Here is a 57,671-nt window from a genome sequence, read left to right on the forward strand (position 1 = left end):
GATGGATAACAATCAAATGCCGAATATAATGCCAATCATGGATAATAATCAAATGCCAAATATGATGCCAATCATGGATAATAATCAAATGCCGAATATGATGCCAATCATGGATAACAACCAACCACCGAATATAATGCCGATAATGGATAACAATCAAATGCCGAATATGATGCCGATGATGGATAACAATCAAATGCCGAATATGATGCCAATCATGGATAACAATCAACCACCGAATATGATGCCATATCAAATGTCGTATCAACAGCCCATGATGCCGCCGAATCCGTATTATCAACAACCAAATCCATATCAAATGCCATATCAGCAAGGAGCGCCGTTTGGACCACAATATACGTCTATGCCAAATCCGAATATGATGCCAATGGATAATAATATGCCGCCGCTTGTGCAGGGTGAGGAAGATTGTGGATGTGGAGGAGAAAGTAGACTATATAGTCCACAACCAGGTGGTCCGCAATATGCGAATCCTTTATATTATCAACCAACTCAGTCTGCATATGCACCGCAGCCAGGAACGATGTATTATCAACCAGATCCACCAAATGTATTTGGAGAGCCCGTTTCAGAAGAAGAGGACGAAGAAGAAGTTTAAAAAGGCGGGAGTATTCCCGCCTTTTTTGCATGCGTGTTAATTAAGAAAATGAAGTTTTTTTATGAAGTGCTAGAAAATTCCCAGTGAAATATTAACAGTGTAAAAACCTTCTCTGTTACTCATCATAAGAGGGAGCTTTTCAGTAGAGAAGCTCATTCTAACAGAGGGGGTTTTTGTATTGAATACGAAAGTAAAAGTAATTGCTGCTTCTTTGTTAGTTACCAGTGCATTAGCTGCATGTGGTACACCAAAAGATAACAATGCAATGGATGGACGTAACTACAATTACGAGCGTACATCTTATAATGATACACACCAGTATCGTGATAATGTAACGCGTAATGATCGTTATACAGATTATGTAACATATAGAAATGGTCGTAACGATACAGGATATAATAATTATTACCGCGATGTAAATTACAATGGACAAATTGCTAATCCACATCCAACACGTAATATTACAATGAACAATTCATACATTAACAATGATGGTAAAACAGCAGAAAGAATTACAAATCGTGTGAAACGTATGAATAACGTAGACCGTGTGTCTACAGTTGTATATGGAAACGATGTAGCGATTGCGGTAAAACCACGTAATCCAGTATCGAATGAAACAGCGCTTGCAAATGAAGTTCGTCAAGCTGTTGCAAATGAAGTTGGAAACAGAAACGTATATGTTTCTGTAAGAAATGATATGTTTACTCGTGTCGATGCAATGAGTACTCGTCTACGTAACGGTACAGTTACAAACGATTTTAATCGTGACATAGTGAATATGTTCCGAGACATTCGTTACGGTTTAACTGGTACAGTACGATAGCGAAATAAAAGAGGAAGGGATAGCCCTTCCTCTTTATTCATCGTTGTCTTGTAAACGACGTTTTTTAATAAAATAACTAACGGAGTAAGAAACTAAAAAGCATATGAAAAGAATACTACCTGTTAAAATAGCTTCAAACAGAGGTCTTTCTGGACTGAAAATAATATAAATAATAGCCATAACAATTCCTACAATAAGGGAGCGGAAGACAAGTTTATAATAAGGAGTTAACTTTATTTCCTTTTCACTTTCTTCTACATCAATTGAAACACTTAACTGTAAATAACTAAGGACGATACTTGTAAGAATAAATAATAGCCATAATGGAGATTTCGTAATTTGGTCCATTCCTTCAGTGAATCCGATATAACCTAAAATGCCAATTATACCAAGCGATTGAAAAAGAAAGGCAATACGTATGTTTTTTAATGTTTTCAGAATGAGACGTTCATCCTTTATTTTTTTCATAATATCCATCTCCTGTTTTATGATGATTTCGCTGTTACATTAATTGTAACATATATGTTACTTTTATCAATTTATAATTTACATATCGTTCGTTTGGATAACAAAGGAAATAAAATATTTTTATAAACATGTTGCACTTACACTTTATTAATGTTATATTAACCAAGCGATGAGCTAATTTACGTAAGACGAGAGATATGCTTAAGTGCTAAACACGCGAATGTGGTCGCCTGGTCTCTCGCCGTAAACGCATCAAGACGCCTGCTTTGCAGGCGTCTTTCATTTTGTATAAAAGTGAATGATACATGCAGATGAGGTAAACCCTTATCTGCATTTTTTATTTTTCGAAAGAAATGTAATATGGATAAAACCCCCATTTCCGGAAAAACTACTAATGAAAGTATGATCTTGCCTAAAAGAGGTGAACGGAAATGAAATGGATACTGATTGCGATGCAAGCTTTCGTTATGATGTTTTGTTTCGTTTATGGAACGAATGCGAAGGCGGAAGGGCCAGTACCAGAAGTAACGGAAAAAGAACCTGAGGTTACAATTTTATTAGAGCGTATGTATGTTGATGGCGAAGTAAGCGAAGAAATACTTACAGAAAAAGTGGCGTATTTAGAAAAGTTTTTACAGCAATATAAAGAATGGCAACTTGTTGATCGTGATGATGTACAAATTGTATTGCAAAAGAAAGTTGATGATATTTCTCCGTTATTGAAAACAAGTGGATATTTTGGTGTTTCAGAGGAAGGGATATTACAAATTTTCAAAGGTGTGCCGAAAAGTGATAATGCGATCCATTCTTTCTTTCAAATTGATATGAAAAAGCTTGAGAGTTATGAGCGTGCGAAATTGAAACGTGGTATTCGTATCAAATCAAAAGAAGGTTTTGTGAAGACGATTGAAAAAATGAAACAATACGCAGTGCAAAATAAGAAAAAAAGCAGCTCATGGTGAGCTGCTTTTTTCTTATTTATTCTTAGCTAAAATTTCTTTTGCGATTTCATCAATTAGCATATCTTTTCCAATTGGATTGAATGCTTTCGTATTGAAGACTTCATTTGATACTTCATATACGTGATTGTTCTTAACCGCTTTATTGTCTTTCCAAACAGCACTATTTTTGTAGTCTTCGTAAACTTTATCAGCTTCGCCGCCAAAGTTTACAATAAACATTTGGTCAGGCTGGAATGCAACTAGGCCTTCTAGTGATACTTGCGCCATTGTTTGTTTTAAATCCGTACCTTTTGTTGCAGGAAGTTTTAAGTCGTTAAAGATGATGTCACCGTATCCGAAGCTGCCGTATACACGGAAGTTTTGCGGTGTAACTGCAACGAACATAAAGTTCTCATCTTTTGTTTTCTCTTTAATTTTTTTAGATAAAGAGTCTGCTTTCTTATCGTAGTCTGCAATCCATTTGTCTGCTTTCTTCTCTTCGTCAAATAGCTTACCTACTTCTTTAAACTTACCACGCCAGTCTTCTAAGTTTGTTTCTAGAACAACTGTAGGTGCAACTTTTTCTAGTTGATCATAAATTTTTAATTGACGGTTGTTTAAAATAATTAAGTCTGGTTTTAAAGCAGTAACAGCTTCTAAATCAACTTTAGGTGCCCAGTACCAACCAACTGCTTTTACTCCATCTAACTTGTCTGTTAAATGATTTTGGATTTTATCTTTATATGTATTTGCTGTACCAACAGGTTTGTGTCCAAGAAGTAATAGTTCTTCTGTTGATCCAGATAAGTCAACAATTCTCTTTGGATTTACTGGAATTGTAGCTTCACCTTTAGCATGTTTTACAACTTTTGTTTTCGGTTGTTCTTTTACTTTCGATTCTTCTTTTTGAGAAGAACATCCAACGATAGAAAGAACAACAAGCATAATAGTAAATAAAATAAATAGTTTACGTTTCATCCTGATGTAACCCCTTTAATTAGTATTGATAATCATTATCGACTTCTGTATATTAAGGTGCTTTAAACTTTCTGTCAATGGAAAATAACAGAAGTTTCAAGTGGAGAACATTTGTTGGGGCAGTCTCGCTTTTCTATCATTAAATATGTTAAAATGGAATACATGATTTAAGAGGGAGAGATCGTATTTTGTTTGAATATGTTACAGGTTACGTGGAGCATGTAGGGCCGGAATATGTCGTAATTGATCATAATGGAATTGGTTATCAAATTTTCACACCGAATCCGTATGTATTTCAAAGAAGTAAGCAAGAAATCCGTGTCTATACATATCATTATGTGAGAGAAGATATTATGGCACTTTACGGGTTTAAAACACGTGAAGAGCGTTTATTATTTACAAAGTTGTTAGGCGTGTCCGGCATTGGGCCAAAAGGCGCTCTTGCAATTTTAGCTTCTGGTCAAACAGGACAGGTCGTTCAAGCGATTGAGCATGAAGATGAGAAGTTTTTAGTGAAATTCCCAGGCGTCGGAAAGAAAACAGCACGCCAAATGATTTTAGATTTAAAAGGAAAACTAGCAGATGTCGTACCAGATGCATTTGTTGATTTATTCTCAGATACAGAACGTTTTGATGAGAAGAAAGGTTCATCAGCGGAGCTTGATGAGGCACTGGAAGCTCTGCGCGCACTTGGATACGCAGAACGCGAGGTTTCTCGCGTTGTACCAGAGTTATTAAAAGAATCATTAACGACGGATCAGTATATTAAAAAGGCACTTAGTCTTTTACTAAATGGTAAGAGGTGAGTATAATGGACGAACGTCTCCTTTCAGGGGAATCTGCATATGAAGATTCGGATTTAGAATATTCATTACGGCCACAGACGCTCCGTCAGTATATTGGCCAAGATAAAGCGAAACATAATTTAGAAGTATTTATTGAAGCGGCGAAAATGCGTGAAGAAACGTTAGATCACGTGCTTTTATATGGACCACCAGGTCTTGGTAAAACGACGCTTGCGAATATTATTGCAAATGAGATGGGCGTTAATGTTAGAACAACTTCAGGTCCGGCAATTGAAAGACCAGGAGATTTAGCTGCTGTATTAACAGCGCTTCAGCCAGGGGATGTATTATTTATTGATGAAATTCATCGTTTGCATAGATCAATTGAAGAAGTATTGTACCCTGCGATGGAAGACTTTTGTCTTGATATCGTAATTGGAAAAGGGCCTTCAGCACGTTCTGTACGCCTAGATTTACCGCCATTTACATTAGTTGGAGCAACGACACGTGCTGGAGCATTATCGGCACCGCTTCGTGACCGCTTCGGTGTACTTTCAAGGTTAGAGTACTACACAGTAGATCAGCTCTCTGCGATTGTTGAACGTACAGCAGAAGTATTTGAAGTTGAAATCGATTCGTTAGCTGCATTAGAAATTGCAAGACGTGCTCGTGGTACACCTCGTATTGCGAATCGTCTTTTAAGACGTGTACGTGATTTCGCACAAGTTCGTGGTAACGGAACGGTTACGATGGAAATTACGCAAATGGCATTAGAGCTACTGCAAGTAGATAAATTAGGTCTAGATCATATTGATCATAAATTACTGCTTGGTATTATTGAGAAATTCCGTGGTGGTCCAGTTGGGTTAGAAACGGTTTCAGCAACAATTGGAGAAGAATCTCATACAATTGAAGATGTGTATGAGCCGTATTTATTACAAATTGGCTTTTTACAACGAACGCCACGGGGCCGAATTGTAACGCCGCTTGCGTATGAACATTTCGGAATGGAGATACCAAAAGCATGACGGAGATGCCCAAATTACTTATTACAGCGGGAATCTTGCTCATCGTTGTTGGATTAGCTTGGAAGTTCATTGGAAGGCTTCCAGGCGATATTTTTGTGAAAAAAGGAAACGTTACCTTTTATTTTCCTATCATTACATGTATTGTGTTAAGTATTGTATTATCTTTTATTATGTATATAATAAATCGATTTAAATAAGAAATAGGTGGATATAGCTATGGATATAAATCTGTTTGATTTTCATTTACCAGAAGAACTTATTGCGCAAGTCCCGTTAGAAGATCGTGAAACATCAAGATTAATGGTGTTAGACCGTGAAACAGGTGATATTGAGCATAAACATTTTACGGACATTCTTTCTTACTTACATGAGGGGGATTGCTTAGTTTTAAATGAAACGAAAGTTATGCCTGCTCGTTTGCATGGTGTGAAAGAAGATACAGGCGCGCACATTGAAGTACTTCTTTTAAAACAAGAAGAAGGCGATAAGTGGGAAACGCTTGTAAAGCCAGCGAAACGTGTAAAAGAAGGAACTGTTATCTCTTTTGGCGAAGGGAAATTAAAAGCAACTTGCACAGGAACTGCAGATCAAGGTGGACGTCAGCTTGAATTTTCATATGATGGCATCTTCTATGAAATTTTAGATGAACTTGGGGAAATGCCACTTCCTCCATATATTAAAGAGACGCTAGAAGATCGCGATCGCTATCAAACAGTATATGCGAAAGAAATCGGTTCAGCGGCAGCGCCGACTGCGGGACTTCACTTTACAGAAGAGTTACTTGAGAAGTTAAAGCAAAAAGGCGTTCAGTTAGCATTCATTACCCTTCACGTAGGACTTGGAACATTTAGACCAGTTTCTGCAGACACGATTGAAGAACACCATATGCACGCAGAATATTACCATATGTCTGAAGAGACAGCTGCATTATTAAATCGTGTGAAAGAGAATGGTGGACGTATTATTACTGTAGGTACGACATCAACTCGTACGTTAGAAACAATTGCAACAGATCATGACGGTAAGCTTTGCGCCGCTTCTGGATGGACAGATATTTTCATGTATCCGGGATATGAATTTAAAGCAATTGATGGTTTAATTACAAACTTCCACTTGCCGAAATCAACATTAATCATGCTTGTAAGTGCATTTGCAAATAGAGATAATGTACTTCATGCTTATAATGAAGCAGTAAAAGAAAAATATCGTTTCTTTAGCTTCGGTGATGCAATGTTCGTTGCATCTCACGCTAAAATGAGAAACAAATAAAAGGAGTAAGTTATGACAGCAATTCGTTATGAATTTATTAAGACATGTAAACAAACGGGTGCCCGTTTAGGTCGTGTGCATACACCGCACGGTTCATTTGATACACCAACATTTATGCCAGTTGGTACACTTGCGACAGTTAAGACAATGTCACCAGAAGAATTAAAAGCAATGGATTCTGGCATTATTTTAAGTAATACGTATCATTTATGGCTACGTCCAGGTCATGAAATTATTCGTGAAGCAGGCGGCTTGCATAAATTTATGAACTGGGATCGTGCAATCTTAACAGACTCTGGTGGTTTCCAAGTATTCAGTTTAAGTGACTTCCGTCGTATTGAAGAAGAAGGCGTTCACTTCCGTAATCACTTAAATGGAGATAAATTATTCTTATCACCAGAAAAAGCGATGGAAATCCAAAATGCATTAGGTTCAGATATTATGATGGCATTTGATGAGTGTCCACCATTCCCGGCTACTTTTGAATATATGAAGAAATCTGTAGAGCGTACAAGCCGCTGGGCAGAACGTTGCTTAAAAGCGCATGAACGTCCGCAAGATCAAGGTTTATTCGGTATTGTACAGGGCGGGGAGTACGAAGAGCTTCGTCGTCAAAGTGCTAAAGACCTTGTTTCAATGGACTTCCCTGGTTACGCTGTAGGTGGTTTATCTGTTGGTGAACCGAAAGATATTATGAACCGTGTGCTTGAGTTTACAACACCACTTCTTCCAGATAATAAGCCTCGTTACTTAATGGGTGTAGGTTCTCCTGACTCGTTAATCGATGGCGCAATTCGTGGTATTGATATGTTTGACTGCGTACTTCCAACTCGTATCGCTCGAAATGGTACATGTATGACAAGTGAAGGTCGCCTCGTTGTGAAAAATGCGAAATTCGCAAGAGACTTCGGTCCGCTTGATCCAAACTGTGATTGCTACACATGTAAAAATTACTCTCGTGCGTACATCCGTCACTTAATGAAATGTGATGAAACGTTCGGAATTCGTTTAACGTCTTATCACAACCTTCATTTTCTGTTAAACTTAATGGAGCAGGTGAGACAAGCTATTCGTGAAGACCGTCTTGGCGATTTCCGCGAAGAGTTCTTTGAACAGTATGGCTTTAATAAACCGAATGCTAAAAACTTCTAATACATAATTTAAAAGGAGGAACAAAAGATGAATGCAGGTATGATGAATATCGTTATGATTGTTGCGATGTTTGCGATTTTCTATTTCTTATTAATTCGCCCGCAACAAAAGCGTCAAAAAGCAGTTGCTCAAATGCAAAACGAATTAGCAAAAGGTGATGCTATCATAACAATTGGTGGCTTACACGGTACAATCGAATCAGTAGATGAGACGAAAATTGTTATTAAATCTGGTGGTTCACACTTAACTTTCGATCGCAATGCGATTCGTGAAGTTGTGAAAAACTAATGTGGAAGGCCCTGCATGAAATGTGCAGGGCCTTTTTTAGTTACTTTGCTTTGACATATTTACACCGAAAATACCACCGAGTGTACTCGCTCCCATTAATGCTAATTGATAAAGTAATTGTGAGTTCGATAAAGTTTGAGAAAAGCCTAAATAGTTAACTAGAAAAACGAGTATAGTGAATGTGAGACCTGTTGTGAGACCTACTAGCCACCCTTTCCCCTGCGCTTTTTTGCCAGCGATAAAACCAGACATAAGCATAGATAAAAGAGCGAGTATAAAAATAGTAACGGCTAATGTCCCTTCGCTTATATTCGTAAACTTTAATAAAAGAGCCATAATCATGCTAGTAAGAGATGCGAGAATTAATAGTGTAATAATACCGAAGCCGATTGCAGTGGATAATTTTTTCGTTCCATCCATTTATACATTCCCCCTTTTTAATACAAGCATATTTTCCTTTTGTCTAAGTTAGACTAGTTTCTTTTTTATAGGGGAGTCTATACGTAAAAAAGGAGATGTAGAAATGGAATGGATATCAATAATTGGACGAACAATGCTTTTGTATATCATCATCTTAATTATTTTTCGTCTTATGGGTAAACGTGAGATAGGAGAGCTAAGTGTATTAGATTTAGTCGTATTTATTATGCTTGGAGAAATGGCCGTAGTAGCAATTGAAAATACAGATAAATCACTTTGGCATCAATTAGTTCCGATGACTTTTCTTATGTGCATCCAAATTATTTTGTCAGTCATTTCCCTAAAGTATCAACGCTTTCGGCATTTAATAGAAGGTGAGCCGGCTATTCTTGTGAACGCGGGAAAGATTGATGAAAAGAAGATGAGAAAGCAACGTTATAATATAGATGATTTAATGATGCAATTAAGGGAACAAGGAGTTGGGGATATTCGGGATGTAGAATATGCTATTTTGGAACCGTCTGGGAAGTTATCTGTCTTTCAAAAACAAAAAAATAAACAAGATGCATTGCAGTTTACTCTTCCTCTTATTATTGATGGAGAAATTCAATCTAGTCATTTACAAATGATTGAACATACAGATGAATGGCTTATTGAGAAATTAAAAAACTTAGGTTATAACGATGTAACACAAATTTTATACTGTAGTTTTCAAAACGGACAATTTTTTGTTGATGTAAAAGAAAATTAGAGATTTATCCTTTGAAAGAGTAAGAATGATTGGTTTAACTAATAATCAGTGGAGATTACCCCACTGATTAAAGTTTCAACTTATTTCAAAAATGAAAGTTTACGAATGATAGGGAGACGACTTAACTCTTCTTTTCGAATGAGTTTGAAAGTGAAGAGAAGTACGATATAAACAATTGTTGTTAAAGTGATTTCCCATAATGTTTGTATGCCAAGGGAATGAGAGAAAATAATATATTTATGAAGATAAAAACCGAAGGCGCCTGCGATACCGATGGCAAGTCCGCCGAAAATATAGTCTTTTGCGTAAATGGTAAATGTAATCTTTTTTAAAACAGTAGCGTAGTGAAGAAATGTTACTGTTACAATATTTGCAGCGATAGCAAGTGCAACTCCCATCATTTGAAATTCTGGCCTTGAGGCTAGTACAAAAATAACGATTAATTTCACGATGGCGCCAATAAATGTATTCATCATTGCAGCTCTTGCTAAGTTTAAAGCTTGCAAAACAGAGGTAAGTGGACTTTGGAAATAATGAAATAAAAAGCAAGGCGCAAGAAGTTGAATGAATGCTGTTGCGCTGTCTGATCCGTACATAAGAGTTAAAATAGGAGAAGCGAATACGTATAATATAACGACAGACCATCCGCCGGTAATTAATGAAATTCGAAGTGCTTGTTGTAAACGGTGCTCCACTAATTTATGTTGTCTTTTTGCCATTGCTTCACTAATAGAAGGAACGAGCGCTGTAGAAAGAGCGTATGTAATAAAGGCGGGTAGTGATAGAAGCGGGAATGCATAACCGTTTAATATACCGTATTGCTGGGTTGCAACAGAAGCAGCGACACCAGCGATTGCTAAGCTTTGCATAACGACAATAGGTTCAAAAAAATATGAAACGGAGCCGATTAAACGACTTCCTGTAGTTGGAAGGGCAATATCCATCAGAGAATAAAATGTCCCTTTGCTTTCCTTTACAGTAGTGAAAAATCCAGAGCGTATTGATAAATGTTTTTCTCGCTGAAATAACGTGAGTAAAAATAATAAGGATGCAACTTCACCGAGAACAGCTGATAACATAGCGCCGGCTGCAGCGTATTCTATGCCGTAAGGTAAAAATAATTGAATGCATATAGCGATAATGGTAATGCGGACGACTTGTTCTAGAACTTGCGCATAAGCGCTAGGTTTCATGTTTTGTTTCCCTTGAAAGTAACCACGCAAAACAGAAGAAACAGCAATAACGGGAACAACGGGCAAAATGGCCATTAATGGATAGTACGTTCTTTCGTCGGTTAATAATGTTTTTGCTAAAATAGGTGTGAGGAACATAATTCCGATTGTTAAAATGATACTAATAACGGATGTAACAGCTAGTGATACGGTTAATATTTTTTTAACTCTTTGTTTATCGTTCACAGCTTCCGCTTCTGCTACAAATTTTGCGATTGCGACAGGAAGACCAATTTGTGTCAATGTAATTGCTAAAATGAATGTAGGAACGGCCATCATGTAAAGACCAACGCCTTCTTCTCCTAAAATACGTGCCATTACTATGCGGTTGATAAAGCCGAGTATTTTTGTAATAAAGCCGGCTATCATTAAAATAAATGCACCTTTTAAAAAGCTTTGTCTCGTCATGTTCTTCTCCTACCTTCTCAAAATCAATGGAATGATTTACAATAATTTATATGCACGTACGAGACAAGAATGACAAGCATTTAAGAGAGTGAAGTATGATAGTGCTCTTGAAAGTAGTTATTGCTGTCCATTAGAGCGGGATTAAAGCGACTTTTTCGTGCTGAAATAAGAAGGAGATGTTATAGATGTTAGATAGAGAGGCTTTGGTAGAATCATACCGCGGACAGTTACAAGTCGTTTTAGAAAGTAAAGTAGAGGAGTTTCAAATGTTCGGTTACGACCGAGTGACAGATGATGACATTTGGAAGTTTCTTAAAGTGAAAAAGTGGAAGAAGATAGACAGCGATGTTAGATTGTATGAATTAGTTAATGACGTATTAACAGTAAGTACTAATGAATATATGACATATTTAACTGTTGAAGCTTATCAAGCACCGCTTTGGTCATTTGATGAGTACGAAAATAAATAACCGACTGCAATTGGTTTGTTCTTCCTTTTGCAGTATAATGATATGTATTGATAAAGAGGAAATAATTGTGTCTAAGATTATATATAAAGGAGGTCGTGAAGAGGAAAATAAATGATGAAAGTGTAGGTAGTGTAAAAGCTTACCTATACAGCTAGTGATGAACTAGCAAAAATTATAGAAAGGAAGTCTACTAACTAGGCGTATGCACACGTATAGCAGTGAATCGTAAAAGATTTATTGAAAGTGTTAGTAGCAGAAAGAGGGTACATATGGCAAAGCGTGGTACGAGAATTGCCGCCTTTTTCCTCATCGTCTTATTAATCGGTGGAGTAATTGGTGCGGCAGGAAAAGACATAGCAAAAGGAATTAGTCTAGGACTAGACCTTCGCGGTGGTTTTGAAATTCTGTATGAAGTAAAACCAGCCAAAAAAGGTGATAAAATCGATCGAGACGTACTTGTAAGTACAGTAGGTGCTCTTGAAAATCGTGTCAATGTTCTCGGTGTAAGTGAGCCGAACATTCAAATCGAAGGGCAAGATCGAATTCGTGTACAGCTTGCTGGTGTACAAGATCAGCAAAAAGCACGTGAAATGTTATCAACACAAGCGAAATTAACATTCCGTGATGTGGATGATAACCTTCTTATGGATGGAACGGATTTAAAAGGCGGCGGAGCGAAGCAAACATTTGATGAGCAAGGCCGTGCGAGCGTAGGTCTTACACTGAAAAGCGCTGAAAAATTCCGTGCAGTAACTGAAAAAATTTCTAAAATGCCACCACCAACGAATTTAATGGTAATTTGGCTTGACTTTGAAGAAGGAAAAGATTCGTATAAAGCAGAATCTGCAAAACCGAATCCGAAGTTCTTATCAGCGGCAACAGTAAGCCAAGTATTTAACCAAGCTGAAGTATCTATCGTAGGTGGAAACTTCACAGTTGAAAGTGCGAAACAACTTTCATCTTTATTAAATGCAGGTGCACTTCCTGTTGATTTAAAAGAAATGTATTCAACATCTGTTGGAGCGAAATTTGGTCAACAAGCGTTAGAGCAAACGATTTTCGCTAGTGCGATTGGTATCGCTCTTATCTTCTTATTTATGCTTGTATTCTACCGTTTACCAGGACTTGTAGCGGTTATTATGTTAGGTTTATACATTTTCGTTACATTACTTGTCTTTAACTGGATGCATGCTGTTCTTACGTTGCCAGGTATTGCGGCGTTAGTGCTCGGAGTAGGTATCGCAGTTGATGCGAATATTATTACGTACGAGAGACTGAAAGAAGAGCTGAAAATTGGTAAGTCAATGATGTCGGCATTCCGAGCTGGTAACCATCGTTCCTTAGCAACAATTCTAGATGCAAACGTTACGACTCTTGCAGCAGCTGGTGTGTTATTCGTTTATGGTAATAGCTCTGTAAAAGGATTCGCAACAAGTTTAATCGTAAGTATTTTAGTCGGTTTCATTACGAACGTATTCGGTACTCGTTTCTTACTAGGTTTACTTGTAAAGAGCCGTAACTTCGATAAAAAACCAGGGTATTTTGGTGTGAAACAAAAGGATATTATTCCATTAACAAAAGGTGTAGTACATCCGCCAACGAGATTTGATCGTATTAACTTCGTAAATATTGGTCATAAATTCCTTATCTTCTCGATTGTAGTTGTAATTGCGGGTGCAATTATCCTACCAATTTTCAAATTGAATCTTGGTATTGATTTTGCAAGTGGTACACGTATCGACTTGCAATCAAAACAAGCAGTCACTGTTGCTGATGTTCATAAAGATTTTAAAGAGTTGAACATTGATGTGAAGGAAGAAAATATTGTACCGACCGGGGATGACAATAAAGGTTTCGCAGTTCGTACATTAGGCGTCCTATCAAAAGATGAGATTGCGAAGACAAAAACATTCTTCCACGACAAATATGGTACAGATCCAAATATAAGCACAGTTTCGCCGACAATTGGGAAAGAAATTGCACGAAATGCATTTATCGCAGTATTAATTGCTTCTGCGGTTATCATTTTATACGTAAGTATTCGTTTCCGATTTACGTATGCGTTATCTGCAGTACTTGCATTATTACATGACGCATTCGTTATGGTTGTTATGTTTAGTATTTTCCAATTAGAGGTAGACTTAACGTTTATCGCTGCGGTGTTAACAATCATCGGTTATTCTATTAATGACTCGATTGTTACATTTGATAGAAACCGTGAATTATACAAACAGAAAAAACGAGTGCGCGATATAAAAGACCTAGAAGAAATCGTAAATGCAAGTATTCGCCAAACGCTTGGTCGCTCGATTAACACCGTATTAACAGTGTTATTCCCAGTAATTGCACTGCTTATCTTCGGTAGTGAGTCACTACGTAACTTCTCGTTTGCGTTACTTGTTGGATTAATTGTAGGTACGTACTCTTCTGTTTTCGTTGCCTCTCAAATTTGGTTAATGCTTGAAAACCGTCGTTTGAAAAGAGGTAAAAACAAGAAGAAGGTTGAGAAAGTAGAATCTGAACCGCAAGTATAGAAAAGATGATGTCTCTTTATGAGGCATCTCTTTTTTCGTTTGTGGATACAATAAGATAGCAACTTTTTGATGGGAAGAAGATGGAAGAAAGTGGTGGTGTTATCGCTGTTTTTGTTAAAATAAAAAGATAGGTTAAGAAAAGAAGGGATTTTAATTATGGAAAAAGATGAACGTTTTAAACAGGCCGAGTTTGGTGCTATTGTCGGGATCGTTGGTAATATTATATTAGCAATTGTAAAGGCGGTAATTGGTTATATTGGGAACAGTAAAGCACTGTTAGCAGATGCGGTGCATTCTGCATCAGATGTAATTGGTTCGCTAGCTGTACTTTTTGGATTGCGAGCGGCAAAGCAGCCACCTGATGAAGATCATCCGTATGGTCATGGTAAAGCGGAATCGATTTCAGCGATTATTGTTGCGGTATTATTATTTATTGTGGGACTTGAAATCGCGATTTCATCTATAAAAGCTTTTTCGCAAGAACTAGAACCGCCGAAAGGAATTACGATTTTTGCTGTTGTTCTTTCAATCGTCGTGAAAGAAGGAATGTTTCAATATAAATTCCGATTAGGGAAAAGGGTAAATAGTGATGCAATTATTGCAAATGCATATGAGCACCGTTCGGATGTATTTTCTTCAATTGCAGCTTTAATCGGTATTTGTGCAGCTATACTAGGTGGTAAGCTTGGTATAGACTGGCTTGTATATGCTGATCCGATTGCAGGATTAGTTGTTTCACTACTTGTTGTAAAAATGGCATGGAGCATTGGAGCGGAAGCAATTCATGCAACTCTTGACCATGTTCTTCATGAGGAGGATGTTATTCCGCTTAGAGAAGCGGTTCTTCAAGTAGATGGTGTGAAAAAAATTGGTTCTTTATATGCACGGGAGCATGGTCATTATGTTATTGTCGATATTAAAGTGTCTGTAGATCCATACATTACTGTAGAAGAAGGACACCGCATTGGAAAACATGTGAAAGAAATGCTTATGAAACAAGATAATGTACAAAATGTATTCGTACATATAAATCCGTATTCTCCAAATTAAACATCATTAACATTTTAGTATGTAGATATTGCATCATAGTTTGCATTATATTGTCACCCCTTAATCTGTCTTGTATAATGAACAGGTTAAGGGGTGATTTCGTGTTACAACCGAAGACGCGTTGGAAAGAAAAAGAATATAATGAAGAGCGAGTGAGTGAATTAGCAAGTAAATTACAGTTATCGCCACTTGTCGTTTCATTATTCCTCGGTAGAGGACTAGATACAGAAGATAAGATTTTAGATTTTTTAAATACAGAAAATCAAGAATTTCATGATCCATTTTTATTAGAAGGAATGGATAGAACGGTAGAACGTGTAAATAAGGCGATTCAAAATGGAGAGCAAATATTAATATTTGGTGATTACGATGCGGACGGAGTAAGTAGTACGACGGTTTTATATCTTGCTCTTCAAGAATTAGGTGCAGAAGTAGAATTTTACATTCCAAATCGTTTTACAGAAGGGTATGGACCGAACGAAGAAGCGTTTCGTTGGGCGCATAGCGCAGGGTTCTCACTGATTATTACTGTCGACACTGGCATCGCAGCAGTACATGAAGCGAATGTAGCGAAAGAGCTTGGAATAGATCTAATTATTACAGATCACCATGAGCCACCGCCAGAATTGCCAGAAGCACTTGCGATTATACATCCGAAATTAGATGGCGGTGTATATCCGTTTCACTATTTAGCTGGTGTAGGTGTTGCGTTTAAAGTTGCGCATGCACTATTAGGCCGTGTACCAGAACATTTATTAGAAATTGCAGTAATCGGTACAGTAGCCGATTTAGTGTCACTTCATGGTGAAAATAGGTTGCTAGTGAAACGCGGTTTAAAACATATGCGTATGACGAAAAATATTGGTTTGAAGGCATTGTTTAAAGTTGCTAACGTTTCGCAAAGTGAAATTACAGAAGAGAGTATTGGCTTCTCAATTGCACCGCGTATTAATGCGGTCGGGCGTTTAGAAGATGCAACGCCGGCTGTACACCTTTTATTATCAGATGATCCTGAGGAAGCGAAAGAGTTGGCCGAAGAAATTGATGAGCTGAACAAACTGCGAAAAGATATTGTAAAGCAAATTACCGAAGAGGCTATCGCTGAAGTTGAAAATAACTTTCCGCCAGAAGAAAACAAAGTATTAGTACTTGCAAAAGAAGGTTGGAATCCAGGTGTAATTGGGATTGTCGCTTCTAAATTAGTTGAACGTTTTTATCGTCCGACTATTGTATTATGCATTGATCCTATAAAAGAAACAGCAAAAGGCTCAGCGCGTAGTATTGCAGGATTTGATTTGTTTGCAAATTTATCAGATTGTAGAGAGTTATTGCCACACTTCGGAGGGCATCCGATGGCAGCTGGGATGACGCTACATATGAATGATGTAGATGAATTACGCCGTCGCTTAAATGAACAAGCAGATGCAATTTTAACAGAAGAAGATTTTATTCCAATTACAGCAGTTGATGTTTTTTGTAAAGTGGAGGATGTAACGCTAGCGGCAATTGAAGATATGCAGAAGTTAGCACCATTTGGTGTTGGAAATCCGAAACCACGTATTGCAGTGAAAGATGCAGAGTTAGAAAGTATTCGCGCAATCGGATCAGATGGCTCTCATTTAAAAATGGCTCTTCGTGATGGACAAGCAACACTGGATACAATTGGATTTGGTTTTGGTGCATATGCGAAAGAAATCTCTCCAGTTGCAAAAGTATCTGTAATAGGAGAAGCATCCATCAATGAATGGAACAATTTTAAGAAGCCACAATTAATGGTACAAGATATTGCTGTAGAGGCGTGGCAATTATTTGATTGGCGTAGTATGCGTAATGCAGAAGCAAATTTAGCAGAACTTCCGAAAGAAAAAATAACAATGGTGTATTTTTCTGAAGAGGTATTGAATAAATTTTCTTTAGAGGACTATAAAGAAAAGCTTATGCATGCGTCAGAAGTAACGCATTTGGATGATCAATACATCGTGTTACTCGATTTGCCAAGCGGAACAGATGAATTACGTGAGTTATTTAAAGTAGGATTCCCAGCGCGAATTTATACACTGTTTTATCAAGAAAATAACCATCTATTTAGTACAGTTCCTACGAGAGAACACTTTAAATGGTACTATTCTTTCTTAAGCCAAAAAACACCATTTTCTTTAAGACAATATGGAGAACAACTATGTCGCCATAAAGGCTGGTCAAAAGATACAGTAAATTTCATGACACAGGTGTTTTTTGAGTTAGAATTTGTTACAATAAAAGATGGCGTCATTTTTATGGCAGACAAAAAACAAAAGCGTGATTTAATTGAATCGAACACATATCGTGAGAAAATGAACCACTTACAATTAGAAAAAGAATTGGTTTATAGCACATATCAGCAACTATATACATGGTTTGAAACGATTCGTAATCATAAAGAAGTAGAACAGTTAGGGTAAAGGATTTGTATTTACAAACCTTTTAGATCTGAGGAGGATTCAGAAATATGGATTTCAAGCAACATATCGCAATTGTACCGGATTATCCGAAAGAAGGTATTGTGTTTAAAGACATTACACCTTTAATGAATGACGGTAAAGCATACAAAGCAGCAACAGATGCAATCGTTGAGTACGCAAAAGAAAGAGATATCGATGTTGTAGTAGGACCAGAAGCTCGTGGTTTCATTATCGGTTGCCCAGTTTCTTATGCGTTGGAGGTAGGATTTGCGCCAGTTCGTAAATTAGGAAAATTACCACGTGAAGTAATTACAGTTGATTACGGTAAAGAATATGGAACGGATGTTTTAACAATCCATAAAGATGCAATTAAGCCAGGTCAACGCGTATTAATTACAGATGATCTATTAGCTACAGGTGGAACAATCGAAGCGACAATTAAGTTAGTTGAAGAGCTAGGCGGAGTTGTAGCAGGGATTGCATTCTTAGTAGAGCTTACTTACTTAGATGGTCGTAAAATGTTAGATGGTTACGATGTATTAGTATTAGAAAAATACTAATCACTATATAGGTAAAACTACGGTGATAAAAAGTACCCGTGAATCTCTTGGAGAGGAGCGGGTACTTTTGTATAATTGAACAAAAAATCATGGTGAAATGTCAGTAAAATCTTTTCCTTTTCACAATTCACAATCATTGGGTTATAATGATAGAATATAATTTATTCTATTAAATAAAGATAAAGTCAATTTTCAATAAAAGGTGATTCGATGGCAAATGAGCAGGTACTAACAGCTGAACAGGTACTCGAGAAAGCAAGTCAATATTTAGCGGATGAAGATATTGAGCTAGTGGCACGTGCCTATGAATATGCACGTGATGCGCATAGCGAACAATATAGAAAATCGGGTGAACCGTATATTATTCATCCGATTCAAGTTGCAGGTATTTTAGTTGATTTACACATGGATCCAGCTACGGTATCAGCAGGTTTCTTACATGATGTAGTGGAAGATACAGAGATTACGTTAGAAGATATTGAACGGGAATTTAACAAAGAAATTGCTATGCTTGTTGATGGTGTTACAAAGCTTGGGAAGATTAAATATAAATCTCATGAACAACAACAAGCCGAAAACCATCGCAAAATGTTTATTGCAATGGCTCAAGATATTCGAGTTATTTTAATTAAACTAGCTGATCGTCTTCATAACATGCGTACATTGAAACATTTGCCTCAAGAGAAGCAGCGTCGCATTGCGAATGAAACGTTAGAAATCTTTGCACCTTTAGCACATAGACTCGGAATTAGTACTATTAAATGGGAGCTAGAGGATACGTCACTTCGCTATTTAAATCCACAGCAATATTACCGTATTGTAAATTTAATGAAGCGTAAACGTGCAGAACGTGAAGAATACTTAGACGAAGTAATGACTGGTATTCGTGAGAAATTAAAAGAAGTTGCAATTCAACCTGAGATTTCTGGAAGACCGAAACATATTTATAGTATTTATCGTAAAATGGCACTGCAAAATAAGCAGTTCAATGAAATTTACGATTTATTAGCTGTACGTGTCGTTGTAAATAGTATTAAAGATTGTTATGCGGTGCTTGGAATTATTCATACGTGCTGGAAGCCGATGCCAGGTCGTTTTAAAGATTATATTGCAATGCCAAAAGCAAATCTATATCAATCTCTTCATACGACTGTAATTGGACCGAAAGGTGATCCACTTGAAGTGCAAATTCGTACGAAAGAAATGCACGAAATTGCAGAATTCGGGATCGCGGCACACTGGGCGTACAAAGAAGGAAAAACAGCAGAAACAACAGGTACATTAGAGAAGAAACTCACATGGTTCCGTCAAATATTAGAATGGCAAAATGAAGCTTCTAATGCAGAGGAATTTATGGAGTCATTAAAAATTGATTTATTCTCTGACATGGTATTCGTCTTTACACCGAAAGGCGATGTAATGGAATTACCACTTGGATCGGTTCCGATTGATTTCTCGTATCGTGTCCATTCGGAAATTGGGAATAAAACAATTGGTGCAAAAGTAAACGGTAAAATGGTGACGCTGGATTATAAATTAAAAACAGGCGACATTATTGAAATTTTAACGTCGAAACATTCATATGGCCCAAGTCAAGATTGGGTAAAACTTGCTCAAACATCTCATGCGAAAAATAAAATTCGTCAATTCTTTAAGAAACAACGTAGAGACGAAAATATTGAAAAAGGCCGTGAACTTGTTGAAAAGGAAGTACGTGGTCTAGAGTATGAGATGAAAGAAGTATTAGCGCCTGATAACTTAAAACGCGTCGCTGAGAAATTTAACTTTGCAAATGAAGAAGATATGTTTGCAGCAGTTGGGTATAGCGGAATTACAGCTTCGCAAATTGTTACGCGACTAACGGACAAGTTCCGCAAACAACGCGAAGAAGAAGAAATTGTTGAAGTTAAAGAAGTTCGTAAACCGATGAAAATTCGAAAATGGGATTCTGGTGTAAAGGTAAGCGGTGCTGATAATTTATTAATTCGTTTATCGAAATGCTGTAACCCAGTTCCGGGCGATGATATCGTTGGGTATATTACGAAAGGCCGAGGTGTATCGATTCACCGCCGTGATTGTGTAAATGTTCATACAGAAGAAGCTGTAGAACGATTATTAGAAGTAGAGTGGGAAGGTAGCCCTGAAAAAGAAATTGAGTATAACGTTGATATTGAAATTTCAGGTTACGATCGCCGTGGTTTATTAAATGAAGTACTGCAAGCTGTTACAGAGACGAAAACGTACATTTCAGCTGTTTCTGGTAGAAGTGACCGTAATAAGATGGCAACAATTAATATGTCAATCTCGATTCGTAACTTACAACACTTGAAAAAAGTAGTAGAACGCATTAAACGCGTTCCAGAAATTTATGCAGTACGACGCATGATGCATTAATAGGGAGTGTAGAAAGATGAGAGTTGTTTTACAACGATCAAAGGAAGCGTCTGTCACAGTAAATGGTGAGATTATAGGGCAAATTCCGTTCGGTCTAACATTGCTAGTTGGCATTACGCACGAAGATACAGAAAAAGATGCAACTTACATTGCAGAAAAAATTGCGAACTTACGTATTTTTGAAGATGAGAGCGGAAAGATGAATCATTCTGTACTTGATGTAGAAGGACAAGTTCTATCTATTTCGCAATTTACATTATACGGAGATTGTCGCAAGGGAAGACGTCCAAACTTTATGGATGCTGCGAAACCTGACTATGCAGAGCGTTTATACGATTTCTTTAATGAAGAAGTTCGCAAACAAGGATTGCATGTGGAAACAGGGAAGTTCGGAGCAATGATGGACGTTTCTTTAATCAATGATGGTCCGGTGACCTTAATTGTAGAAAGTAAATAGTGTTGATAAAAAAGAGAGGATTATATAATCCTCTCTTTTTTATACATTTCGGCAATTCATCTTCATCTGATTTGTGTTACGGGTGAAGCCTAACAATTCAGGTGAAGATGAATTGCCGTGAGAAGGTAGGTTGAACCCTTTTTGTTTCGTTCATAACAATTTTTTGATGGCGAATGTTTGTTTCTTTTTGTCTTACGATATAATCTGTTGTAGATAAGGAGGGAATATATCGTAAGACAACGAAATTGGATAATAATCATTATTCGATTACTTGAGCTAAAAGAAATTTCGATGAAGAACATGTTCATATTTTGTTCCGTTTCATTCCAAATATTGATTTGTCAAAAGTAATGAATAATTTTAATGAACTCTCTAAGAAAGGTGGTGAAAACAATGGCTAGAAAGAAAGCAGTGAAAGTATTACGAAAACAAAAGAAAAGAGAAACCATGCAACGATTCACGCAAAAACAGAATATCGGACGGGCTTGCCTCACAGCTAAAGAATTCCGCTTACTGCAACGCATGTCACATAGTTCAAAAGCATTGCGAAATGTTGGATTGTACACAATGAAACAAAGTTATTTGAACCATAATAAAATGGCTACTGTAAAAGAAATGGATACTGCCATGCAAGCTGATATGAATTACTCGGGCATTCAATCAAACTCTGTTCAGGCCATTCGTAGAGCCTTATATGCAGAAGTAAAAAGCTTTTTTAAAGCATTGGAACAGTGGAAGAGAAAACAAGAAACCTTCACAGGTCGTCCTAAGTTTCCGAATTATTCTCGTTCAACTGACAAACGAATTATTGAGATCTATCAAGTTCCAAAAGTGGATAATAACGGGTATTGGATGATTCCGATGAATGTTGCATTCAGAAAAAAATTCGGTTCCATTAAAATACGTATGCCTAAAAACTTAAGAAATAAAAAAATCTCCTACATTGAAATTGTACCGAAGCAAAAAGGTCGGTTCTTTGAGGTGCATTACACATATGAAATGCACGTTTCTCAAATGAAGAAACCATCCACGACTACTAGTAGCGCTTTGAGTTGCGATTTAGGTGTAGACAGATTAGTAAGTTGCGCAACCAATACAGGTGATGCATTTTTAATTGATGGAAAAAAACTAAAATCCATTAACCAATACTTCAACAAAATGATGCGTAATCTGCAACTGAAAAATATAGAAAATGGACTTTCAAAACGTGTTGTAACGAATAGAATGGCTGCACTTTGGCATAAACGAGAACGACAAATAAATGGTTACATTTCACAAACTGTAGGCCTGTTGTTTAAAAAAGTGAAAGCATGTAACATAGATACGGTTGTCGTAGGGTATAACGCTGGTTGGAAACAAAAATCTGATATGGGAAAAAAGAATAATCAAACATTTGTGCAAATCCCATTTCATAAATTGATTGCAGCGATTGAGAATAAATGTATAAAAGAAGGTATACGATTTTTAAAACAAGAAGAAAGCTATACTTCAAAAGCTAGTTTTCTTAATAAGGATCCGGTTCCTGTTTGGTCTAAGGAAGATAGGACGCATTATCTCTTTAGTGGCAAACGAATCACTCGTGGTCTGTACCAAAGTAAAGCAGGAACGTGTATCCATGCTGATATTAATGGTGCATTGAATACATTGCAAAAATCAAAGGTTGTAGAATTGGATGACAATCTCAAAGTGAAAACGCCGATTCTATTAGAAGTGCAAAAACGTAAGGCTGTTGCTTCGCGCATAGCTTAGTGGGTGCGTCAACCATCCATGTGTACTCGACTTGTCGGGGCTTGTAGCACACGCCGGATTCATCTGAGTGGTGGCTTCTTCCATAAGGAAGAACTGCTCTTTTTCAAAAGGGTGGTGCAAGTGGGAAAACGATAGTTCATTGCCAGTACCAACCAAAAACATACTTGGGGTGTTACCGTAAGGTGGCATGAATTCTAGAGCGTCAAACTGTCTGAAAAGACCTAGATTTCTAACTCAAGCCCTCACTGAAACGTTTTAACTCAGTGGGGGAGTTGGCACATTGTTGTATGTTTTGTTCATTTATCCCGCTATTTGTGGACAGTGGCCTCCCGCGGATTAAAGGTTCACTTTCTTTGGAATCAATAGCTTCTGCATTTATGTATAACTCTCTCATCAATATGGAACAATAAAAAGTAAAACATCCATATTGAATGTGAGGGATATACGTATGCGTATGAATGAAAAAGGGCATTCTGTTACAAATGGTGCAAATCAACTATTTAACGTGAATTTTCATGATTTTATTTCAAAAGAGCAAAACAATACTTCAATGGAGCTTGCTTCCGAGTTTGGGATTTCTCTTCAAGATGTAAAGCGTTTAAAGAAGCAGATTGAACGTTCTTAGAGCACTTGACAATCCTACTTAACAAACGTATAGTAATTTTATATTTACATATGAATATAACCGTTGATAGAGAAGAGTAAATGAGACACACATGGAAAGAGAAGGAATGTCTTAGGCTGAAAACATTTCTGCATGATGACTGATTGAATGACACTCTAGAGGTTTCAACTTGAACGGCATATATGCTTAGTAGGGATGAACGCATATTTAAGCGTTATTAAAAAAGTGGAAGCATACGTGCTTCAATTAGGGTGGCACCACGGGTATAATACTCTCGTCCCTACTGTTTAAACAGTAGAGGCGGGAGTTTTTTTATTTTTATTAAGATTAAAACAATTTGAGGAGGAACTGAATATGTCTATTCAAATCCCACGCGGAACGCAAGATATTCTTCCAGGCACTGTTGAGTTATGGCAGTATATCGAAGGGCAAGCACGCGAAATTTGCCGTCGTTACAATTATAAAGAAATTCGTACACCAATTTTTGAGCACACTGAGCTATTTTTACGCGGTGTTGGTGATACGACAGATATCGTACAAAAAGAAATGTACTCATTCCAAGATCGTGGAGAGCGCAGTTTAACATTACGTCCAGAAGGTACTGCACCTGTTGTACGTTCTTACGTTGAAAATAAAATGTTTGGTGATGCAACACAACCAACGAAATTATACTATATCGGTCAAATGTTCCGTTATGAAAGACCACAAGCAGGTCGCTATCGTCAATTCGTACAATTCGGTATCGAAGCAATCGGCAGTAATGACCCTGCAATTGATGCAGAAGTAATTGCACTTGCTGTTGAATTTTACCGCGGCATGGGCTTGAAAAATATTAAAGTTGTATTAAACAGTTTAGGTGACGCAGCGAGCCGTCAAGCACACCGTGATGCATTAATCGCACACTTTGAGCCACGTATCGGCGAATTCTGTTCTGACTGTCAATCTCGCTTAGAAAAGAACCCACTTCGAATTTTAGACTGTAAGAAGGACCGTAACCATGAATTAATGGCAACAGCACCATCTATTACAGAATACTTAAACGAAGATTCAGCAGTATACTACGACAAAGTTCAAGAACTATTAACGATGATGGATGTTCCATTTGAAAAAGATCCGAACTTAGTGCGTGGTTTAGACTACTACCAACACACTGTTTTTGAAATTATGAGTGAGGCAGAAGGTTTCGGTGCGATCACTACATTAAGCGGTGGTGGCCGTTATAACGGACTTGTACAAGAAATCGGTGGACCAGAAATGCCAGGTATCGGTTTTGCAATGAGTATTGAACGTTTAATTATGGCGCTAAAAGCTGAAAACATTGAATTACCACTTGAACATAGCATTGATTGTTACGTTGTAGCGCTTGGTGAAAAAGCGAAAGACCATGCTGCAAAAGTTGCGTTCGATCTTCGTAAAGCTGGGTTATCAGTTGAAAAAGATTATTTAGATCGCAAAATGAAAGCACAATTTAAATCAGCAGATCGTCTAAAGGCGAAATTTGTAGCTGTATTAGGAGAAGATGAGCTAGATAAAGGCATCATTAACTTAAAAGATATGGCAACAGGTGAACAAGAAGAAGTAGCGTTAGATGTATTTGCTTCATACGTAGCAGAGAAATTAATATAGGGGGAACTTACAGTGGCTGAAAGAACACATGCATGTGGAAAAGTAACAGTAGAAGCTGTTGGACAAACAGTTCAATTAAAAGGTTGGGTACAAAAACGCCGTGACTTAGGTGGATTAATCTTTATCGATTTACGTGACCGTACAGGTATCGTACAAGTTGTATTTAACCCAGAAACATCAAAAGAAGCGTTAGAAGTAGCAGAAACAATTCGTAGCGAATACGTATTACACATAGAAGGTACAGTTGTTGAACGTGGTGAAGGCGCAATTAATGACAATATGGCAACTGGTCGTATTGAAGTACAAGCAACGAAAGTAAATGTATTAAACGCAGCGAAAACAACGCCAATTATTATTGCTGATGATACAGATGCATCAGAAGATGTGCGTTTAAAATATCGTTATTTAGACTTACGTCGACCTGTAATGTTCAACACATTCAAAATGCGTCATGACGTAACAAAAACAATTCGTAACTTCTTAGATACAGAAGAGTTTTTAGAAGTTGAAACACCAATTTTAACGAAGAGCACACCAGAAGGAGCTCGTGACTATTTAGTACCAAGTCGTGTACATGATGGTGAATTCTATGCATTACCACAGTCACCACAGTTATTTAAACAGCTTCTTATGGTCGGCGGATTTGAGCGTTACTATCAAGTAGCACGTTGTTTCCGTGACGAAGATTTACGTGCAGATCGTCAACCAGAATTCACGCAAATCGATATTGAAGCTTCATTCTTAACACAAGATGAGATTTTAGAAATGATGGAGCGTATGATGACGAAAGTTATGAAGGATGCAAAAGGTGTAGAAGTTAGTGCACCATTCCCTCGTATGAAATATGCTGATGCAATGGCTCGTTACGGTTCTGATAAGCCAGATACACGCTTTGAAATGGAACTAACAGACTTATCTGAGTTTGCAGCAGGTTGTGGCTTTAAAGTGTTTACAAGTGCTGTAGAAAGCGGCGGACAAGTAAAAGCAATTAATGCAAAAGGTGCTGCAAGTAAATACTCTCGTAAAGACATCGATGCATTAACTGAATTCGTGAAAGTATACGGTGCAAAAGGTCTAGCTTGGCTTAAAGTTGAAGAAGACGGCTTAAAAGGACCGATTGCGAAATTCTTTGGTGAAGAAGATGCAAACGTGTTAATGAGTACATTAGAAGCTACTGCTGGCGACTTATTACTATTCGTAGCAGATAAGAAGAGCATTGTTGCAGATAGCTTAGGCGCACTTCGTTTACGTCTAGGTAAAGAGCTTGAGTTAATTGATGAAAGTAAATTTAACTTCCTATGGGTAACTGATTGGCCACTTCTTGAGTACGATGAAGATGCAGATCGTTACTTCGCAGCTCATCATCCATTCACAATGCCATTCCGTGAAGACGTTGAGCTATTAGAAACAGCGCCAGAAAAAGCGCGTGCACAAGCATATGACCTTGTATTAAACGGTTATGAGCTTGGTGGTGGATCACTTCGTATTTACGAGCGTGACGTACAAGAAAAAATGTTCAAAGCACTTGGATTCTCACAAGAAGAAGCGCAAGAGCAATTCGGGTTCTTATTAGAAGCATTCGAATACGGTACACCACCACACGGCGGAATCGCATTAGGTTTAGATCGTCTTGTTATGTTACTTGCAGGCCGTACGAACCTTCGTGATACAATTGCATTCCCGAAAACAGCAAGCGCAAGCTGCTTATTAACAGAAGCTCCAAGCCCAGTTGCAGAAGCACAGCTTGAAGAGTTAAACTTGAAATTAAGCTTGAAAGAAGAGAAGTAAGAATAGGGTCTAGATGGTTATACTATAACCATCTAGACTTTTTTTGAGGGGAAGTTTAAAAAGTCCGGTTCTCGAGTAGTTAAAGCTACACTGCGCTCCTCCTGGCATAAGCGCCTCGATCTGCTCGGTTCTTTAAATCCTCTTTTTTAAACGTGTATTTAGGAAGAAGTAAAATTCTGGTCTATGTTTTCATTCTCGAAATATGTATTTTTAGGAATTCTATAACTTTTTCTATACAAATAGTCGGAAAAACGCTAGAATACATGGTAGACCATTTTTGTAATAGGAGTGTAGAGCTGAATGTTACATCAATTTTCACGTAATGAATTAGCCTTCGGTAAAGAAGGACTTGAAATATTAAAAAATAGTACAGTCGGTATTTTAGGAATTGGCGGCGTAGGGTCATTTTCAGCTGAAGCGTTAGCGCGTTCTGGAGTAGGACGTCTCGTATTAGTTGATAAAGACGTTGTAGATATTACAAACGTAAACCGTCAAATTCACGCTTTAGTATCTACTGTAGGACGTTCAAAAGTAGAATTAATGAAAGAGCGTATTGCAGACATTAATCCGGAATGTGAAGTAATTGGACTAGAAATGTTTTATACAGATGAAACATATGAAGAGTTCTTTAAACACGGTTTAGATTTCGTAGTGGATGCATCTGATACGATTACGTTCAAAATCCATTTAATTAAACAATGTTTACGTCGTAAAATTAAAATTATCTCATGTATGGGTGCAGCAAATAAAATGGACCCAACTCGTTTCCGTATTGCGGACATTTCTAAAACACATACAGATCCGATTGCGAAAGTAATTCGTACGAAGCTTCGTAAAGAGGGTATTAAAAAAGGTGTAAAAGTTGTCTTCTCTGACGAAAACCCAATCGTAATTCGTGAAGAAGTACGTAAAGAAATCGTACCAGACGAGAATGCAAAAATTCGTAAAGCGAAATTACCCCCTTCTTCAAATGCATTCGTACCATCTGTGGCAGGCTTAATTATGGCAAGTCACGTTGTACGTGAACGTATTAAAAATGTAGAAGTGAAACGTGTAGGGCAAGAATAAAAGAAAAGCATATATCCATTTTGGATATATGCTTTTTTATATGTATTAAAGAAATATGGATATTTGCATCACTACTAGTTCAAATGTAAGTAAGGTTAGTAAGTAATAATCATATTTATCTGATTTATAGGCGGATGTCTTTTTTAGACTGTTAATGGTGAAAAGAGCTAAAGTCAGGACGAGAAAGCCAAGAGTTATTTTGAAGATTATTAATGAAATAGCAACCATCTCCCTTTAAAGGTATATGTTTATAATAACATTTTAGTAAAAATTATCCAATCTGTTTTAGGAGTTTCCTTGTATGACAGGGAGGAATGTTATTGTCAATCTTTGTCGTTAAATCGATCTCCTTTATTGAATCGTTGATATATTGCAAGTTGTGATAGATATATTTGAAAAATCGTTGATATATTGCAAGTTGTGATAGATATATTCGAAAAACCGTTGATATATTGCAAGTTACGATAGATATATTCGAAAAATCGTTGATATAAATTCATTTACCAACATGTATATATATGGTTCACCGAAAACAAACAAGGATGTCACTTAGTTAAAAAAGTGACATCCTTGTTTGTTAATTCTCTGCAGAATATATAATATCTAAATTTCCATTTTGATCTGTCTTGAAAATGGGAGCAATCTGTTCTTCTTGTTCTTCAACCGAAACAAGTTTTCGAGCGCGATCCATAATTCGAACAAGCATCGCGTAATCTTCTTCGATTGCTTGTTGTTTTTTTGTGAGTACCGCTAATTTCGTTTCAAGTTCATGATTTGTTTTTTGCAGAGAAATGAGCTGAGCTTGTAATACATCATTTTCAGTTTGCAACTTTGCAAGTGAAGGATTTTTATGTTCTAAATTTTGTAAAAATGAGATGACATTTTGCATTGTAAGATCTTGTTTACTTGGCGTAATATCTTCTGAAAAATCGGCGTCAATTACCAGTTGCTTCGTTTTTGTGAACCGATCTTTTTCTATATTAGCTTCAGAACGTTTTAATTCTTTACGTTGTTTTTTTGCAAGCTGCACCGCATCTTCGTAATTCGGTCTTACTTCAGCATTCCATCTAAAACCACAAGCTGCGGAAGTGCGATTTAAAGCGTCGCCGACTTCATCAAACGCTTTTATTTGTGTGCTTCCGCTGCGAATATGTCGCAAAACAGTTTCTGCTAAAAGGAGATCATCTTCTTTTGTCCATGCATCTTGACGTGTTTTCATAAGCGAAGCCTCCATAATGGTGACGTTTTCGTTTATGTTACCCTTTATTTTTCGTTTTATTCGAAGTTTGTAATCTTTCATAAACGGTAGAAAGTGCTTGCTCAAATTTTCCTGTCGTTTTTGGTTTATAATATTGCTTGTTTTTTATTTTATCAGGTAAGTATTGTTGCCTTACCCAGCCGTTTGGATGGTCGTGTGGATATAAATATCCAATGCCTCTTCCGAGTGATTCTGCGCCTTTGTAATGACTATCTTTTAAATGGCTTGGAATGTCACCTGTTTGACCGTTGCGTAAATCGTGTAATGCAGCATCAAGTGCTTTATAAGCTGAATTTGATTTTGGTGATAAGCATAGCTCTATAACGGCATTTGCAAGTGGGATGCGTGCTTCTGGGAATCCAACTCGTTCAGCTGATTCAATTGCAGCTAGTGTACGCGGTCCAGCTTGCGGGCTAGCAAGTCCAATATCTTCATAAGCCATAATAAGAAGGCGTCTGCCAATACTTTGTAAATCCCCTGCTTCAATAAGGCGTGCTAAATAATGGAGCGCTGCATTTACATCACTTCCGCGCACTGATTTTTGAAATGCTGATAATACGTCATAATGAGCATCGCCGCCTTTGTCGTGAACGAAGCTCTTCTTTTGTAAGCATTCTTCTGCAATCTCGAGTGTGATTTCAGCCGCTTGATCGTCTGTAGTAAAGCTAGATAATACAGCAAGTTCAAGCGCGTTATAAGCGGAACGCATATCACCACCAGAGGCGTTTGCAAAGTGATGTAGTGCTTCATCTGTTACCGTTACAGCATATTCTCCAAGGCCTTTTTCTTTATCTTCTAAAGCTCTTTTTAACCCAATTAAAATATCATCTTCTGTTAGTGCGTGTAATTCGAAAATTTGACACCTGCTTCGAATAGCGGAGTTTATTGCATGGAATGGATTACTTGTCGTTGCACCAATTAAAGTAAGAAGTCCGCTTTCTAAGTGAGGTAATAGAAAGTCTTGCTTTGCTTTATCTAGACGGTGAACTTCATCTAAAATTAAAACGAGGTGTCGATGCATCTTTGCTTCTTGTACGACAACTTCCATATCTTTTTTATTGTGAGTAACAGCGTTTAATAGACGAAACGGGGTACCGGTACTTCCTGCAATTGCACTGGCAATGGATGTTTTTCCTGTACCTGGAGGACCGTATAAAATCATAGATTGAAAATGATTTGCTTGGACCATTCGCCATAAAATCTTTCCTTCACCAACTAAATGCTGTTGCCCAATAATTTCTTGAATATTTGTAGGGCGCATTCGATGTGCGAGTGGTTGTTTCATTTAGACCGTCTCCCTTAATATATAATCTCGTTCTATCGTATCATTTTTTTCTACGGAATTTGAAATAGGATGCTGTTTTATGGGAAAAATGAAGATGAATATTTTCATTTTTCTTTCAATTGTAATAATTTCCGAGTTTTTCAATGTGATTTTATGTTATCATTTTGATACACAAGTTGAAATTTCTTATAATACTATATTATGCTATAATTTCATAGGATTTTAAATTGTGTTCTTTTTATAAATAAGATATAACCAATAGAAGTGAAAATTTGAAAAGAGGTGCAAAATAGATGAAGATTTCAACAAAAGGCCGCTATGGCTTAACAATTATGATTGATCTTGCAAAAAAGTTTGGTGAAGGTCCAATTTCATTAAAATCAATTGCGCAGGCGCATGACTTATCCGAGCATTACTTAGAGCAATTAATTTCACCACTTCGTAACGCTCGTCTTGTAAAGAGTACGCGCGGGGCATATGGCGGATATGTATTATCTGATCAACCGGCTAACATTACAGCTGGGGATGTAATCCGTGTATTAGAGGGACCAATTAGTGTTGTAGAAATGATAGAAGAAGAAGAGCCAGCACAGCGCCAGTTATGGATGCGTGTTCGTGATGCGGTGCAAGAAGTGTTAGATAGTACAACGTTAGAAGATTTAGTACGTTATGAGGAAGAAAATCACGGGGGCTATATGTTTTACATTTAATTCCTTGTGAAACGATTTGGAAAGAAGGAGATTTAATGGAACGCATATACTTAGATCATGCTGCGACATCTCCGACTCACCCAGAAGTGGTCGAAAAGATGATTCCATATATGACAGAAATATTCGGGAACCCGTCTAGTATTCACTTTTATGGACGTCAAACTCGTCACACAGTAGATGAGGCGAGACGAGTGTGTGCACGCAGCATTCATGCGAATCCGAATGAAATTATATTTACGAGCGGTGGTACAGAAGCTGATAATTTAGCGCTTATAGGTGTAGCACGTGCGAACCGTCATAAAGGTAACCACATTATAACGACGCAAATTGAACATCATGCGATTTTGCATACGTGCGAATTGTTAGAGCGTGAAGGGTTTGAAGTGACATATTTACCTGTCGATGAAACAGGACGCATTCAAGTTACTGACATACAAAAGGCATTAACTGAAGAGACGATTCTTGTATCTATTATGTTTGGGAATAATGAAGTAGGGACAATGCAACCAATTGTGGAAATAGGAAAGCTGCTAAAAGAGCATCAAGCTTATTTCCATACAGATGCGGTACAAGCTTACGGTTTAGTAGAAATTGACGTGAAAGAGTTTGGTATTGATTTATTATCAATTTCAGCTCATAAAATTAATGGGCCAAAAGGTGTAGGGTTCTTATACGCTGGTGCAAATGTGAAATTTGAGCCGTTATTAATAGGCGGAGAGCAAGAAAGAAAACGCCGTGCTGGTACGGAAAATGTGCCTAGTATTGCTGGGCTTCAGCATGCAATTCTTATAGCTGAAAAAACTCGTGAGCAAAAAAATGCCCAATATGAAGAGTTTAAAGATATAATGGTATCTGTCTTCAAAAATGAAGGCATTACTTTCGAGGTAAACGGAAACTTAGAACATCGCTTACCGCATGTGCTTAATGTAAGTTTTACAGGAATGAACATTGAACCGTTTCTTGTGAACTTAGACCTAGCTGGCATTGCAGTATCAAGTGGTTCTGCTTGTACAGCTGGTTCGATTGATCCATCACATGTATTAGTAGCGATGTTTGGAAAAGACTCCGATCAAATACGTTCATCCGTACGCTTTAGTTTTGGACTTGGAAATACGAAAGAGCAAATTGAAAAAGCGGCGTACGAAACAGTGAAAATCGTGAAGCGATTAACACAAAATTAGCATGGGAGGTGACATGATGAACAAACTACCTCAAGAAACACGCGTTGTCATCGGAATGTCCGGTGGCGTCGATTCATCTGTAGCAGCACTTTTATTAAAAGAGCAAGGTTATGATGTAATCGGAATTTTTATGAAAAACTGGGATGATACAGATGAGAATGGTGTCTGCACAGCAACAGAAGATTACAATGATGTAATTGAAGTGTGTAACCAAATTGGTATTCCGTATTATGCAGTAAACTTTGAAAAACAATACTGGGATAAAGTATTTACTTACTTCTTAGATGAGTACCGAGCTGGTCGTACACCAAACCCAGATGTAATGTGTAATAAAGAAATTAAATTTAAAGCATTTTTAGAGCATGCAATTGCGCTTGGTGCCGATTATGTAGCAACAGGCCATTATGCACGCGTTGCTTATATGGACGGCGAATATAAAATGCTTCGCGGCGTTGATGACAATAAAGATCAAACATACTTCTTAAATCAATTAAGCCAAGAGCAATTATCAAAAACAATGTTCCCGTTAGGTGAATTAAAGAAACCGCAAATTCGTGAAATGGCGAAAGAAGCTGGCTTAGCGACAGCGGCGAAGAAAGATAGTACAGGTATTTGCTTCATTGGTGAGCGTAACTTTAAAGATTTCTTAAGTAACTACTTACCAGCACAACCAGGTGTAATGCAAACATTATCTGGTGAAGTGAAAGGAAAGCATGACGGTTTAATGTACTATACAATTGGACAACGTCATGGCCTTGGAATTGGTGGTAACGGTGATCCGTGGTTTGCTGTTGGGAAAAACTTGAAAGAAAACATTTTATATGTTGATCAAGGATTCCATAACGAACTTCTATATGGTGATGAAGTTATTGCTACGAATGTAGGATGGGTAAGTAACAAAGCAAAAGAAACAGAATTTAAGTGCACGGCGAAATTCCGTTATCGTCAAGAAGACAATAAAGTAACGGTTCAAATCGTTGATGAAAATACAGTTCGTATTCTTTGTGATGAGCCAATTCGTGCAATTACACCAGGACAAGCAGTTGTGTTCTATGATGGAGATGAGTGCTTAGGCGGTGCTACAATTGATGAAGTATACCGTAGTGGTAAGAAATTGGATTATTTAGGATAAATGAGAAGCCTCTGCCGATTAGCGGTTAGAGGTTTCTTTTACATAAAGCGAATTTTCGTTCGCTTGGAAAATACATTCTTTGTTATAATTTGTTGTAGAGGTGAAGGACATGTCAAACAAACTTGAAACAGGTATTCAATATATGCAAGAAGGAAACTGGGAAGAAGCAGCTAAAAATTTTACAGAAGCAATTGAAGAGAATCCGAAAGATGCGCTTGGATACATTAATTTTGCAAATTTATTAGACGTATTAGGTGATAGCGAGCGAGCGATTTTATTTTATAAACGTGCATTAGAGTTAGATGATAAATCTGCAGCTGCTTATTATGGCTTAGGAAACGTATATTATGGCCAAGAGCAATTTACTGAGGCGAAAGCTGTATTCGAACAAGCCATGCAAGCTGGATTACAATCAGCTGATGTAACATTTATGTTAGGTATTACACATGTACAGCTTGGAAATGATCGTCTTGCACTACCATTCTTACAAAGAGCAACAGAATTAGATGAAAACGATGTAGAAGCTGTATTCCAGTGCGGACTTTGCTTTGCACGACTAGAACATATTCAAGAGGCGAAACCTTATTTTGAAAAGGTATTAGAAATGGATGAAGAGCATGCAGATGCGTATTACAATTTAGGTGTTGCTTACGTATTTGAAGAAAATAACGAGAAAGCTCTCGCTTTATTTAAGAAAGCAACTGAAATTCAGCCAGATCACTTTTTAGCTGGTAATGGCGTTCGTTTATTAGAGCAAGAAGCTGAATAAGATGAAAATATAGTTTAATGGGTAGTTATCCCTCATCTAAAAAGGTGGGGGATGTACTGCTCATTAAAGTGAAAATATCGGAAAGGAGAGGAAAGATGGGAAATCAACATGCAATGGATTTGTTTGAGGAAGAGAAAAAATTTATAAAAGCGCAAGTTCTTCATACCATTTTCCACAACGAAGAAAACCTCTATTCCGTTGTCAGTATGAAAGTCATTGAAACGAATGAAACGTATGACGAAAAGAAAGTAATGATAAACGGTCATTTTCCCCGCATGCATGAAGATGAAGTGTTTACATTGACAGGTCACTTTAAGGACCATCCAAAGTATGGAAAACAATATATGGTTGAAACATTTAAAAAAGAATTGCCGCAAACAAAAGCAGGTATGGTGCAATATTTAGCGAGTGATTTATTTAAAGGGATAGGAAAGCGTACAGCGGAAAAAATTGTGGATCATCTCGGGGAACATGCTATTTCTAAAATTATGGATGACCCTGAGGCGTTAAATGGTGTTGTTAACAAACAAAAGGCTCAGGAAATATATGAGACAATTGTTGAACATCAAGGATTAGAGAAAGTAATGAGCTTTTTAAATGGTTACGGTTTTGGAACGAAACTTTCTATTAAGATTTACCAGCAATATAAAGAGATGACATTAGAAGTGATTCGTAATAATCCGTATCAACTTATTGAAGAAGTGGACGGGATTGGTTTTGGACGAGCGGATGATATAGGGCGTGCGTTAGGAATATCGGGTAATCACGACGACCGTGTACGAGCGGGATGTTTTTACACATTAGAGAATGTCTCATTGCAACTTGGTCACGTTTATATGAGGAAAGATCAACTTGTAAGAGAAACGATGTCACTTTTAAACAATCAAGAAGGAAGAGTGACTGAGGAAGATATTATAGGTTGTATTGAAACGATGCAAAGTGAAGGGAAAGTCATCATAGAAGAAGAACGAGTGTATTTAGCAACTTTATTCTACTCTGAAAAAGGTGTTGTAAAGTCTATTCGTCGATTGATGAATCAAGAGGAAACACCTTCATTTCCTGAAGCAGAAGTGTTAAAAACATTAGGTGAAATTGAAGAACAGTTGAATGTACAATATGCACCGTTTCAGCAAGAAGCGATTCAAACGGCACTTCATAAACCGATGATGTTATTAACAGGTGGACCAGGAACAGGGAAAACAACAGTTATTAAAGGAATTGTTGAAATGTACGCGTCTCTTCACGGATTATCGTTAAATCCTAATGAATACAGTGATGATAATCCATTTCCAATACTATTAACAGCTCCAACAGGAAGAGCAGCGAAGCGGATGAGTGAATCGACAGGACTTCCAGCTTGCACAATTCACCGTTTACTTGGCTGGACGCCAGAAGGATCTTTCCAGCGTAATGAAACGGATCCTGTCCAAGGTAAGCTCCTTATTATCGATGAATTTTCAATGGTTGATATTTGGCTTGCAAATCAGCTATTTAAGTCGCTGCCGACGAATATTCAAGTTATCGTTGTAGGTGATGAAGATCAGTTGCCATCTGTAGGACCTGGACAAGTATTAAAAGATTTATTAAATGCAGGCGCAGTTCCGACAGTGAAGCTTACTGAAATTTATCGTCAAGCAGAAGGCTCATCTGTTATTCAACTTGCCCATGCGATCAAAGACGGCACACTCCCGCCAGATTTAGCGCAAAATAAAAAAGATCGTTCGTTTATTAGCTGTACAGGGGCTCAAATTGTTGAGGTTGTGAAAAAAGTTTGCGAAAATGCTAAAACAAAAGGCTTTAGTGCAAGGGATGTCCAAGTATTAGCACCGATGTACCGCGGGCCTGCTGGTATTAATGTATTAAACGAAGCGCTGCAACAAGTATTTAACCCGAAAAGGGAAAAGAGTAAAGAAATCCAGTACGGTGATGTTGTATACCGAAGAGGCGATAAAGTATTGCAACTCGTTAATCAGCCGGAGAGCCAAGTGTTTAATGGTGATATCGGAGAAATTGTTTCGGTGTTTTATGCGAAAGAAAACGTTGAGCAACAAGATATGATTATCGTTTCATTTGATGGAATTGAGGTAACGTATACAAAGCCGGATTTAAATCAAATTACGCATGCATATTGTTGTTCCATTCATAAATCACAAGGTAGTGAATTTCCGATTGTTATTATGCCGATTGTGAAAAGTTACAACCGTATGTTACGCCGTAATTTAATTTATACGGGCATTACAAGAAGTAAGAAGTTCCTTATTATTTGCGGGGAGGAAGTAGCTTTCCAATCTGGTGTAAATCGCCTTGATGATGCAATGCGCCAAACAACTTTAGCTAGTCGCTTGCAGGAATCACAAGGAGAAGTACAGATGGTCACAGTTAATGGCGAGGAAATGGACGTGGAAAACATTTCACCGTATGATTTCATGTAACAAGGTGAAATTATATAGTGAAACTTTCAAACGCATAGCGTTGAAAGGCTCCAGCAATGTATAAATGAATGCGGTTTGGACATAATGGCGAATAGAATCTGGGAGACTGTAAGGAGATGAAAGCCATATGTTCATTTGTCCAAATTGCAAAGGGAAAGACATTGGGAAAATAGGTGTCAACCAATTTTATTGCTGGAATTGTTATATCGAATTATCGGTTTCAAAGGGGAAAATCCATACGCATCAAGTTGAGGAAGATGGTTCATTAAGCTCTCTTGATGATTTATTTGATGAGAATGAAAGAACGATCGGATAACGAAAAGGGGGATTTACTTTGAATCTACGCAATTCATTAATCGCATTAGGTGTTGGAGCCGCAGCATATCAATATGCTCGTAAGCAAGATGTATTTTCAAAACGCAATATGAAAAAAGCACGTAAGATGATTAAGTCTTACTTATAATCATTTCGATAAAGTGAAAAACTCCCTTATAGACGAGGGAGTTTTTTTTATGCACTCATATGCAAATAAAAAAGTCCAATTTCTGAGAAAAGATAAGATAGACCGTAACAGCCAACGCCAAGTATTCCATACTGCCATAATTGCTTCGCTTTTTCTTTACGTGAGGAACGAATAAAGAACCCCTTCCAAATACCAAAGCCGATACAAATCCATTCAAGAATCATAAAAAGTGCTGATAATCCAAGCATAAACAAAACCATAATTAGCCCTCCTGATTACATTATTTCATGCTGTATTCTCAGGGGTGGTTGTCCTTGTTATGTTATTTATATGTACGTCTTTAAAAAACAGTATGGTCCGTATGAAAAGATTTTAAAAGTTTCACACATAACCTAACCCATTTATTTTCAAAATAAAGGTGGAGGAGGTTTTTCATGTGAAGAATCTTAAAATCATTTGGATATATCGTTTAGGATTATTGTTACTTGTTTTTCTTTGTTTGCTCGTCTTTTTAAAAATTAAGCCACTATGGGCACCGATTATTTTTGTATTTAAAGTAGCAATTACGCCGTTTCTTATCGCCTGTTTTATTGCGTATTTATTGCACCCTTTAATTGAAAAAATCCATAAGGAAGGAATGCCACGCACACTTGCTATTTTGCTCATTTACATTCTTTTCTTTGGTGGAATTGGTTATGGAATTTATAAAGGAACGCCAGTCGTTATTAAACAGTTACAAGAGATTAATGAACAATTTCCGCAGTTTACAAAGATGTACGATTCGTGGATGGATGGTGTTACAGAACAAACAGCGAATTTCCCGTCGTTTATTCATGAAAAGGTGAAACAAATTTTTGGTGGTGTAGAAACGAAGATTCAAGCACTTTTAAATAAAGTGATGAGTACAGCGCGTGGTGTACTCGATTCATTGCTCATTATTTTCTTAATACCGTTCATTGTATTTTACATATTAAAAGATTATGGTGAGTTTTATCATATCTTTTGGAAATTAGTCCCAAGTAAATGGCGAGGTACGGGGCAAATGCTTGCAAAAGAAATTGATAAGTCACTTGGAAGTTATATTCGAGGGCAGTTATTTGTTTGCTTAGTATTAGGGAGCGTATCAGCTCTTTCTTTTTGGTTTATCGGTATGAAGTATCCATTATTGCTTGGTATTATTATTGGGGTAACGGATATAATCCCATACTTTGGTCCTATTTTAGGAGCAATCCCTACGTTAATGATTGCAGCAACGGTATCAACGAGTTTACTTATTAAGGCGGGGATTACGATTGCTATTTTGCAATTTGTGGAAAGTAACATTTTATCGCCTTACATTGTTGGTAAGTCACTTCGTATGCATCCTGTTATTATTATGCTTGCATTACTAGTTGGGGGGGAAGTAGCTGGTATTGTAGGATTACTAATATCGGTTCCGATTTTAGCAGTTATTCGTACTGTCATTGTTCATGTGAGACCTCTCTTGAAAAAAGAAGATGTGTAAGTATAGAAGCCCTCTATGTAAGAAATGGAGGGCTAATCATATATTTATTTAGAAAGCTGCTCGTGTATCTTTTGGACGAGGGAGCTCACATCATTTGTTTGAATATGTTTTATTTTTTTCCATTCATTATCATACATAAATACAATTTGATTGTTGAAAAGACGCTTTTGTTCTTTTAGATTAGAAATTTTTGCAAAAGAGTACTCTTCAAATATTGGATTCTTACTTACATCTGGTCCATAAAAGAATAGCCTTTTGTTCGTTAAAATCAATAGGCCTGGCCTTGCGACGGAACGATAAATAAATATGTCTAATGAACATGCTGCGTAAAATAATATCGTTTCGTCAGTCGCTAATATGTTTTTAGCTTTGTTAAGTAAGGTTGTCATTGTAATCGCTCCTTTATTTTGTTAATAACAATTTAATTATAGCAAAAAAAGTAATATTTAGAAAATTTTATAAATTATTATTGTAAGGAGATTCCAATTTATTAATAAACGCATAATATATGAAAAGGCTGTTAAGAATGAATAGTAGAATACCTATGATTAATAAGCGATTAATACAATATAAATGATTATCTACATTGACAAACTTAAGAGAATTCTATTATATTTAGTCATATAATACATTAAATCAATGACGGAACAAGTACGTTACAGTCCATTTATAGAGAGAAGCTTCCATATGGCTGAAAGAAGCTTTAAATGAAGGGTAACAGAAAGCTAATCCTGAGAGCAGCTAATCACTGCCGTCTTGCCACGTTACGGCACCATGAGGTGATGAATTGATTGTTATTGTAATCAATTCATAATTAGGGTGGTATCGCGAGTTAACTCTCGTCCCTTTTATAGGGGCGGGAGTTTTTTATATTTAAGGAGGAAAATACAATGAAACAACTAACAGGCGCACAAATTCGTCAAATGTTTTTAGACTTTTTCCAAGAAAAAGGACATGCAGTAGAACCTAGTGCATCACTAGTTCCACATGAAGATCCATCTCTTCTATGGATTAATAGTGGTGTAGCAACATTAAAAAAATATTTTGATGGGCGTGTAATCCCACAAAATCCACGTATTACAAATGCTCAAAAATCAATTCGTACAAACGATATTGAAAACGTAGGGAAAACAGCTCGTCACCATACATTCTTTGAAATGTTAGGAAACTTCTCAATTGGTGATTACTTCAAAGAAGAAGCAATTACATGGGCTTGGGAATTCTTAACGAGCGACAAATGGATCGGATTCGATAAAGAATTACTATCAGTTACAATCCATCCAGAAGATGAAGAAGCATTTACAATTTGGAATGAGAAAATGGGTGTTCCAAAAGAGCGTATTATCCGTTTAGAAGAAAACTTCTGGGATATCGGTGAAGGGCCAAGTGGACCGAATACAGAGATTTTCTATGACCGCGGAGAAGCTTACGGTAATGACTTTAGTGACCCAGAATTATATCCAGGCGGAGAAAACGAGCGTTACTTAGAAGTATGGAACCTTGTATTCTCTCAATTTAATCATAATCCAGATGGTTCATATACACCACTTCCTAAGAAAAACATTGATACAGGGATGGGTCTAGAACGTATGACATCTATCGTTCAAGATGTGCCTACGAACTTTGATACAGATCTATTCATGCCGATGATTGGTGCAACAGAATCAATTTCTGGTGAGAAATACCGTAATGGCGATTTAGAAAAAGATATGGCATTTAAAGTAATTGCTGACCATATCCGTACAGTAACATTTGCTGTTGGTGACGGTGCTCTTCCTTCTAACGAAGGCCGTGGTTATGTATTACGTCGTTTATTACGCCGCGCTGTTCGTTATTCGAAGAAATTAAACATTAACCGTCCATTCATGTTTGAATTAGTACCGGTTGTTGGAGAAGTAATGAAAGACTTCTATCCAGAAGTACTTGAAAAGAAAGATTTCATTGCGAAAGTTGTGAAAAACGAAGAAGAGCGTTTCCATGAAACACTTCATGATGGTGAAGCGATTTTAGCTGAAGTTATTACAAAAGCAAAAGAAGAAAAAACAACTGTTATTTCTGGAGTAGATGCGTTCCGTCTATATGACACATACGGTTTCCCAATCGAATTAACAGAAGAATATGCAGAAGAAGCTGGTATGACAGTTGATCATGAAGGCTTTGAAAATGAAATGGAAAAACAACGTGAGCGTGCACGTGCTGCTCGTCAAGACGTTGACTCAATGCAAGTTCAAGGCGGTGTACTTGGAGAAGTTAAAGTAGCGAGTGAGTTCGTTGGTTACGGTACAGTTGCAACAGAAAGTAACGTTGTTGCACTTGTGAAAAACGGCGAATACACAGACAGTTTACAAGCTGGTGAAGAAGGACAATTAATGCTTGATGTAACACCATTCTATGCTGAGAGCGGTGGACAAATTGCAGACCGTGGTTACCTTCTTGCGGATGGTGTGAAAGTTCTTGTAAAAGACGTACAAAAAGCACCAAACGGTCAAAACTTGCATAAAGTTGTTGTTGAAGAAGGTACATTAACGAAAGATGCGGCTGTAAAAGCTATTATCGATACGAAAAACCGTAGTAGCGTTGTAAAAAATCATACAGCAACTCACTTACTACACCAAGCATTAAAAGACGTACTTGGAACACACGTTAACCAAGCAGGTTCTCTTGTAACTTCTGAACGTCTACGCTTTGACTTCTCTCACTTCGGTCAAGTACAAGCTGACGAATTAGAAAAAATTGAGCGTATGGTAAACGAGAAAATTTGGGAAAGTATTGATGTTGAGATTTCTCAAAAAGCAATCGAAGAAGCGAAAGAAATGGGCGCAATGGCATTATTCGGTGAAAAATACGGAGATGTTGTACGTGTTGTACAAGTTGGCGATTACAGCTTAGAGCTTTGTGGTGGTTGTCACGTTGAAAATACAGCTTCTATCGGTATTTTCAAAATCGTTGCTGAGTCTGGTATCGGTGCAGGAACTCGTCGTATTGAAGCAGTAACTGGTAAGTCTGCATACGAATTAATGAACGATCAAGTAGGTTTATTAAAAGAAGCAGCAGGAAAAATGAAAACAAATCCGAAAGATATTTTAACAAGGGTTGATGGTCTATTTGCTGAAGTGAAACAACTGCAAAAAGAAAATGAATCTCTTGCTGCGAAATTAAGCAATATCGAAGCTGGAAACTTAACTGATTCTGTAATGACAGTTGATGGTGTGAATGTATTAGCAGCGAAAGTAAATGTTGCAGATATGAACAACTTACGTACGATGATGGATGATCTAAAAAATAAATTAGAGTCAGCAGTTGTTGTATTAGCGTCTGTTAATGACGATAAAGTAAACATCCTAGCAGGTGTAACGAAAGACTTAATTAGCCAAGGTTACCATGCTGGTAAGCTTGTGAAAGAAGTAGCCTCTCGTTGCGGCGGTGGCGGTGGCGGCCGTCCTGATATGGCACAAGCAGGCGGTAAAAACCCAGCTCAAGTCGAAGAAGCTTTAGCATTTGTACAAGAGTACGTTAAATCTGTTTCAAAATAAAGAGATAGTAGTGTACAATGGTAGGGAGAGGAGAAGTTCTTCTCCCTATACTTACTATATAAGTGAGGTGCTTGAAATGGACGGTTTTGATAAAACAATGAAGTTTAGCATTCAAGATGAAAAACAGAGTGTCCATGTAAATGATGTACTTTTAACTGTGTATGATGCACTTCAAGAAAAAGGCTATAATCCGATTAACCAAATCGTCGGTTATTTATTAAGTGGAGACCCAGCATACATACCTCGCCATAAAGATGCACGTAGCATCGTTCGCAAGCTTGAACGTGATGAAATCATTGAAGAGCTTGTGAAGTCTTACTTGAAACATCATCGTGAGGAGTAGTTTATGCGGATATTAGGTTTAGATGTAGGTACAAAAACAGTCGGAGTTGCAATTAGCGACGAAATGGGCTGGACAGCACAAGGATTAGAAACAATTAAGATTAACGAAGAACGAGGTCACTTTGGTTTTGATCGTATTTCTGAGTTAGTAAAGCAGTACGATGTGGATAAAATAGTAGTAGGTTTACCTAAAAATATGAATGGTACAATTGGCCCACGTGGTGAAGCGTGCCAGCAATTTGCAGAAAACCTACGAGAGCTGTTACAATTAGACGTTGTAATGTGGGACGAGCGTTTGTCAACGATGGCAGCGGAACGTCTACTCATTTCAGCTGATGTAAGCCGTAAGAAGCGAAAGCAAGTAATCGATAAGATGGCTGCAGTCGTAATCTTACAAGGATTTTTAGATAGAAAATAAGAGGTGACCAAAATGGAAGAACGTCAAATTACAATTGTAGACGAAAAAGGTAACGAACATTTATGTGAAATTATTTTCACTTTTGATGCTGAAAAATTTGGTAAAAAATCATACGTAATCTTCTCTCCAATCGGTGAAGTAGATGAAGATGGAGACCCAATTTATGATGCAATGGCTTATGAGCAAAATGAAGAAGAGGGCGGAGTTTTACTTCCAATCGAATCTGAAGAAGAGTGGGAAATGGTACAAGAAACGTTCAACACTATTGCTGATGAGCAAGAAGCTGAATAATAAGTACTGAAAAGATGGACGATATACAGTCCATCTTTTTTTGTATTTATATGTAAAATGAAAGATTTTTTGTCGAAACTGTGTAAGTCTTTGTAGTATAATGAGACGGATTGTAGAAAAATAAAGTGTCTATTAAAAAAGATAAGTGAATTTGTTGCATTTTTACATCGTGCTGTATAGAAAGGTGTACATACGGTCTACAATTAAGTAAGGAGGAAATGTTTTGATAGAGAATCAAGTGAAAAAGAAGCGTAGACGCATCTTTTTATTTTCGATTATTGCACTGCTTTTAGTTTGTGGTTCAGTCTATGCGTATATTTCATCCGCATTAGGACCAGTTGATAGCGGGAATAAAAAAGAGATTGAAGTAGAAATTCCGAAAGGATCATCTACAAGTAAGATTGGAGAAATTTTAGAAGAAAAAGGCGCTGTGAAAAACGGTACAGTTTTTAGTTTTTATACAAAGGCTAAATCGAAAAGTTTACAAGCAGGTACATATTTATTAAATCCTTCGATGAATGCTAAAGATGTTATTGAACAAATGTCATCTGGCAACGTGCATCGTCCAGCTCTTTATAAAGTGACGATCAAAGAAGGAGCGCAAGTAACTGAAATTGCAGAAACGATTGCGACAGAACTAAAGTGGAATAAAGACGATGTTACGCGTCAATTAAACGATAAAGCATTTATTCAAAAAATGCAGCAAAAGTATCCGAAGTTATTAACGGATAAAATCTTTGATAGTAATATTAAATACCTATTAGAAGGTTATTTATATCCTGCGACGTATTCGTTTTATAAGAAAGATACGACGTTAGAAGAAATCGTAATTCCGATGCTTGAGAAAACAAATGCAATCATTGTTCAAAATGAGGCGAAAATGAAAGCGAAGAACTGGGATGTTCATCAGCTTTTAACATTATCTTCACTTATTGAAGAAGAGGCAACTGGTTTTACAGATCGTCAAAAGATCTCTAGTGTCTTTTATAATCGTTTAGCGAAAGGTATGCCGCTTCAAACGGATCCAACGGTATTATATGCACTTGGAAAGCATAAACAACGTGTATTATACGAAGATTTAAAGGTCAACTCACCGTACAATACGTATGTTGTAAAAGGATTGCCGGTAGGGCCGATCGCAAACTCTGGTAAACATTCAGTGGAAGCTGCGTTAGAACCTGCGCAAACAGATTATTATTATTTCTTAGCTGCACCAAGTGGTGAAGTGTACTATGCAAAAACATTAGAAGAGCATAATGCATTAAAGCAAAAATACATTACGAAAAAACAGTGAAATGGGGAGGGATAGCGAAAAAGGTCGCACATCCCTCTTTTTTGTGGTAAAATATATCGGGTTAAAAACTGGCAGAAGAATCGTTTTTAATATCAAAACGGGACGTACAAGCTAAGGGTAAAACTGGCTTGTATTTTTATTGCATTCTATGTGGGAAAAGACGTCATAGAGGCACTTCTCCATGTAAATAAGGAGGACCATTTATGGAGGATGCAGTTAACGAGTACCTATTATCATTTATTGATCCGAAAGATAAATTAATTCTTGAAATGGAAGAATATGCAACAGAAAATCATGTGCCGATTATGGATCGACTTGGAATGGAATTTATGCTGCAATTTTTACGTTTAATTGGACCGAAAAGCATTTTAGAACTTGGAACAGCAATCGGTTATTCTAGTATTCGTATGATGCAAGCTATTCCAAATTCACGTATTGTGACAGTTGAGCGCAATCGTGAGCGATATGAAAAAGCACTTGAATATATAGAACGTTCCCCAGTAACAGATCGTATTTCAGTTATTTACGGTGATGCGTTAGAGACAGGTGAACAAGTAAAAGAACACGGGACATTTGACGTTATTTTTATTGATGCAGCAAAAGGACAGTATCGTCGCTTTTTTGACTTATATGAACCGTTATTAAATCCTGGTGGCGTAATTATTTCAGATAATGTTATGTACCATGGTCTTGTAACGACAAAAGAGAAAATTGAAAACAGACGTACACGTGGTTTAATCCGTCGTATTAAGACGTACAATGAGTGGCTTATGAACCATGAAGGATATGATACAACGATTTTCCCAATTGGTGATGGAGTAGCTGTTAGTAAAAAGAGAGGGTGACCAAGGTATGAAGAAACCTGAATTGTTAGTAACGCCAAGAGCGGTGGCGGATATCGAACTTCTTGCGAAAGCAGGAGCAGATGCGGTAATGATCGGTGAGCAAAAGTTTGGTTTACGTTTAGCAGGGGAGTTTTCATGTGAAGATGTAAAACAAACTGTGAAGATTGCGCATGAAAATGGTGTGAAAGTATACGTAGCAATGAACGCTATGTTCCACAACGATAAAGTAGAAGAATTAACAGATTACGTTTCATTTTTAAATGAAGTAAATGTAGATGCAATTGTTTTCGGAGATCCAGCAGTATTAATGGCTGTTCGCGAAGTAGCGTCAAATATGCAGTTGCACTGGAATACAGAAACGACAGCAACAAACTGGTTCACTTGTAATTACTGGGGACAAAGAGGAGCGAAGCGTGCTGTATTAGCTCGTGAGCTGAGCTTAGATGAAATTGTTGATTTAAAAGAAAATGCTGAAGTGGAACTAGAAGTACAAATTCACGGTATGACTTGTATGTTCCAATCGAAGCGTTCATTAGTAGGAAACTACTTTGAGTATCAAGGACGTAATCTTGACATTGAAAAGAAAAAATATGAAGAGAATATGTTCTTATATGACCCAGAGCGTAACAATAAATATCCAATTTATGAAGATGAAAATGGTACTCACATTATGAGTCCGAACGATATTTGTTTCATCGATGAATTAGAGGAACTAATCGAAGCTGAAGTTGACAGCTTAAAAATCGATGGTGTACTAAAAAGCTCTGAATACATTATTGAAGTAACGAAGAAATATCGTCAAGCGATTGATTTATGTGTGGAAGATCGTGATGCATATTATGACGTGAAAGATGCTCTATATAAAGAAATAGAAGAAATGCAACCAGTAAATCGTCCGTTAGACACAGGATTCTTCTTTAAAGAAACGGTTTACTAAACGAGGAGGGTGTAGGAAATGACTGTACAAGAAATTTCACGAGTAATCGATGGCAAGCGCGTTATTGTGAAGAAACCTGAACTGTTAATCCCTGCGGGTAACTTAGAAAAATTAAAAGTAGCTATCCATTATGGGGCAGATGCTGTATATTTAGGTGGACAAGAATTTGGTCTTCGTTCGAATGCAGGTAACTTTACGCTGGAAGATATGGCAGAAGGCGTTGAATTTGCAAAGAAATATGGAGCGAAAATATATGTAACAACAAATATTTTCGCACATAATGAAAATATGGACGGGCTAGAGGAATATTTAAAAGGGATTGAAAAAGCTGGCGTAACGGGAATTATCGTTGCCGATCCGCTTATTATTGAGACGTGTAAACGTGTAGCGCCTTCTGTTGAGGTGCATTTGAGCACACAGCAATCACTATCCAACTGGAAAGCAGCACAGTATTGGAAAGAAGAAGGTTTACACCGTCTTGTATTAGCTCGTGAAGCAAGCTATGAAGAAATGAAAGAAATTAAAGACAAAGTGGATATTGAAATTGAAGCATTCGTCCATGGTGCAATGTGTATCGCATATTCAGGAAGATGTACATTAAGTAACCATATGACAGCGCGTGACTCTAATCGTGGCGGTTGTTGCCAATCTTGCCGCTGGGATTATGATTTAGTTCAAACAGTATCACAACATAAAGATGCAAAAGAGCTTCCTCTATTCCAAGAAGAAGATGCTCACTTTGCGATGAGTCCAAAAGATTTAAATTTAATTTTATCAATTCCGAAAATGATTGAAATTGGAATCGATAGTTTAAAGGTAGAAGGACGTATGAAATCAATCCATTACGTAGCGACTGTAGCAACTGTATATCGTAAAGTAATTGATGCTTATTGTGCGGATCCGGATAACTTTGAGTTTAAACAAGAATGGTTAGATGAGCTTGATAAATGTGCAAATCGTGATACAGCTCCTGCATTCTTTGAAGGGGTTCCAGGACATCAAGAGCAAATGTTTGGAAATCATAGTAAGAAAACAACGTATGATTTTGCTGGTTTAGTGTTAGATTATAATGAAGAAACGGGCATCGTAACGCTTGAGCAACGTAATCATTTCAAACCAGGACATGAAGTGGAGTTCTTTGGACCAGAAATAGAAAACTTTACGCAGACGGTGGAGAAAATTTGGGATGAGGATGGAAACGAATTAGATGCAGCGAGACATCCGTTGCAAATCGTGAAATTCAAAGTGGATCAACCAGTGTATGTGAATAATATGATGCGCAAAAGCATACTTCAATAAGAAAGAGTGGTAGTCGAATGGGGACGAATAAGCCTGTTGTAATTGGAATCGCTGGTGGTTCAGGATCAGGAAAAACAAGTGTAACGAAAGCGATTTTTGACCATTTTAAAGGTCATTCCATTTTAATCTTGGAGCAAGATTATTATTACAAAGATCAAAGCCATTTACCAATGGAAGAGCGTTTAAAAACAAATTATGATCATCCGCTTGCGTTTGATAATGATCTGTTAATTGAACATTTGCAGCAGTTGCTTGCATATGAGCAAATTGATAAGCCTGTATATGACTATACATTGCATACGCGTTCAGAAGAAATTATTCCAGTTGAGCCGAAAGATGTAATTATTTTAGAAGGGATTCTTATTTTAGAAGACCCACGTCTCTGTGAGTTGATGGACATTAAGTTATTCGTTGATACAGATGCTGACCTTCGTATTCTGCGCCGCATGCAGCGTGATATTAAAGAGCGCGGTCGTACGATGGATTCAGTTATTGATCAGTACGTAACTGTTGTACGTCCAATGCACAATCAATTTATTGAGCCTTCTAAGAAATTTGCGGATATTATTATCCCTGAAGGTGGACAAAACCATGTTGCAATTGATATTATGGTGACAAAAATTGCAACAATTCTTGAACAAAAAGTAAATTTGTAATAGCATAGTAAAAGATGTACGGTAGGAAGGGATTTTTTCCCTTCCCATCGAATACAATGAAACATGCAACCTCATCTATATATAGGTGAGGGCATATTTATATCAACTTTCCATACATATCTTCTTTATATAAAGAAGAATTGGAAATACGGGGTTGTATGTGACAACTCCGCTAGTGCAAGGGTACTAGAAACCTCCGCTAACAATGGAAGCGGAGGAGTTTTCATATGGAACTCCTCTTTTTTTCGGGGGATTGGTATATAAAAGGAGTGGAAAATATGTCAACAGAAAAAACATACCCTATGACGCAAGAGGGTAAGCAAAAACTAGAGAACGAACTTGAGCAATTAAAAACAGTAAAACGTAAAGAAGTAGTAGAACGTATTAAAATCGCACGTAGCTTCGGGGACCTTTCTGAGAACTCTGAGTACGATGCAGCAAAAGATGAGCAAGCGTTCGTAGAAGGACGTATTACACAATTAGAAAATATGATTCGTAACGCAGTTATCATTAAAGATAATGGCGAAGTATCTACTGTTGTTACATTAGGTAAAACAGTAGCATTTAAAGAATTACCAAACGGAGATGAAGAAGCGTACACAATCGTAGGTAGCGCGGAAGCTGATCCATTTGAAGGAAGAATTTCTAACGATTCTCCAATCGCAAAAAGCTTATTAGGTAAGCAAATTGGTGAGAAAGTAACAATCCAAACACCAGGCGGAGAAATGCAAGTAGAGATTGTCTCTGTAAAATAATAAAAAAATCACTCGTGTAAAAACGAGTGATTTTTTTATTTGTATAAAAGATGAAACACTCCGTCCAAACTATAATAGACGAGGTGTTTTTTATGAAAATAAAACGGAGAATTACAATTGTTTTAATTTGTTTTATGGGCATTATGTTTTTATTGCTTTGTCGTTTAATTCAAATCCAAATTATAGATACAGAATCATTTACTGATCGCAAAATAAATTTAATTGAAAAAAGTGTTACGCAACGTACGCAATCCATTGCAGTAGACGATGGGCGTGGGCAGTTTATAGATCGTCATGGTAAAGAAATAGGTGAGGAAAAGTATCCTGTTTTAATTGTTTTTCCATTTTTACAAATAAAAAATGACATGTTAGAGAAAATCGCGCATATCATTGGTGTGTCGAGACAAGAGATCAGAAGACAAATGAAAAATAAAAAAAATGCATTTATACTGCAAGGGGAAACTGTTCCATTTCGAGTGACACGAGAGCAGATGGAGAAGGTAAATCAATTACATGTATTAGGTATTGTAGCAGCTGAAGTACGATTAAAACAAACTGGAGAGATAAATCATTTAATTGGTGATGTAGGGGAGAACGAAAGAGAATTTCAAAATCGATATGGAGAAGTGAAAAAAATTTCAAAACAAACGCCGATAGGTATTTCAGGATTGCAGCAATCATTTGATGAATTTTTATTGACTGATGGAGAGGCAAAAGTATTGTATCAAGTAGATCGGCAAGGAGAACCGATTTTTGGAAATCAAGCGAAATATACTTCACCAGGAAATCCATTTTACCCAGTTAGGATTCAAACTACTTTACATAAAGGATTGCAGCAAAAAGCAGAAGAAGTGATTGAAGCAAACGAAATAAAGAAGGGGGGATTAGTATTACTTGATGTAAAGACAAATGAAATATTAGCGATGGTCAGTAAACCGTCTTTACAAGTAAGAGATAAGAATTTATATAAGACTACACTTGAAAATCAAATGTTAACGCCACATTTTCCAGGCTCTGTTTTTAAAACAGTAGTTGCAGCGGCAGTCATTGATCAAAAAGTGAATTTGTTTAATCGGACATTTAACTGTAATAAAGATTTATATGGTGAAAACGACCCACAAGTTATGATGGGTACGCTTAACTTCAAAGAGAGCTTTGCTAGGAGCTGTAACAGGACATTTTCTGAGTTAGGTAACGAGCTATTACAAAAGGATAGGACGGTGCTAGAAACATACGTAGCAGCTTTAGGAGCAAATGAAAAGGTTGGATGGAAAGGTTCGGTATTTCATACACCTCATTTTGAGCAAATGCCAGAAGAGAAAGGCACTACTATTTGGGGGAATGAAGAAAATAAAAATAGTAAAAAAGCGGTAGAGCAAACAGCGATTGGACAGAAAGATGTACGTATATCACCTCTAGCAATTGCAAATATGATGGCGACGATTGCGAGGAATGGAGAAAAGATGGAAGTGAAAGCTGTTGAAAAAATAGTATATAAAAATGGAGTGGATTTCTTTACATTTGAGAACCATACGTTACATGGAAAACAGCTTTCGTATGAAACAGTGAAAACATTACAAGAGTTATTAAGAGGTGTTGTAACAAGGGAGAAAGGTACAGGAACGGCATTCCGCTCGTTGCCGCTCAGTGTCGCTGGAAAATCCGGAACAGCGCAAACAGGGAAAGAGACGAGGGTGAATCGCTGGTTTGCAGGTTACTTTCCGTATGAGAATCCAAGATATGCTTTAGTTGTTGTTGATCTAGAGACAGATAGCAAAGTGAATAAAGTTACACCTATTTTTAAAGATATGGTAGGAGCAATCTATCAATTGGAGAATGAAAAGTAATCTTGCAATTTATAGTGAATTGTTTTCATTTCATGAAAATATCATTGTAAATGTTCAACCTTTCTAGATTTAATGTTACAATAGCAATTAGGAAAAACTGCATGGAGGTTTGGAGAATGGCAGGAGGATCAAGATTCCAACAGAAACAACAAAAACGTCGTCAAAACGGTGTTTTAAATATTGCAATCGCTATTGTGTTACTATTAGTAGCTATTGTAGCATATCAATTGTTCGTTCCTAATACGAAAGAGCAAGCATCTTCTAGTGATAAGAAAGTCTCTCAACAAACAACAAAGAATGAGAAAGCTGGAAAATCAGAAGATAAAGCATCTGCTAAGAAAAAAGAAAAAGAGCAAGAGCAAGCAGAAGCTAAGCAAAAAGCTGAAGAAGAGAAGTTAAAGACTGAGGAAGAAAAGAAAAAAGCTGAAGAAGAAGCGAAAGCTAACGAGAAAGTATCAGCTGAAAAAACTGTATCCAAGGCAAAAGAGGCTTATACAAAACCTTCTTGGAAAGCTGTAGGAACAGAACAAGGTTCATCACCAGCGATGACGTTTAAACAGGGGTCATCAGATTGGAATGAGATGCAAAGTGCAATTGCTGCAGGTATTGAAGTACCGAAGGAGCAATTAGTATTCCATTTTGTTGGAAGAGACAAAACTGGAAAGAGCAAAGCTTATGGTGACGTTCAAGATAAGCAAAGTGGAAAAAGATATTACGTAAATATTGATTGGGTAGATAATGAGGGCTGGAAACCAGTACTTGTTCAAACTCTAAACTAAAAAAAGAGAAGCTCCTTAGGAGCTTCTCTTTTTTTAGTTAACGCAATTTCTTTAATTTAAAATGAACAACCGCGCTATAATACGGTCTTTTGCTTTCAGGATCCATAACCATTTGATGTGAGATGTGATGAACTTCAAGCATAAGTGCTTTATTATTATCGATTTGTTCACTAATTTTTCGTTCTAAAGAAGCTAAGTCTCCCGCTTCAAAAAATTCTATTTTATCTTCTAACATTTCAAAGGTAAATGACATGAAGACGGCCCCTCTCCTATGTAATCAACTATAGTGTAACAAAGAAAAGAAGGAAATACCATGTACATTTCAATTGACATTTTTAGAAAGAGGGAATATCATACTGATAAAACCGATAAGAAAAAGGGGAATTTTTATGGGCACAGAATTTAATGGTTTATTTGATGAGTGGGCTCATACGTACGACTCATTCGTACAAGGCGAAGATATACAATATAAAGAAGTTTTCGCCCATTATGAGGATATTCTAGAGGATGTAGTTAACAAGTCATTTGGTAATGTATTAGAATTTGGTGTCGGTACAGGTAATTTAACAAATAAATTATTACTTGCTGGCCGCACAGTTTACGGTATAGAACCGTCGCGTGAAATGCGTATGATTGCAAAAGAGAAATTGCCAAAAGAATTTTCGATTACAGAAGGTGATTTTCTGTCGTTTGAAGTCCAAAATTCAATTGATACCATTGTTAGCACCTATGCATTTCATCATTTAACAGATGATGAAAAAAATGTAGCGGTTGCGAAGTATAGTCAATTGCTAAACAAAGGTGGTAAAATAGTGTTTGCTGATACGATATTTGCAGATCAAGATGCATATGATAAAACTGTTGAAACAGCAAAACAAAGAGGTTTTCACCAGTTAGCAAACGATTTGCAAACGGAATACTATACACGTATTCCAGTTATGCAGACTATTTTTGAAAACAATGGCTTCCATGTAACGTTTACGAGATTAAATCATTTCGTTTGGGTAATGGAGGCAACTAAGCAATAGAAAGAGGGATTAGATTGAGAATTGCTGTAATTGGAGCAATGGAAGAAGAAGTACGTATTTTACGTGACAAATTAGAACAAGCAGAAACAGAAACGGTTGCAGGTTGTGAATTTACGAAAGGACTATTAGCAGGACATGAAGTAATCTTGTTAAAGTCTGGTATTGGTAAAGTAAATGCAGCGATGTCAACGACAATTTTATTAGAAAAGTATAAGCCTGAAAAAGTAATTAATACTGGTTCAGCTGGTGGATTCCATCATTCTCTAAACGTTGGTGATGTAGTTATTTCCACTGAAGTTCGTCACCATGACGTAGATGTAACAGTATTTAACTATGAATATGGTCAAGTACCAGGAATGCCGCCTGGATTTAAAGCTGATGAGGCGTTAGTTGCATTAGCTGAGAAATGTATGCAAGCTGAAGAAAATATTCAAGTTGTAAAAGGTATGATTGCAACAGGTGATTCATTTATGAGTGATCCGAACCGCGTTGCAGCCATCCGTGATAAATTTGAAAATCTTTATGCGGTAGAAATGGAAGCAGCAGCTGTTGCACAAGTATGCCACCAATATGAAGTTCCGTTTGTTATCATTCGCGCACTTTCTGATATTGCTGGTAAAGAATCAAATGTTTCATTTGATCAGTTTTTAGATCAAGCAGCTCTTCATTCTACAAACTTTATCGTAAAAGTGTTAGAAGAGTTAAAGTAATGTAACAAAAAGGCAACTGTCTCATATAAAGAAAATACATACAGTTGCCTTTTCTTTATTGGCAAACAAGGGGGAGAACACGATGAATGTATATCGTGGAGTTCATGAGTTAATCGGTCATACACCAATTGTAGAAATTACTCGTTTTTCACTTCCGAAAGGGGTCCGTTTATTTGCAAAACTTGAATTTTATAACCCAGGCGGAAGCGTTAAGGATCGTTTAGGAAGAGAATTAATCGAAGATGCGCTAGAAAAAGGGCTTGTTACCCAGGGTGGAACAATTATTGAACCGACTGCTGGGAATACTGGTATTGGACTGGCACTTGCAGCGTTAGAACATGATTTGCGCGTTATTGTTTGTGTACCAGAGAAATTTAGTATTGAAAAACAAGAGTTAATGAAAGCGCTAGGTGCAACGGTCGTGCATACACCGACTGAGCAAGGAATGACCGGTGCAATTGCAAAAGCAAAAGAGTTAGTAAATGAAATACCGAATTCATACTCTCCAAGTCAATTTGCAAATGAGGCAAATCCTCGTGCATATTTTAAAACGTTAGGCCCTGAACTGTGGGATGCATTGAATGGAGAGATTAACATATTTGTTGCTGGAGCAGGAACTGGCGGTACTTTTATGGGGACTGCATCTTATTTGAAAGAAAAAAATATAGATATTAAAACAGTTATCGTAGAGCCAGAAGGATCTATTTTAAATGGTGGTAAGGCTGGTTCACATGAGACCGAAGGAATTGGATTGGAATTTATCCCGCCATTTTTGAAGACATCTTATTTTGATGAAATTCATACGATTTCTGATCGAAATGCATTTTTAAGAGTGAAAGAATTAGCGCAAAAAGAAGGACTTCTCGTTGGAAGCTCTTCAGGAGCAGCATTTCATGCGAGCTTACTTGAGGCAGAGAAGGCAGCGCCAGGTACAAATATTGTAACAATTTTTCCTGATAGCAGTGAGCGCTATTTAAGTAAAGACATATACAAAGGATGGGAATAAAAAATGAGAGCAAAGACAAAGTTAATTCATGGTATTCGCATAGGAGAACCTTCAACTGGATCTGTAAACGTACCGATCTATCAAACAAGTACGTACAAACAAGAAGCAGTTGGTAAGCATCAAGGATATGAATATTCACGTACAGGTAACCCAACACGTGCAGCTTTAGAAGAAATGATTGCCGTATTAGAAAATGGTCATGCTGGATTTGCATTTGGTTCTGGAATGGCTGCTATTACAGCGACAATTATGTTGTTCTCAAAAGGTGACCACGTTATTTTAACAGATGATGTTTATGGTGGGACGTATCGTGTTATTACAAAAGTATTAAACCGCTTCGGTATTGAACATACATTTGTAGACACAACAAACTTAGAGGAAGTTGTAGAAGCAATTCGTCCAAATACGAAAGCAATCTATGTGGAAACACCAACGAATCCATTACTAAAAATTACTGATATTAAGAAAATATCTACTCTTGCTAAAGAGAAAGATTTATTAACAATTATTGATAATACATTCATGACGCCATATTGGCAGTCGCCGATTTCTTTAGGAGCAGACATTGTACTTCACAGTGCAACGAAATATTTAGGAGGTCATAGTGACGTAGTTGCAGGTCTAGTAGTGGTAAATAGCCCACAACTAGCAGAAGACCTTCACTTTGTACAAAACTCAACAGGAGGTATTCTTGGACCACAAGATAGCTTCTTACTACTTCGCGGTTTAAAAACATTAGGAATTCGTATGGAAGAACATGAAACGAATTCACGCGCTATTGCTGAATTCTTAAATAATCATCCAAAAGTAAATAAAGTATATTACCCAGGTCTTGAATCACATCAAAACCACGAATTAGCAACAGAACAAGCAAATGGATTTGGTGCTATTATCTCGTTTGATGTAGATAGTGAGGAAACATTAAATAAAGTACTTGAGAAACTGCAATACTTTACACTTGCTGAAAGCCTAGGAGCAGTAGAAAGTTTAATTTCTATCCCATCTCAAATGACACATGCATCAATCCCAGCAGATCGCCGTAAAGAATTAGGAATTACAGATACATTAATTCGTATTTCTGTCGGTATTGAAGATGGTGAAGATTTAATTGAAGATTTAGCACAAGCGCTAGCGTAATAAAAAATGCACTGCTAATGTGGAGCAGTGCATTTTTATTATGTTAATTTGTGAAATGTTTCACAAATTAGACATACACAAATGAAATGATTTCATGTATATTGAATTCATGAAATGTTATTCACGAGCAAATTTGTGAAATATTTCACAAACAATGGGATTCATGTAGGACGGTAACTCTATTTTTTTTCGCTAATCGGGACTTATTATGACCTATAGGGACTTATAAAGACCGTGATAACAGAATAGGAGGAAATTTACATGGTAGTCAAAGAGAAAGTTGTAAATGAAATGCAAGAGGTAAAAGAGATGATTGATACGTTAGTAAATAACGGTCAACAAGCTTTACAAGCATTAGAAAGTTTTACACAAGAGCAGATTGACAACATTGTTCATGAAATGGCATTAGCAGGTGTTGATCAACATATGCCACTTGCAAAATTGGCTGTTGAAGAAACAGGCCGTGGTGTCTATGAAGACAAATGCATTAAAAATATTTTTGCCACTGAATATATTTGGCATAGTATAAAGCAAGATAAAACGGTAGGAATTATTCACGAAGATCCTTATGAAGAAATAATAGAAATTGCAGAACCTGTCGGTGTAGTAGCTGGGGTAACGCCAGTAACGAATCCAACGTCGACAACAATGTTTAAAGCGTTAATTGCAATAAAAACGAGAAATCCAATTATTTTCGCATTTCATCCTTCTGCACAAAATTGTTCTGTGGCAGCAGCGAAAACCGTATATGATGCAGCAATGAAAGCTGGTGCACCAAAACATTGTATTCAATGGATTGAGAGACCGTCTGTCGAAGCGACGAAACAATTAATGAACCATGATGGTGTGGCACTCGTTCTAGCAACTGGAGGCGCTGGTATGGTGAAATCAGCTTACTCTACTGGAAAACCAGCGCTAGGTGTAGGTCCTGGTAATGTACCGTGTTATATAGAAAAATCAGCACATGTAAAACGAGCTGTTAATGATTTAATTTTATCGAAAACATTTGATAACGGTATGATTTGTGCATCGGAACAAGCAATCATTGTCGATAAAGAAATCTATGATGATGTTAAAACAGAAATGATCGAAAACAATTGTTACTTTGTAACAGAAGAAGAAAGAAAAAAATTAGAAAAGCTCGTTATAAATGAAAATACATGTGCAGTAAATAGTGATATTGTAGGGAAATCAGCACAGTATATTGCCGAATTAGTTGGGATTACTGTTCCTGAACATACAAAAATGCTTGTAGCTGAAATTCAAGGTATCGGAGCAGCATATCCGTTATCTCGTGAGAAACTGAGCCCAGTATTAGCTTGTGTGAAGGCGAATTCATTAGAAAAAGGATTTACATATTGCGAAGAAATGTTGAACCTCGGTGGTTTAGGACATTCAGCAGTTATTCATTCTACAAATAAAGAAGTGCAAAAGCAATTTGGATTACGTATGAAAGCTTGCCGTCTCATTGTAAATGCACCTTCATCACAAGGTGGAATAGGGGATATATATAACGGATTTATTCCATCACTTACACTTGGTTGTGGTTCTTACGGAAAAAATTCAGTTTCCCAAAATGTAACAGCGACTCATTTATTAAATATAAAAAGGCTGGCAAATAGAAAAAAGAATATGCAGTGGTTCAAATTGCCACCAAAAATTTATTTTGAAAAACATGCTACAGCGTATTTAGCAAATATGCCTAACATTTCACGTGCATTTATTGTAACGGATCCTGGAATGGTTGAACATGGCTATGTCGATACAGTCACGCACTATTTAAACAAGCATGCAAATGATGTGAAAATTGAAGTTTTCTTTGAGGTCGAACCAGATCCATCAGATGAAACTGTCTTTAAAGGTGCGGAAATGATGAGAAGCTTTAAGCCAGATGTAATTATCGCACTTGGTGGCGGTTCAGCTATGGATGCAGCAAAAGGAATGTGGTTATTCTATGAGCATCCAGAAACGACATTCTATGGCATTAAACAGAAGTTTTTAGATATAAGAAAACGTACATGTAAATATCCGGAATTAGGAAAAAAGGCGCAGTTTGTTGCGATTCCAACAACATCAGGAACAGGATCAGAAGTGACACCATTTGCGGTTATTACAGATAAGAAAAATAATATA

At 37.1% G+C, this 57,671-nt stretch carries 56 protein-coding genes, 1 pseudogene and 2 other annotated features (1 of these 59 running past the window's edge); of the genes and pseudogenes, 48 read left to right on the top strand and 9 right to left on the bottom strand.

The genetic code is table 11. The annotated features are described in order from the left end of the window. Together exsA and RT27_RS28025 are read left to right on the top strand one after the other, a co-directional pair. Positions 1–619, top strand: a pseudogene (gene exsA, locus RT27_RS28020) (spore coat assembly protein ExsA); the annotation flags it as partial. 178 nt (positions 620–797) lie between these two features. Then, complete coding sequence (locus RT27_RS28025) at positions 798–1,445, top strand: YhcN/YlaJ family sporulation lipoprotein (protein WP_016080194.1); 648 nt, start codon at positions 798–800, stop codon at positions 1,443–1,445. A 33-nt stretch (positions 1,446–1,478) separates the two neighbouring features. On the opposite strand, the gene RT27_RS28030 is transcribed toward RT27_RS28025, so the two are convergent. Then, positions 1,479–1,913, bottom strand: coding sequence for a hypothetical protein (locus RT27_RS28030; RefSeq protein WP_023523099.1), 435 nt, complete (start codon positions 1,911–1,913; stop codon positions 1,479–1,481). Between the two features lie 431 nt (positions 1,914–2,344). On the opposite strand from RT27_RS28030, the gene RT27_RS28035 reads away from it, so the two are divergent. Then, positions 2,345–2,875, top strand: a complete 531-nt coding sequence (locus RT27_RS28035; protein WP_029443357.1) for a BofC C-terminal domain-containing protein — start codon at positions 2,345–2,347, stop codon at positions 2,873–2,875. 12 nt (positions 2,876–2,887) lie between these two features. Here RT27_RS28035 and RT27_RS28040 read toward each other — a convergent pair whose 3' ends face one another. After that, complete coding sequence (locus RT27_RS28040) at positions 2,888–3,832, bottom strand: iron-hydroxamate ABC transporter substrate-binding protein (RefSeq protein WP_029443356.1); 945 nt, start codon at positions 3,830–3,832, stop codon at positions 2,888–2,890. A 188-nt stretch (positions 3,833–4,020) separates the two neighbouring features. On the opposite strand from RT27_RS28040, the gene ruvA reads away from it, so the two are divergent. The 6 genes from ruvA to yajC are packed head-to-tail and all read left to right on the top strand — an operon-like array spanning position 4,021 to position 8,354. Continuing rightward, positions 4,021–4,638: a Holliday junction DNA helicase RuvA gene (gene ruvA, locus RT27_RS28045; protein WP_016080199.1), complete on the top strand. Its 618-nt coding sequence runs from the start codon at positions 4,021–4,023 to the stop codon at positions 4,636–4,638. Positions 4,639–4,643: 5 nt separating this feature from the next. Then, positions 4,644–5,645 carry a Holliday junction branch migration DNA helicase RuvB gene (gene ruvB / locus RT27_RS28050; RefSeq protein ID WP_029443355.1) on the top strand — a complete coding sequence of 334 codons (1,002 nt, stop codon included), beginning with the start codon at positions 4,644–4,646 and terminating at the stop codon, positions 5,643–5,645. Then, entirely contained in the window at positions 5,642–5,842 is a 201-nt protein-coding gene (locus tag RT27_RS28055) for a DUF2905 domain-containing protein (protein WP_000138162.1), read from the top strand. Before ruvB ends, RT27_RS28055 begins: the two co-directional genes overlap by 4 nt. Before the next feature lie 19 nt (positions 5,843–5,861). Continuing rightward, a complete protein-coding gene (gene queA, locus RT27_RS28060; protein WP_000354014.1) occupies positions 5,862–6,914 on the top strand; it encodes a tRNA preQ1(34) S-adenosylmethionine ribosyltransferase-isomerase QueA in 1,053 nt (350 codons plus the stop codon). A gap of 12 nt (positions 6,915–6,926) precedes the next feature. Beyond that, positions 6,927–8,066 (top strand): tRNA guanosine(34) transglycosylase Tgt, encoded by a 1,140-nt coding sequence (tgt, locus tag RT27_RS28065; protein WP_000125365.1) that lies wholly within the window; start codon positions 6,927–6,929, stop codon positions 8,064–8,066. Between the two features lie 27 nt (positions 8,067–8,093). Further along, the gene (gene yajC / locus RT27_RS28070) at positions 8,094–8,354 is read left to right on the top strand and encodes a preprotein translocase subunit YajC (protein WP_016080201.1); all 261 of its coding nucleotides are present in this window, start codon (positions 8,094–8,096) and stop codon (positions 8,352–8,354) included. A 36-nt stretch (positions 8,355–8,390) separates the two neighbouring features. On the opposite strand, the gene RT27_RS28075 is transcribed toward yajC, so the two are convergent. Then, entirely contained in the window at positions 8,391–8,774 is a 384-nt protein-coding gene (locus RT27_RS28075; RefSeq protein WP_043938429.1) for a TIGR04086 family membrane protein, read from the bottom strand. 103 nt (positions 8,775–8,877) lie between these two features. Between RT27_RS28075 and RT27_RS28080 the strand changes: the two genes are divergently transcribed. Continuing rightward, entirely contained in the window at positions 8,878–9,525 is a 648-nt protein-coding gene (locus tag RT27_RS28080) for a DUF421 domain-containing protein (protein ID WP_016080203.1), read from the top strand. Between the two features lie 80 nt (positions 9,526–9,605). Here RT27_RS28080 and spoVB read toward each other — a convergent pair whose 3' ends face one another. Beyond that, on the bottom strand, positions 9,606–11,165 hold the full coding sequence (spoVB, locus tag RT27_RS28085; protein WP_029443353.1) for a stage V sporulation protein B: 1,560 nt from the start codon (positions 11,163–11,165) through the stop codon (positions 9,606–9,608). 185 nt (positions 11,166–11,350) lie between these two features. Here spoVB and RT27_RS28090 point away from each other — a divergent pair, with 185 nt between their 5' ends. From RT27_RS28090 to RT27_RS28145, 13 genes are all read left to right on the top strand, one after another. Beyond that, positions 11,351–11,635, top strand: a complete 285-nt coding sequence (locus RT27_RS28090) for a post-transcriptional regulator (protein WP_000886979.1) — start codon at positions 11,351–11,353, stop codon at positions 11,633–11,635. A gap of 269 nt (positions 11,636–11,904) precedes the next feature. Continuing rightward, a complete protein-coding gene (secDF, locus tag RT27_RS28095) occupies positions 11,905–14,169 on the top strand; it encodes a protein translocase subunit SecDF (protein WP_016080205.1) in 2,265 nt (754 codons plus the stop codon). Between the two features lie 156 nt (positions 14,170–14,325). After that, positions 14,326–15,219, top strand: a complete 894-nt coding sequence (locus tag RT27_RS28100) for a cation diffusion facilitator family transporter (protein WP_016080206.1) — start codon at positions 14,326–14,328, stop codon at positions 15,217–15,219. A 101-nt stretch (positions 15,220–15,320) separates the two neighbouring features. Then, entirely contained in the window at positions 15,321–17,660 is a 2,340-nt protein-coding gene (recJ, locus tag RT27_RS28105; RefSeq protein ID WP_029443352.1) for a single-stranded-DNA-specific exonuclease RecJ, read from the top strand. Between the two features lie 47 nt (positions 17,661–17,707). Beyond that, a complete protein-coding gene (locus RT27_RS28110; protein ID WP_000346217.1) occupies positions 17,708–18,220 on the top strand; it encodes an adenine phosphoribosyltransferase in 513 nt (170 codons plus the stop codon). 210 nt (positions 18,221–18,430) lie between these two features. Beyond that, a complete protein-coding gene (relA, locus tag RT27_RS28115) occupies positions 18,431–20,614 on the top strand; it encodes a GTP diphosphokinase (RefSeq protein WP_016080208.1) in 2,184 nt (727 codons plus the stop codon). A gap of 16 nt (positions 20,615–20,630) precedes the next feature. Beyond that, positions 20,631–21,071: a D-tyrosyl-tRNA(Tyr) deacylase gene (locus tag RT27_RS28120; protein WP_043938430.1), complete on the top strand. Its 441-nt coding sequence runs from the start codon at positions 20,631–20,633 to the stop codon at positions 21,069–21,071. A gap of 311 nt (positions 21,072–21,382) precedes the next feature. Beyond that, positions 21,383–21,472 (top strand): hypothetical protein, encoded by a 90-nt coding sequence (locus RT27_RS34970; protein WP_157671263.1) that lies wholly within the window; start codon positions 21,383–21,385, stop codon positions 21,470–21,472. Next, positions 21,465–22,820 (top strand): RNA-guided endonuclease TnpB family protein, encoded by a 1,356-nt coding sequence (locus RT27_RS28125; RefSeq protein ID WP_043938431.1) that lies wholly within the window; start codon positions 21,465–21,467, stop codon positions 22,818–22,820. The genes RT27_RS34970 and RT27_RS28125 overlap by 8 nt, the downstream gene beginning before the upstream one ends. A 448-nt stretch (positions 22,821–23,268) precedes the next feature. After that, on the top strand, positions 23,269–23,445 hold the full coding sequence (locus RT27_RS35460; protein ID WP_001242605.1) for a hypothetical protein: 177 nt from the start codon (positions 23,269–23,271) through the stop codon (positions 23,443–23,445). A 54-nt stretch (positions 23,446–23,499) separates the two neighbouring features. Next, positions 23,500–23,730, top strand: a binding site (T-box leader). A gap of 69 nt (positions 23,731–23,799) precedes the next feature. Next, positions 23,800–25,071, top strand: coding sequence for a histidine--tRNA ligase (gene hisS / locus RT27_RS28135; protein ID WP_000027079.1), 1,272 nt, complete (start codon positions 23,800–23,802; stop codon positions 25,069–25,071). A 12-nt stretch (positions 25,072–25,083) separates the two neighbouring features. Further along, positions 25,084–26,859 (top strand): aspartate--tRNA ligase, encoded by a 1,776-nt coding sequence (aspS, locus tag RT27_RS28140; RefSeq protein WP_029443349.1) that lies wholly within the window; start codon positions 25,084–25,086, stop codon positions 26,857–26,859. Positions 26,860–27,159: 300 nt separating this feature from the next. Further along, entirely contained in the window at positions 27,160–27,927 is a 768-nt protein-coding gene (locus RT27_RS28145) for a tRNA threonylcarbamoyladenosine dehydratase (RefSeq protein ID WP_000903182.1), read from the top strand. Between the two features lie 577 nt (positions 27,928–28,504). Here RT27_RS28145 and RT27_RS28150 read toward each other — a convergent pair. Next, the gene (locus RT27_RS28150) at positions 28,505–29,146 is read right to left on the bottom strand and encodes an RsfA family transcriptional regulator (protein ID WP_029443348.1); all 642 of its coding nucleotides are present in this window, start codon (positions 29,144–29,146) and stop codon (positions 28,505–28,507) included. 37 nt (positions 29,147–29,183) lie between these two features. Continuing rightward, on the bottom strand, positions 29,184–30,470 hold the full coding sequence (locus tag RT27_RS28155) for a replication-associated recombination protein A (protein WP_000812919.1): 1,287 nt from the start codon (positions 30,468–30,470) through the stop codon (positions 29,184–29,186). 293 nt (positions 30,471–30,763) lie between these two features. Between RT27_RS28155 and RT27_RS28160 the strand changes: the two genes are divergently transcribed. The 7 genes from RT27_RS28160 (at position 30,764) to RT27_RS28190 (ending at position 37,157) form a co-directional block, all read left to right on the top strand. Next, positions 30,764–31,180 (top strand): Rrf2 family transcriptional regulator, encoded by a 417-nt coding sequence (locus RT27_RS28160; protein ID WP_000704116.1) that lies wholly within the window; start codon positions 30,764–30,766, stop codon positions 31,178–31,180. Positions 31,181–31,215: 35 nt separating this feature from the next. Continuing rightward, a complete protein-coding gene (locus tag RT27_RS28165; protein ID WP_016080212.1) occupies positions 31,216–32,361 on the top strand; it encodes a cysteine desulfurase family protein in 1,146 nt (381 codons plus the stop codon). A 16-nt stretch (positions 32,362–32,377) separates the two neighbouring features. After that, positions 32,378–33,493, top strand: coding sequence for a tRNA 2-thiouridine(34) synthase MnmA (mnmA, locus tag RT27_RS28170; RefSeq protein WP_016080213.1), 1,116 nt, complete (start codon positions 32,378–32,380; stop codon positions 33,491–33,493). 109 nt (positions 33,494–33,602) lie between these two features. Beyond that, positions 33,603–34,262 carry a tetratricopeptide repeat protein gene (locus RT27_RS28175; RefSeq protein WP_000066406.1) on the top strand — a complete coding sequence of 220 codons (660 nt, stop codon included), beginning with the start codon at positions 33,603–33,605 and terminating at the stop codon, positions 34,260–34,262. Positions 34,263–34,357: 95 nt separating this feature from the next. After that, positions 34,358–36,694 carry an ATP-dependent RecD-like DNA helicase gene (locus RT27_RS28180; RefSeq protein WP_000528080.1) on the top strand — a complete coding sequence of 779 codons (2,337 nt, stop codon included), beginning with the start codon at positions 34,358–34,360 and terminating at the stop codon, positions 36,692–36,694. Positions 36,695–36,821: 127 nt separating this feature from the next. Beyond that, positions 36,822–37,010, top strand: coding sequence for a hypothetical protein (locus RT27_RS28185; RefSeq protein ID WP_000469281.1), 189 nt, complete (start codon positions 36,822–36,824; stop codon positions 37,008–37,010). Between the two features lie 18 nt (positions 37,011–37,028). Then, positions 37,029–37,157: a YrzQ family protein gene (locus tag RT27_RS28190; protein WP_001053553.1), complete on the top strand. Its 129-nt coding sequence runs from the start codon at positions 37,029–37,031 to the stop codon at positions 37,155–37,157. A 47-nt stretch (positions 37,158–37,204) separates the two neighbouring features. Here RT27_RS28190 and RT27_RS28195 read toward each other — a convergent pair whose 3' ends face one another. Beyond that, positions 37,205–37,417 carry a hypothetical protein gene (locus tag RT27_RS28195; protein ID WP_000242539.1) on the bottom strand — a complete coding sequence of 71 codons (213 nt, stop codon included), beginning with the start codon at positions 37,415–37,417 and terminating at the stop codon, positions 37,205–37,207. Positions 37,418–37,593: 176 nt separating this feature from the next. Here RT27_RS28195 and RT27_RS28200 point away from each other — a divergent pair, with 176 nt between their 5' ends. Further along, on the top strand, positions 37,594–38,661 hold the full coding sequence (locus RT27_RS28200; protein WP_043938432.1) for an AI-2E family transporter: 1,068 nt from the start codon (positions 37,594–37,596) through the stop codon (positions 38,659–38,661). Between the two features lie 44 nt (positions 38,662–38,705). On the opposite strand, the gene RT27_RS28205 is transcribed toward RT27_RS28200, so the two are convergent. Next, positions 38,706–39,050 (bottom strand): PH domain-containing protein, encoded by a 345-nt coding sequence (locus RT27_RS28205; protein WP_000209466.1) that lies wholly within the window; start codon positions 39,048–39,050, stop codon positions 38,706–38,708. Positions 39,051–39,291: 241 nt separating this feature from the next. Beyond that, positions 39,292–39,511 (top strand) — a binding site (T-box leader). 40 nt (positions 39,512–39,551) lie between these two features. Here RT27_RS28205 and alaS point away from each other — a divergent pair. The 12 genes from alaS (at position 39,552) to RT27_RS28265 (ending at position 51,657) form a co-directional block, all read left to right on the top strand. Further along, on the top strand, positions 39,552–42,194 hold the full coding sequence (alaS, locus tag RT27_RS28210) for an alanine--tRNA ligase (protein ID WP_043938433.1): 2,643 nt from the start codon (positions 39,552–39,554) through the stop codon (positions 42,192–42,194). 76 nt (positions 42,195–42,270) lie between these two features. Continuing rightward, the gene (locus RT27_RS28215; protein WP_000348591.1) at positions 42,271–42,537 is read left to right on the top strand and encodes an IreB family regulatory phosphoprotein; all 267 of its coding nucleotides are present in this window, start codon (positions 42,271–42,273) and stop codon (positions 42,535–42,537) included. Between the two features lie 3 nt (positions 42,538–42,540). Continuing rightward, entirely contained in the window at positions 42,541–42,954 is a 414-nt protein-coding gene (gene ruvX / locus RT27_RS28220; RefSeq protein ID WP_001221190.1) for a Holliday junction resolvase RuvX, read from the top strand. 12 nt (positions 42,955–42,966) lie between these two features. Beyond that, entirely contained in the window at positions 42,967–43,245 is a 279-nt protein-coding gene (locus RT27_RS28225) for a DUF1292 domain-containing protein (protein WP_000392731.1), read from the top strand. A gap of 223 nt (positions 43,246–43,468) precedes the next feature. Continuing rightward, positions 43,469–44,539 carry an endolytic transglycosylase MltG gene (mltG, locus tag RT27_RS28230; protein ID WP_043938434.1) on the top strand — a complete coding sequence of 357 codons (1,071 nt, stop codon included), beginning with the start codon at positions 43,469–43,471 and terminating at the stop codon, positions 44,537–44,539. Positions 44,540–44,742: 203 nt separating this feature from the next. Further along, positions 44,743–45,384: an O-methyltransferase gene (locus RT27_RS28235; RefSeq protein WP_000389102.1), complete on the top strand. Its 642-nt coding sequence runs from the start codon at positions 44,743–44,745 to the stop codon at positions 45,382–45,384. Positions 45,385–45,391: 7 nt separating this feature from the next. After that, positions 45,392–46,321: a peptidase U32 family protein gene (locus tag RT27_RS28240; protein WP_043938435.1), complete on the top strand. Its 930-nt coding sequence runs from the start codon at positions 45,392–45,394 to the stop codon at positions 46,319–46,321. A gap of 18 nt (positions 46,322–46,339) precedes the next feature. Beyond that, the gene (locus tag RT27_RS28245; protein ID WP_000217961.1) at positions 46,340–47,620 is read left to right on the top strand and encodes a U32 family peptidase; all 1,281 of its coding nucleotides are present in this window, start codon (positions 46,340–46,342) and stop codon (positions 47,618–47,620) included. A 17-nt stretch (positions 47,621–47,637) separates the two neighbouring features. After that, a complete protein-coding gene (udk, locus tag RT27_RS28250; RefSeq protein WP_000537080.1) occupies positions 47,638–48,276 on the top strand; it encodes a uridine kinase in 639 nt (212 codons plus the stop codon). A gap of 278 nt (positions 48,277–48,554) precedes the next feature. Beyond that, positions 48,555–49,031 (top strand): transcription elongation factor GreA, encoded by a 477-nt coding sequence (gene greA / locus RT27_RS28255; RefSeq protein WP_082044944.1) that lies wholly within the window; start codon positions 48,555–48,557, stop codon positions 49,029–49,031. A 92-nt stretch (positions 49,032–49,123) separates the two neighbouring features. Then, positions 49,124–50,878: a penicillin-binding transpeptidase domain-containing protein gene (locus RT27_RS28260; RefSeq protein ID WP_043938437.1), complete on the top strand. Its 1,755-nt coding sequence runs from the start codon at positions 49,124–49,126 to the stop codon at positions 50,876–50,878. A gap of 116 nt (positions 50,879–50,994) precedes the next feature. Then, positions 50,995–51,657, top strand: coding sequence for a YrrS family protein (locus RT27_RS28265; RefSeq protein ID WP_043938438.1), 663 nt, complete (start codon positions 50,995–50,997; stop codon positions 51,655–51,657). Between the two features lie 37 nt (positions 51,658–51,694). Here RT27_RS28265 and RT27_RS28270 read toward each other — a convergent pair whose 3' ends face one another. Further along, entirely contained in the window at positions 51,695–51,910 is a 216-nt protein-coding gene (locus RT27_RS28270; RefSeq protein ID WP_000010979.1) for a YrzA family protein, read from the bottom strand. 136 nt (positions 51,911–52,046) lie between these two features. Between RT27_RS28270 and RT27_RS28275 the strand changes: the two genes are divergently transcribed. From RT27_RS28275 to adhE, 5 genes are all read left to right on the top strand, one after another. Beyond that, positions 52,047–52,685, top strand: a complete 639-nt coding sequence (locus RT27_RS28275; RefSeq protein ID WP_043938439.1) for a class I SAM-dependent methyltransferase — start codon at positions 52,047–52,049, stop codon at positions 52,683–52,685. 14 nt (positions 52,686–52,699) lie between these two features. Then, complete coding sequence (gene mtnN / locus RT27_RS28280; RefSeq protein WP_029443343.1) at positions 52,700–53,395, top strand: 5'-methylthioadenosine/S-adenosylhomocysteine nucleosidase; 696 nt, start codon at positions 52,700–52,702, stop codon at positions 53,393–53,395. Between the two features lie 82 nt (positions 53,396–53,477). Beyond that, complete coding sequence (locus tag RT27_RS28285; protein WP_001103877.1) at positions 53,478–54,401, top strand: O-acetylserine dependent cystathionine beta-synthase; 924 nt, start codon at positions 53,478–53,480, stop codon at positions 54,399–54,401. A gap of 3 nt (positions 54,402–54,404) precedes the next feature. Beyond that, complete coding sequence (locus tag RT27_RS28290; RefSeq protein WP_001201921.1) at positions 54,405–55,538, top strand: bifunctional cystathionine gamma-lyase/homocysteine desulfhydrase; 1,134 nt, start codon at positions 54,405–54,407, stop codon at positions 55,536–55,538. Positions 55,539–55,799: 261 nt separating this feature from the next. Beyond that, positions 55,800–57,671: the 5' portion of a bifunctional acetaldehyde-CoA/alcohol dehydrogenase gene (gene adhE, locus RT27_RS28295; protein ID WP_043938440.1), read on the top strand. It continues 732 nt past the right edge of the window; 1,872 of the gene's 2,604 nt are visible here — the first part of the coding sequence; it begins with the start codon at positions 55,800–55,802; the stop codon falls past the right edge of the window.

This window comes from Bacillus sp. L_1B0_5 (assembly GCF_000836715.1).
Classification (GTDB): domain Bacteria; phylum Bacillota; class Bacilli; order Bacillales; family Bacillaceae_G; genus Bacillus_A; species Bacillus_A thuringiensis_S.

What these genes read in the sequence shown, in the direction of transcription:
- alaS (WP_043938433.1), top strand. Translation starts at nt 39,552, where the DNA reads ATGAAACAACTAACAGGCGCACAAATTCGTCAAATGTTTTTAGACTTT.
- RT27_RS28275 (WP_043938439.1), top strand. Translation starts at nt 52,047, where the DNA reads ATGGGCACAGAATTTAATGGTTTATTTGATGAGTGGGCTCATACGTAC.
- relA (WP_016080208.1), top strand. Translation starts at nt 18,431, where the DNA reads ATGGCAAATGAGCAGGTACTAACAGCTGAACAGGTACTCGAGAAAGCA.
- RT27_RS35460 (WP_001242605.1), top strand. Translation starts at nt 23,269, where the DNA reads ATGCGTATGAATGAAAAAGGGCATTCTGTTACAAATGGTGCAAATCAA.
- RT27_RS28185 (WP_000469281.1), top strand. Translation starts at nt 36,822, where the DNA reads ATGTTCATTTGTCCAAATTGCAAAGGGAAAGACATTGGGAAAATAGGT.
- RT27_RS28195 (WP_000242539.1), bottom strand. Translation starts at nt 37,417, where the DNA reads ATGGTTTTGTTTATGCTTGGATTATCAGCACTTTTTATGATTCTTGAA.
- RT27_RS28240 (WP_043938435.1), top strand. Translation starts at nt 45,392, where the DNA reads ATGAAGAAACCTGAATTGTTAGTAACGCCAAGAGCGGTGGCGGATATC.
- RT27_RS28290 (WP_001201921.1), top strand. Translation starts at nt 54,405, where the DNA reads ATGAGAGCAAAGACAAAGTTAATTCATGGTATTCGCATAGGAGAACCT.
- RT27_RS28120 (WP_043938430.1), top strand. Translation starts at nt 20,631, where the DNA reads ATGAGAGTTGTTTTACAACGATCAAAGGAAGCGTCTGTCACAGTAAAT.
- RT27_RS28285 (WP_001103877.1), top strand. Translation starts at nt 53,478, where the DNA reads ATGAATGTATATCGTGGAGTTCATGAGTTAATCGGTCATACACCAATT.
- RT27_RS28270 (WP_000010979.1), bottom strand. Translation starts at nt 51,910, where the DNA reads ATGTCATTTACCTTTGAAATGTTAGAAGATAAAATAGAATTTTTTGAA.
- ruvX (WP_001221190.1), top strand. Translation starts at nt 42,541, where the DNA reads ATGCGGATATTAGGTTTAGATGTAGGTACAAAAACAGTCGGAGTTGCA.
- RT27_RS28150 (WP_029443348.1), bottom strand. Translation starts at nt 29,146, where the DNA reads ATGAAAACACGTCAAGATGCATGGACAAAAGAAGATGATCTCCTTTTA.
- RT27_RS28110 (WP_000346217.1), top strand. Translation starts at nt 17,708, where the DNA reads ATGGATTTCAAGCAACATATCGCAATTGTACCGGATTATCCGAAAGAA.
- ruvB (WP_029443355.1), top strand. Translation starts at nt 4,644, where the DNA reads ATGGACGAACGTCTCCTTTCAGGGGAATCTGCATATGAAGATTCGGAT.
- RT27_RS28145 (WP_000903182.1), top strand. Translation starts at nt 27,160, where the DNA reads ATGTTACATCAATTTTCACGTAATGAATTAGCCTTCGGTAAAGAAGGA.
- mnmA (WP_016080213.1), top strand. Translation starts at nt 32,378, where the DNA reads ATGAACAAACTACCTCAAGAAACACGCGTTGTCATCGGAATGTCCGGT.
- RT27_RS28035 (WP_029443357.1), top strand. Translation starts at nt 2,345, where the DNA reads ATGAAATGGATACTGATTGCGATGCAAGCTTTCGTTATGATGTTTTGT.
- RT27_RS28225 (WP_000392731.1), top strand. Translation starts at nt 42,967, where the DNA reads ATGGAAGAACGTCAAATTACAATTGTAGACGAAAAAGGTAACGAACAT.
- RT27_RS28155 (WP_000812919.1), bottom strand. Translation starts at nt 30,470, where the DNA reads ATGAAACAACCACTCGCACATCGAATGCGCCCTACAAATATTCAAGAA.
- RT27_RS28245 (WP_000217961.1), top strand. Translation starts at nt 46,340, where the DNA reads ATGACTGTACAAGAAATTTCACGAGTAATCGATGGCAAGCGCGTTATT.
- secDF (WP_016080205.1), top strand. Translation starts at nt 11,905, where the DNA reads ATGGCAAAGCGTGGTACGAGAATTGCCGCCTTTTTCCTCATCGTCTTA.
- RT27_RS28125 (WP_043938431.1), top strand. Translation starts at nt 21,465, where the DNA reads ATGGCTAGAAAGAAAGCAGTGAAAGTATTACGAAAACAAAAGAAAAGA.
- RT27_RS28160 (WP_000704116.1), top strand. Translation starts at nt 30,764, where the DNA reads ATGAAGATTTCAACAAAAGGCCGCTATGGCTTAACAATTATGATTGAT.
- RT27_RS28100 (WP_016080206.1), top strand. Translation starts at nt 14,326, where the DNA reads ATGGAAAAAGATGAACGTTTTAAACAGGCCGAGTTTGGTGCTATTGTC.
- RT27_RS28235 (WP_000389102.1), top strand. Translation starts at nt 44,743, where the DNA reads ATGGAGGATGCAGTTAACGAGTACCTATTATCATTTATTGATCCGAAA.
- RT27_RS28205 (WP_000209466.1), bottom strand. Translation starts at nt 39,050, where the DNA reads ATGACAACCTTACTTAACAAAGCTAAAAACATATTAGCGACTGACGAA.
- RT27_RS28075 (WP_043938429.1), bottom strand. Translation starts at nt 8,774, where the DNA reads ATGGATGGAACGAAAAAATTATCCACTGCAATCGGCTTCGGTATTATT.
- queA (WP_000354014.1), top strand. Translation starts at nt 5,862, where the DNA reads ATGGATATAAATCTGTTTGATTTTCATTTACCAGAAGAACTTATTGCG.
- RT27_RS28180 (WP_000528080.1), top strand. Translation starts at nt 34,358, where the DNA reads ATGGGAAATCAACATGCAATGGATTTGTTTGAGGAAGAGAAAAAATTT.
- RT27_RS28175 (WP_000066406.1), top strand. Translation starts at nt 33,603, where the DNA reads ATGTCAAACAAACTTGAAACAGGTATTCAATATATGCAAGAAGGAAAC.
- RT27_RS28165 (WP_016080212.1), top strand. Translation starts at nt 31,216, where the DNA reads ATGGAACGCATATACTTAGATCATGCTGCGACATCTCCGACTCACCCA.
- RT27_RS28080 (WP_016080203.1), top strand. Translation starts at nt 8,878, where the DNA reads ATGGAATGGATATCAATAATTGGACGAACAATGCTTTTGTATATCATC.
- greA (WP_082044944.1), top strand. Translation starts at nt 48,555, where the DNA reads ATGTCAACAGAAAAAACATACCCTATGACGCAAGAGGGTAAGCAAAAA.
- tgt (WP_000125365.1), top strand. Translation starts at nt 6,927, where the DNA reads ATGACAGCAATTCGTTATGAATTTATTAAGACATGTAAACAAACGGGT.
- udk (WP_000537080.1), top strand. Translation starts at nt 47,638, where the DNA reads ATGGGGACGAATAAGCCTGTTGTAATTGGAATCGCTGGTGGTTCAGGA.
- RT27_RS28030 (WP_023523099.1), bottom strand. Translation starts at nt 1,913, where the DNA reads ATGAAAAAAATAAAGGATGAACGTCTCATTCTGAAAACATTAAAAAAC.
- yajC (WP_016080201.1), top strand. Translation starts at nt 8,094, where the DNA reads ATGAATGCAGGTATGATGAATATCGTTATGATTGTTGCGATGTTTGCG.
- RT27_RS28215 (WP_000348591.1), top strand. Translation starts at nt 42,271, where the DNA reads ATGGACGGTTTTGATAAAACAATGAAGTTTAGCATTCAAGATGAAAAA.
- RT27_RS28040 (WP_029443356.1), bottom strand. Translation starts at nt 3,832, where the DNA reads ATGAAACGTAAACTATTTATTTTATTTACTATTATGCTTGTTGTTCTT.
- RT27_RS28055 (WP_000138162.1), top strand. Translation starts at nt 5,642, where the DNA reads ATGACGGAGATGCCCAAATTACTTATTACAGCGGGAATCTTGCTCATC.
- RT27_RS28260 (WP_043938437.1), top strand. Translation starts at nt 49,124, where the DNA reads ATGAAAATAAAACGGAGAATTACAATTGTTTTAATTTGTTTTATGGGC.
- RT27_RS28265 (WP_043938438.1), top strand. Translation starts at nt 50,995, where the DNA reads ATGGCAGGAGGATCAAGATTCCAACAGAAACAACAAAAACGTCGTCAA.
- RT27_RS28090 (WP_000886979.1), top strand. Translation starts at nt 11,351, where the DNA reads ATGTTAGATAGAGAGGCTTTGGTAGAATCATACCGCGGACAGTTACAA.
- spoVB (WP_029443353.1), bottom strand. Translation starts at nt 11,165, where the DNA reads ATGACGAGACAAAGCTTTTTAAAAGGTGCATTTATTTTAATGATAGCC.
- hisS (WP_000027079.1), top strand. Translation starts at nt 23,800, where the DNA reads ATGTCTATTCAAATCCCACGCGGAACGCAAGATATTCTTCCAGGCACT.